Origin of the sequence: Acinetobacter sp. Swhac1 (assembly GCF_013390985.1) — a bacterium.
In the GTDB taxonomy this organism is placed as follows: domain Bacteria; phylum Pseudomonadota; class Gammaproteobacteria; order Pseudomonadales; family Moraxellaceae; genus Acinetobacter; species Acinetobacter towneri.
This window is the reverse complement of record NZ_JACASN010000001.1, coordinates 1-57,671: the sequence shown is the minus strand read 5'-3', so window position 1 is coordinate 57,671 and position 57,671 is coordinate 1. Positions and strand designations below refer to the sequence as shown.

At 40.7% G+C, this 57,671-nt stretch carries 48 protein-coding genes, 8 tRNA genes and 1 pseudogene (1 of these 57 running past the window's edge); 36 read left to right on the top strand and 21 right to left on the bottom strand.

All coding sequences use genetic code 11. The features are described from left to right. The 4 genes from HX743_RS00285 to HX743_RS00270 all read right to left on the bottom strand — a co-directional run. Nucleotides 1–1,497, bottom strand: the 5' portion of a protein-coding gene (locus HX743_RS00285) for a proline--tRNA ligase (RefSeq protein ID WP_178318190.1). The gene continues 219 nt to the left of window position 1, outside the view; only the first 1,497 of its 1,716 coding nucleotides appear in the window; its start codon is at nt 1,495–1,497; its stop codon lies beyond the left edge, outside the window. A 123-nt stretch (nt 1,498–1,620) separates the two neighbouring features. Continuing rightward, the gene (locus tag HX743_RS00280) at nt 1,621–4,725 is read right to left on the bottom strand and encodes an efflux RND transporter permease subunit (RefSeq protein ID WP_178318189.1); all 3,105 of its coding nucleotides are present in this window, start codon (nt 4,723–4,725) and stop codon (nt 1,621–1,623) included. Nucleotides 4,726–4,788: 63 nt separating this feature from the next. Continuing rightward, on the bottom strand, nt 4,789–5,922 hold the full coding sequence (locus HX743_RS00275) for an efflux RND transporter periplasmic adaptor subunit (protein ID WP_178318188.1): 1,134 nt from the start codon (nt 5,920–5,922) through the stop codon (nt 4,789–4,791). A gap of 49 nt (nt 5,923–5,971) precedes the next feature. Further along, a complete protein-coding gene (locus HX743_RS00270) occupies nt 5,972–6,616 on the bottom strand; it encodes a hypothetical protein (RefSeq protein WP_131261508.1) in 645 nt (214 codons plus the stop codon). A 276-nt stretch (nt 6,617–6,892) separates the two neighbouring features. Between HX743_RS00270 and pilG the strand changes: the two genes are divergently transcribed. The 6 genes from pilG (at nt 6,893) to HX743_RS00240 (ending at nt 15,542) form a co-directional block, all read left to right on the top strand. After that, on the top strand, nt 6,893–7,276 hold the full coding sequence (gene pilG, locus HX743_RS00265) for a twitching motility response regulator PilG (protein ID WP_004975524.1): 384 nt from the start codon (nt 6,893–6,895) through the stop codon (nt 7,274–7,276). A gap of 32 nt (nt 7,277–7,308) precedes the next feature. Then, on the top strand, nt 7,309–7,677 hold the full coding sequence (locus tag HX743_RS00260; protein WP_004975526.1) for a PleD family two-component system response regulator: 369 nt from the start codon (nt 7,309–7,311) through the stop codon (nt 7,675–7,677). A gap of 3 nt (nt 7,678–7,680) precedes the next feature. Continuing rightward, nucleotides 7,681–8,217, top strand: a complete 537-nt coding sequence (locus HX743_RS00255) for a chemotaxis protein CheW (protein WP_004975527.1) — start codon at nt 7,681–7,683, stop codon at nt 8,215–8,217. A 46-nt stretch (nt 8,218–8,263) separates the two neighbouring features. Next, nucleotides 8,264–10,339 carry a methyl-accepting chemotaxis protein gene (locus HX743_RS00250; protein WP_178318187.1) on the top strand — a complete coding sequence of 692 codons (2,076 nt, stop codon included), beginning with the start codon at nt 8,264–8,266 and terminating at the stop codon, nt 10,337–10,339. A 169-nt stretch (nt 10,340–10,508) separates the two neighbouring features. Next, nucleotides 10,509–15,080, top strand: coding sequence for an Hpt domain-containing protein (locus tag HX743_RS00245; RefSeq protein ID WP_178318186.1), 4,572 nt, complete (start codon nt 10,509–10,511; stop codon nt 15,078–15,080). 3 nt (nt 15,081–15,083) lie between these two features. Then, nucleotides 15,084–15,542, top strand: a complete 459-nt coding sequence (locus HX743_RS00240) for a hypothetical protein (protein ID WP_019837493.1) — start codon at nt 15,084–15,086, stop codon at nt 15,540–15,542. 82 nt (nt 15,543–15,624) lie between these two features. On the opposite strand, the gene dapE is transcribed toward HX743_RS00240, so the two are convergent. The 3 genes from dapE to HX743_RS00225 all read right to left on the bottom strand — a co-directional run bounded on the left by dapE (nt 15,625) and on the right by HX743_RS00225 (nt 18,051). After that, the gene (gene dapE, locus HX743_RS00235) at nt 15,625–16,758 is read right to left on the bottom strand and encodes a succinyl-diaminopimelate desuccinylase (protein ID WP_178318185.1); all 1,134 of its coding nucleotides are present in this window, start codon (nt 16,756–16,758) and stop codon (nt 15,625–15,627) included. 141 nt (nt 16,759–16,899) lie between these two features. Then, entirely contained in the window at nt 16,900–17,046 is a 147-nt protein-coding gene (locus HX743_RS00230) for an entericidin A/B family lipoprotein (protein ID WP_096901466.1), read from the bottom strand. A gap of 120 nt (nt 17,047–17,166) precedes the next feature. Continuing rightward, nucleotides 17,167–18,051: a DUF1853 family protein gene (locus HX743_RS00225; protein WP_178318184.1), complete on the bottom strand. Its 885-nt coding sequence runs from the start codon at nt 18,049–18,051 to the stop codon at nt 17,167–17,169. 87 nt (nt 18,052–18,138) lie between these two features. Here HX743_RS00225 and HX743_RS00220 point away from each other — a divergent pair, with 87 nt between their 5' ends. The 11 genes from HX743_RS00220 (at nt 18,139) to HX743_RS00170 (ending at nt 20,861) form a co-directional block, all read left to right on the top strand. Next, complete coding sequence (locus HX743_RS00220; protein WP_004968265.1) at nt 18,139–18,519, top strand: YbaN family protein; 381 nt, start codon at nt 18,139–18,141, stop codon at nt 18,517–18,519. 9 nt (nt 18,520–18,528) lie between these two features. Then, entirely contained in the window at nt 18,529–19,053 is a 525-nt protein-coding gene (elsL, locus tag HX743_RS00215) for a cell wall-recycling L,D-carboxypeptidase ElsL (RefSeq protein ID WP_131261501.1), read from the top strand. A 262-nt stretch (nt 19,054–19,315) separates the two neighbouring features. After that, nucleotides 19,316–19,391, top strand: a tRNA-Val gene (locus HX743_RS00210). 26 nt (nt 19,392–19,417) lie between these two features. Next, nucleotides 19,418–19,494: transfer RNA gene (locus tag HX743_RS00205), tRNA-Asp, on the top strand. Between the two features lie 51 nt (nt 19,495–19,545). After that, nucleotides 19,546–19,622: transfer RNA gene (locus HX743_RS00200), tRNA-Asp, on the top strand. A 21-nt stretch (nt 19,623–19,643) separates the two neighbouring features. Next, nucleotides 19,644–19,719, top strand: a tRNA-Val gene (locus HX743_RS00195). Between the two features lie 14 nt (nt 19,720–19,733). Continuing rightward, nucleotides 19,734–19,810, top strand: a tRNA-Asp gene (locus HX743_RS00190). A gap of 101 nt (nt 19,811–19,911) precedes the next feature. After that, nucleotides 19,912–19,987 (top strand) — tRNA-Val (locus tag HX743_RS00185). Between the two features lie 64 nt (nt 19,988–20,051). Beyond that, nucleotides 20,052–20,128: transfer RNA gene (locus HX743_RS00180), tRNA-Asp, on the top strand. 101 nt (nt 20,129–20,229) lie between these two features. Further along, nucleotides 20,230–20,305, top strand: a tRNA-Val gene (locus HX743_RS00175). 94 nt (nt 20,306–20,399) lie between these two features. Next, nucleotides 20,400–20,861, top strand: coding sequence for a DUF2750 domain-containing protein (locus tag HX743_RS00170; RefSeq protein ID WP_004977378.1), 462 nt, complete (start codon nt 20,400–20,402; stop codon nt 20,859–20,861). A 25-nt stretch (nt 20,862–20,886) separates the two neighbouring features. Here the strand turns inward: HX743_RS00170 and HX743_RS00165 are convergent, their stop codons facing one another. The 4 genes from HX743_RS00165 to yccS form a co-directional block, all read right to left on the bottom strand. Continuing rightward, on the bottom strand, nt 20,887–21,705 hold the full coding sequence (locus HX743_RS00165) for a YdcF family protein (RefSeq protein WP_178318183.1): 819 nt from the start codon (nt 21,703–21,705) through the stop codon (nt 20,887–20,889). Between the two features lie 167 nt (nt 21,706–21,872). After that, nucleotides 21,873–24,491, bottom strand: coding sequence for a sulfite reductase flavoprotein subunit alpha (locus tag HX743_RS00160; RefSeq protein ID WP_178318182.1), 2,619 nt, complete (start codon nt 24,489–24,491; stop codon nt 21,873–21,875). A 155-nt stretch (nt 24,492–24,646) separates the two neighbouring features. Further along, nucleotides 24,647–25,207, bottom strand: coding sequence for a YcxB family protein (locus tag HX743_RS00155; protein WP_004977388.1), 561 nt, complete (start codon nt 25,205–25,207; stop codon nt 24,647–24,649). A gap of 147 nt (nt 25,208–25,354) precedes the next feature. After that, a complete protein-coding gene (gene yccS, locus HX743_RS00150) occupies nt 25,355–27,529 on the bottom strand; it encodes a YccS family putative transporter (RefSeq protein WP_178318181.1) in 2,175 nt (724 codons plus the stop codon). A gap of 251 nt (nt 27,530–27,780) precedes the next feature. Here yccS and HX743_RS00145 point away from each other — a divergent pair, with 251 nt between their 5' ends. From HX743_RS00145 to gltS, 3 genes are all read left to right on the top strand, one after another. Further along, nucleotides 27,781–28,965 (top strand): multidrug effflux MFS transporter, encoded by a 1,185-nt coding sequence (locus tag HX743_RS00145; protein ID WP_131261542.1) that lies wholly within the window; start codon nt 27,781–27,783, stop codon nt 28,963–28,965. Between the two features lie 400 nt (nt 28,966–29,365). Then, nucleotides 29,366–30,637, top strand: a complete 1,272-nt coding sequence (locus tag HX743_RS00140) for a DcaP family trimeric outer membrane transporter (RefSeq protein ID WP_178318180.1) — start codon at nt 29,366–29,368, stop codon at nt 30,635–30,637. A 615-nt stretch (nt 30,638–31,252) separates the two neighbouring features. Further along, on the top strand, nt 31,253–32,494 hold the full coding sequence (gene gltS / locus HX743_RS00135) for a sodium/glutamate symporter (protein WP_178318179.1): 1,242 nt from the start codon (nt 31,253–31,255) through the stop codon (nt 32,492–32,494). 143 nt (nt 32,495–32,637) lie between these two features. Here gltS and chrA read toward each other — a convergent pair whose 3' ends face one another. Further along, nucleotides 32,638–33,864: a chromate efflux transporter gene (gene chrA, locus HX743_RS00130; RefSeq protein ID WP_178318178.1), complete on the bottom strand. Its 1,227-nt coding sequence runs from the start codon at nt 33,862–33,864 to the stop codon at nt 32,638–32,640. Between the two features lie 233 nt (nt 33,865–34,097). On the opposite strand from chrA, the gene HX743_RS00125 reads away from it, so the two are divergent. The 3 genes from HX743_RS00125 (at nt 34,098) to HX743_RS00115 (ending at nt 36,514) form a co-directional block, all read left to right on the top strand. After that, nucleotides 34,098–35,108 (top strand): patatin-like phospholipase family protein, encoded by a 1,011-nt coding sequence (locus tag HX743_RS00125; protein ID WP_214129004.1) that lies wholly within the window; start codon nt 34,098–34,100, stop codon nt 35,106–35,108. Nucleotides 35,109–35,463: 355 nt separating this feature from the next. Continuing rightward, nucleotides 35,464–35,634, top strand: coding sequence for a hypothetical protein (locus HX743_RS00120; protein ID WP_004977313.1), 171 nt, complete (start codon nt 35,464–35,466; stop codon nt 35,632–35,634). Nucleotides 35,635–35,992: 358 nt separating this feature from the next. Then, entirely contained in the window at nt 35,993–36,514 is a 522-nt protein-coding gene (locus tag HX743_RS00115; protein ID WP_004977311.1) for an acyl-CoA thioesterase, read from the top strand. A gap of 184 nt (nt 36,515–36,698) precedes the next feature. On the opposite strand, the gene HX743_RS00110 is transcribed toward HX743_RS00115, so the two are convergent. Next, the gene (locus tag HX743_RS00110) at nt 36,699–36,911 is read right to left on the bottom strand and encodes a hypothetical protein (protein WP_178318177.1); all 213 of its coding nucleotides are present in this window, start codon (nt 36,909–36,911) and stop codon (nt 36,699–36,701) included. Between the two features lie 521 nt (nt 36,912–37,432). Between HX743_RS00110 and HX743_RS00105 the strand changes: the two genes are divergently transcribed. From HX743_RS00105 to HX743_RS00090, 4 genes are all read left to right on the top strand, one after another. Then, nucleotides 37,433–38,455, top strand: coding sequence for a GTP-binding protein (locus tag HX743_RS00105; protein WP_178318176.1), 1,023 nt, complete (start codon nt 37,433–37,435; stop codon nt 38,453–38,455). Nucleotides 38,456–38,547: 92 nt separating this feature from the next. Then, complete coding sequence (locus HX743_RS00100; RefSeq protein WP_004977306.1) at nt 38,548–39,078, top strand: YaeQ family protein; 531 nt, start codon at nt 38,548–38,550, stop codon at nt 39,076–39,078. 58 nt (nt 39,079–39,136) lie between these two features. Then, on the top strand, nt 39,137–39,478 hold the full coding sequence (locus HX743_RS00095; RefSeq protein WP_004977304.1) for an FKBP-type peptidyl-prolyl cis-trans isomerase: 342 nt from the start codon (nt 39,137–39,139) through the stop codon (nt 39,476–39,478). A 161-nt stretch (nt 39,479–39,639) separates the two neighbouring features. After that, nucleotides 39,640–41,481, top strand: a complete 1,842-nt coding sequence (locus HX743_RS00090) for a diguanylate cyclase domain-containing protein (RefSeq protein WP_372238838.1) — start codon at nt 39,640–39,642, stop codon at nt 41,479–41,481. Between the two features lie 24 nt (nt 41,482–41,505). Here HX743_RS00090 and HX743_RS00085 read toward each other — a convergent pair whose 3' ends face one another. Then, a complete protein-coding gene (locus HX743_RS00085; protein WP_004977299.1) occupies nt 41,506–41,826 on the bottom strand; it encodes a co-chaperone YbbN in 321 nt (106 codons plus the stop codon). Nucleotides 41,827–41,978: 152 nt separating this feature from the next. On the opposite strand from HX743_RS00085, the gene HX743_RS00080 reads away from it, so the two are divergent. The 3 genes from HX743_RS00080 to HX743_RS00070 all read left to right on the top strand — a co-directional run bounded on the left by HX743_RS00080 (nt 41,979) and on the right by HX743_RS00070 (nt 44,274). Then, nucleotides 41,979–42,971, top strand: a complete 993-nt coding sequence (locus HX743_RS00080; protein ID WP_178318175.1) for an NAD(P)H-quinone oxidoreductase — start codon at nt 41,979–41,981, stop codon at nt 42,969–42,971. 304 nt (nt 42,972–43,275) lie between these two features. Next, nucleotides 43,276–43,455 carry a hypothetical protein gene (locus tag HX743_RS00075; protein WP_178318174.1) on the top strand — a complete coding sequence of 60 codons (180 nt, stop codon included), beginning with the start codon at nt 43,276–43,278 and terminating at the stop codon, nt 43,453–43,455. A 312-nt stretch (nt 43,456–43,767) separates the two neighbouring features. Next, nucleotides 43,768–44,274, top strand: a complete 507-nt coding sequence (locus HX743_RS00070; RefSeq protein WP_004977287.1) for a hypothetical protein — start codon at nt 43,768–43,770, stop codon at nt 44,272–44,274. A gap of 133 nt (nt 44,275–44,407) precedes the next feature. Here HX743_RS00070 and HX743_RS00065 read toward each other — a convergent pair whose 3' ends face one another. Both HX743_RS00065 and HX743_RS00060 read right to left on the bottom strand, forming a co-directional pair. Next, nucleotides 44,408–45,736 carry a hemolysin family protein gene (locus HX743_RS00065; RefSeq protein WP_104852324.1) on the bottom strand — a complete coding sequence of 443 codons (1,329 nt, stop codon included), beginning with the start codon at nt 45,734–45,736 and terminating at the stop codon, nt 44,408–44,410. Between the two features lie 137 nt (nt 45,737–45,873). After that, nucleotides 45,874–46,863, bottom strand: a complete 990-nt coding sequence (locus HX743_RS00060; RefSeq protein WP_004977282.1) for a LysR family transcriptional regulator — start codon at nt 46,861–46,863, stop codon at nt 45,874–45,876. 645 nt (nt 46,864–47,508) lie between these two features. Between HX743_RS00060 and HX743_RS00055 the strand changes: the two genes are divergently transcribed. Continuing rightward, complete coding sequence (locus tag HX743_RS00055) at nt 47,509–49,110, top strand: isocitrate lyase (RefSeq protein WP_178318173.1); 1,602 nt, start codon at nt 47,509–47,511, stop codon at nt 49,108–49,110. 140 nt (nt 49,111–49,250) lie between these two features. Here HX743_RS00055 and HX743_RS00050 read toward each other — a convergent pair whose 3' ends face one another. Next, entirely contained in the window at nt 49,251–50,081 is an 831-nt protein-coding gene (locus HX743_RS00050; protein WP_178318172.1) for a copper resistance protein NlpE N-terminal domain-containing protein, read from the bottom strand. A 354-nt stretch (nt 50,082–50,435) separates the two neighbouring features. Between HX743_RS00050 and HX743_RS00045 the strand changes: the two genes are divergently transcribed. After that, entirely contained in the window at nt 50,436–51,062 is a 627-nt protein-coding gene (locus HX743_RS00045) for a 1-acyl-sn-glycerol-3-phosphate acyltransferase (protein ID WP_178318171.1), read from the top strand. A 47-nt stretch (nt 51,063–51,109) separates the two neighbouring features. Here the strand turns inward: HX743_RS00045 and ykgO are convergent, their stop codons facing one another. The 3 genes from ykgO to mrdA all read right to left on the bottom strand — a co-directional run bounded on the left by ykgO (nt 51,110) and on the right by mrdA (nt 53,989). Then, nucleotides 51,110–51,232, bottom strand: a complete 123-nt coding sequence (gene ykgO, locus HX743_RS00040) for a type B 50S ribosomal protein L36 (RefSeq protein WP_026438469.1) — start codon at nt 51,230–51,232, stop codon at nt 51,110–51,112. Nucleotides 51,233–51,337: 105 nt separating this feature from the next. After that, entirely contained in the window at nt 51,338–51,895 is a 558-nt protein-coding gene (gene rsmD / locus HX743_RS00035) for a 16S rRNA (guanine(966)-N(2))-methyltransferase RsmD (protein ID WP_004970724.1), read from the bottom strand. A 3-nt stretch (nt 51,896–51,898) separates the two neighbouring features. Beyond that, nucleotides 51,899–53,989 (bottom strand): penicillin-binding protein 2, encoded by a 2,091-nt coding sequence (gene mrdA / locus HX743_RS00030; protein ID WP_178318170.1) that lies wholly within the window; start codon nt 53,987–53,989, stop codon nt 51,899–51,901. Between the two features lie 254 nt (nt 53,990–54,243). On the opposite strand from mrdA, the gene HX743_RS00025 reads away from it, so the two are divergent. From HX743_RS00025 to HX743_RS00010, 4 genes are all read left to right on the top strand, one after another. Continuing rightward, nucleotides 54,244–54,762 carry a hypothetical protein gene (locus HX743_RS00025; RefSeq protein WP_178318169.1) on the top strand — a complete coding sequence of 173 codons (519 nt, stop codon included), beginning with the start codon at nt 54,244–54,246 and terminating at the stop codon, nt 54,760–54,762. A gap of 63 nt (nt 54,763–54,825) precedes the next feature. Next, complete coding sequence (locus HX743_RS00020) at nt 54,826–56,142, top strand: hypothetical protein (RefSeq protein ID WP_004970719.1); 1,317 nt, start codon at nt 54,826–54,828, stop codon at nt 56,140–56,142. 81 nt (nt 56,143–56,223) lie between these two features. Next, nucleotides 56,224–56,883, top strand: coding sequence for an adenylate kinase (adk, locus tag HX743_RS00015; RefSeq protein WP_004970717.1), 660 nt, complete (start codon nt 56,224–56,226; stop codon nt 56,881–56,883). Between the two features lie 107 nt (nt 56,884–56,990). Further along, nucleotides 56,991–57,215 (top strand): hypothetical protein, encoded by a 225-nt coding sequence (locus HX743_RS00010; protein ID WP_228153788.1) that lies wholly within the window; start codon nt 56,991–56,993, stop codon nt 57,213–57,215. Nucleotides 57,216–57,361: 146 nt separating this feature from the next. Here the strand turns inward: HX743_RS00010 and HX743_RS00005 are convergent. After that, nucleotides 57,362–57,671, bottom strand: a pseudogene (locus HX743_RS00005) (IS4 family transposase); the annotation flags it as partial.

Below are 57,671 nucleotides of genomic sequence, written 5' to 3'. Positions count from 1 at the left end.
AAGTGCTTCTGCTGCTTCTAATGTACGTGGTGATTTATGTGCATTCATTGGCACAATCGCAATTTCAAATGGTGCGATGGCTGCAGGCCAAATAATCCCTTTATCATCAAAATTTTGTTCAATGGCAGAGGCAACGACACGTGTTACTCCAATCCCATAGCATCCCATGGTAACAGTAAACGGTTTGCCATCTTCACCTAATACTTTGCAGCCCAACGCTTCTGAGTATTTAGTACCAAGCTGGAAGATATGACCGACTTCAATACCGCGTTTAATTTGTAGAGTTCCTTTGCCATCTGGAGATGGATCGCCCTCAACGACGTTACGTAAATCGTAAACTTCAGTATATTGTGCATCGCGTTCCCAGTTCACACCTGTTGCGTGTTGATCAACTTGGTTTGCACCTGCAACGAAGTCAGACAATATCGATGCAGCACGGTCTACAATCACTGTTATGCCTTTTTCAACCAAACCTTGTGGACCAACAAAACCAGCAGTTAAACCTAAAGCTGCAATTTGTGCATCGGTTGCAAAAGTAAGTGGTGCAGCAATCTGTGGATGCTTTTCTGCTTTAATTTCGTTGAGTTCATGGTCACCGCGCAGGAATAATGCAATCACAGGCACTTTACCTGTTTCATCTGCAATACCTTGAACCAAGAGCGCTTTGACTGATTGGTTGCTATTTGTACCTAAAAATGCAGAAACTTCCGCAATGGTTTTTTGATTTGGTGTATCTACAATGTTGAGTTCTTGCGTTGCAGCAGCACGTTCACCCACCAAAATAGCTTCAGCCATTTCAATATTGGCTGCATAATCAGATTCGGTAGAGAAGGCGATATCATCTTCACCGCTTGAAGCCAGAACGTGGAATTCATGTGAACCAGAACCACCAATAGAACCTGTATCAGCTTGTACTGGGCGGAAGTCTAAACCTAGGCGCGAGAAAATACGGCAGTAGGTGTCGTACATTACATCGTAGGTTTCTTGTAAAGAAGCTTGATCGGTATGGAAAGAATAAGCATCTTTCATAATAAATTCGCGTGAACGCATTACCCCAAAACGTGGGCGAATTTCGTCACGGAATTTAGTTTGAATTTGATAGAAGTTGATTGGCAATTGCTTATAGCTTTTTAATTCATTACGCGCCAAATCGGTAATGACTTCTTCATGTGTTGGGCCAAGTACAAAAGGATTGTCGTGGCGATCTTTAAAGCGTAGTAATTCAGGACCGTATTGCACATAACGACCTGATTCTTCCCAAAGTGAAGCAGGCTGAGTGACAGGCATAAAGGTTTCTAAAGCACCTGCGCGGTTCATTTCTTCACGAACAATGGCTTCAACTTTATTTAGCACACGCACACCCATTGGCAGCCAAGTATATAAACCTGAAGCCAATTTACGAATCATACCCGCACGTAACATCAGCTGGTGAGAAATCACCTCGGCATCGTTTGGGGTTTCTCTTAACGTAGCAAATAAAAAGCGACTCGCGCGCATGGAAACTGTCCTAAAAAGTGAAGCGTTAAATGGAGTTTTTTCAAAGCCAGATTATACAATAAAAATCGGGCTAAACTTGCGTTAAAATTTAGCCCGAGCGATTGTGTGATTTTACGTGAGATTTTAAGAAATCAGTTTACGCGTTTGGCGTAACATAAAATTCTTAAAATCATCTAAGTAAGTGAAAATGACAGGTACGACCACCAATGTTAGTAGGGTGGATGTAATTACACCGCCAATGACTGCGTGTGCCATAGGCGCACTTTGTTCGCCGCCTTCCCCCAAGCCAAGTGCGAGTGGCACCATCCCCATCACCATTGCACTGGTGGTCATTAAAATAGGGCGTAAACGGGTTTTCCCTGCAGCTATAATTGAATCATAACGTGAATCGCCCTGATCCATGGATTTTTTAATAAAATCAATTAGTAAAATCGCATTTTTGGTGACCAACCCCATCAGCATAATAATACCGATAATGGAAAACAAGTTCATGGTCGAGTTAAAAATAAACAGTGCCAAGAATACTCCAATCAACGATAAAGGTAGGGAAGCCATAATTGCTGCGGGGTGAATGAAACTGTTGAATTGCGAACCTAAAACAATATAAATAAACACAATAGACAGGGTAATTGCAGTCAGTGCATAACCTGCAGATTCAGCCATGTCAGCATTGGCGCCTTGTGTATCGAAGCTATAACCTGCGGGTAATTTAAAGTTATCCTGAATTTTTTGAATGTCGGCACCAATGTCACCTGCAGGACGTCCAGCAGTATTGGCTTCGACCAAAACTTCACGGGCTAAATCACGACGGTTAATTTGTGCTGCACCTAAACTTTCCTCAAACTTCGCCACACTTGCCAAAGGCACTAAAATATTTTGTCCATTGGCATCAGTTTTTTTTGAAGTTAAATACATATTTTGCACATCGCTCGGCAAGCTACGATGGTTTTCTGTAAGTCGAACATTGACATCGTAGGTTTCACCACGTTCATCTTGCCATGTCGTAACATTATCCCCAGCGATGAGTGGTCGGATAATATTGGCAATTTGATTGACTGATAATCCTAAATCACTGGCTAAGACACGATTTATATGCACACCAAGCGTAGGTTTAGGCGCTTTCAGTGAACTTTCTAAATCGACAATCCCCTCTACCTGTGCAATTTCGGACATAAAGCGGTCAGAAATTTTTTGTAGTTCGGCTAAATCTGGGCCTTTAATGGAAATCATCACGGGCTTTTGACCACCCGACACTGTTTCGTCTGCAGAAGCCACCGAGGTAATACTAATGCCTGCAACACTTTGCAAACGCTGACGGAATTCATTGTTGAGATCAGTCAGGCTTTGTTGGCGTTCATTACGCGGGCTAACGGTAACACGTAAACTAGCATGGTTTTTCCCCCGATCTGTCACGCTGTTAATGGCTCCGTAAGTCGCGCGAACTTCAGGGTGTTGACGGATGATTTGATCTACTTGTTTTAATTTTGCTTGTGAATATTCAAGTGAGGCATCCACAGGTGTTTCAAATTTAATCCGAATCTCACCTTTGTCGGGTACAGGTACAAACTCCGTACCAATCAGTTTGGATAATCCGAGTGCTGCAAATAATGAGCCCACTGCAATCAATAAGGTGATAACGCGAAATCGTAGTGCTAATTTTAAAAGTTTTTCATAATGATGGCTTAAATTGTCGAGTTTGTTAGAAATCCAGTTTAAGAAGCGTTTTACCCGTCCAGGTTTTTTATTGGGATTTGGTTTTTCTGCCCAGTGTGCAGAAAGCATTGGATCCAGCGTAAAACTGACAAACATGGAAATCAGCACGGCAGTACTGACGGTGACACCAAATTGATAAAAAAAGCGTCCGATAATGCCGCCCATAAATGCCACAGGTAAAAATACCGCCACAATGGTTAAGGTGGTTGCTAAAACTGCTAAGCCAATTTCTTTAGTACCATCCAAAGCAGCCGTGACATGGTCTTTACCCATATCTGCATGACGCACGATATTTTCACGTACCACAATTGCATCATCAATCAATAAGCCAATACTGAGCGAGAGCGCCAGTAAGGTCATCATGTTGATGGTAAAGCCAAATGCCCAAATAAAGGTGAGTGTGCCGAGTAGGGCGATTGGCAGGGTCAATCCTGTAATAGCGGTAGAACGGAATGAACCAAGAAACAACAGTACAATCAGGACTGCCAGAATCGCACCTTCAATAATGGTACGTGCTACATCACGGATACTGCCACGAATCCCTTTAGAAGAATCCACCACGACTTTTGCAGTCATGCCAGCAGGCAGTTGGGTTTGAATACGTTCTAAGGTTTTATAAGTGTTATCTACCACTTCAATGACATTAGAGTCTGAACTACGCAAGATATCGACAGCAACCGCAGTTTGCCCATTTAAAAATGCACTGGTTTCCAGCTCTGCCTGACTGTCTTGAATTGTGGCAACTTGTTTTAAAAAGATGGGCGCACCATTTTTATTGGCAATAATTAAATCGCCAAAAGCCAGAGGATGAATGACTTTGGATTGGATTTCGACCACCAATTCACTATTGGCTTGTTTGAGTGTGCCGCCAGGTACTTCAATATTTTCAGCTTTGAGCGTGTTGATGACCTGATCTACACCTAAGCCAAAACTCATTAACTTTTGTGGATCTACCTCAATCCGAATTTGTCGCTGTGCATCACCCAATAAATTAACAGTTCCGACACCAGACACAGTGCGTAGTTGCGGTACAACTTGTTGATCTAAATAGGAACTTAAATCGCGTAAGGACATTTGTGAGGATTCAAAAACTATCGACATCACTGCATTGGCAGTTGGATCGTAGCGCTCCACCACTGGGTCTTGAATTTCATCTCGAAACCCTGCACTGACAGACGAAATTTTATCGCGTACATCTTGTGCCGCCACTGCCGAAGGAACATCTAAATTAAACTCGGCAATAATAGTAGATAGCCCTTCACTGGATTGTGAAACCAGTTGTTTGAGTCCAGAAATGGTGTTGATCTGATCTTCCATTTTCTTGGTGATTTCAGATTCAACTGTTTCAGGTGATGCACCCGGATAACTGGTATAAACCACTACAAACGGAAAATCGACGTCAGGAAATTCTTCCACACCCATACGTTGCCATGAAGCCAAGCCAAGCACCATTAGACAAAACATCATCATGATGGTAAAAACGGGATACTTGACGCTAACTCGGGTAAACCACATAACAACGATCCTGATTTTTTATTTATTGGACATCTGCACTACTGCATTGAGATGAAATTCAATTTATTGAGGGTTATTTTGAATGATCACCTGCTGCTGAATTTGATCGGGGTTGAACACCACTCGACTGACTAGATCACTGCTCTGTAAGCCTTGAATCACAGCAGTATTGTCACTATAGCGCTGTTCTAAAACTGTGATATCCACGCGGGCAATTTTTTGATCTCGAATCACCCAAACATAAGGTTTGTTTTGGATATCGTGAATGGTATTGAGTGGGATGATTTGCCCTGAAATTGTCGTGTTCGCTAAAATATAACCATCCACAAATGCCCCAATACTTAAAGAGGGAAGACGCTCAAGCGGGGTCGCAAAAAATTCAATTTGACGACTGGCTAAATCCGCAACAGGAGAAACACGGCTAATTTGTGCATTAAATGTGTTTGCTTGTCCTTGGAGTTGATATTCAATTTTTTGACCAATTTTGAGTGCGGCTTGTAAGTCGCTTGGTAATTTCGCTTGAATTTCTAATTGGTTCGGATCGACGACTTCAAATAAGGTTTGTCCTGCAGCCACAGTTTGCCCAGGCTCAACTTGACGTTGGGTAATGACACCATGAATTGGACTGGTAATCGTGCCATCTTGATCGGCTTTTAGTGCAATATCGACATTGGCTTGTTGGGCGCGTACATTTTCCATTTGCGCACGATAATCTAACTGACTTTGCTCATATTCCACTTGTGAAATAAAACCCTGATCGAGCAAACGTTTTTTTCGTTGCATCATGTTGCGGGCTTGGTTGGCTTGCGCTTGCGTTGCAGCTAAATTGGCGCGAGCTTGTGCTAAACGCGCAGCATTATCCTGATTATTTAAGCGTAGCAAGGTTTGACCACGTTGTACGCTATCTCCCACTTTGACATAGACTGAGGTTGCTATGGCAGTCACCTGTGCTTGAATACTGCTTTGATTCACAGCACGCACTGTGCCTGTAAAGGCAGTTTTACTGATTGCGCTGCCTTGTTGTGGTGTCACTAAATCTTGCTGAATGAGTTCAATTTTTTCTGATACTGTTGTTTTATTTTCAGTTTCTGTTTTTTGGCAGGCACTCAGCAAAATACATAAACTGATTGCACCGATACGAAAAATGGGTAAATGCTGCCGATTAAACCTAACTGCGATACGCTGTGCAATGTGCATGCATATTTGTCCTTATTGATTGCCAAAATGACAAGGTAATTCAAATCAACTATTCAAGTGCTTTTAAGCGAGTAATAATTCTGTCGTATTCTGCTTGTGTATTTCGATAGCTTGTTTGTAAAGATTGAATCATATCTTTTTTAAGCTCGATGTTTTTTAAGTTATTGTCCAAATTGGTTTTTAGTTGTGCAGGCACAGGTTTGACTTTGCGTAAATATTCCATTTCTTGACGTTTAAAAGTAATACGGTCGTTTTGCAACTGTTTGAGTTGTTCTTGTTGGAAAATAATTTGCTTTTTAATATGCGCTAAAGCGTTATTACGTTTGGTGATTGCAGTTTGACTATTGGTATAGGCGTTTTTCAAACGCTGATCAGATTCCATTTGATACGCTTGAGCAGCACGTTGTGGGGCTTTTTTAATATCCGTTTCGGTGTTGTATGGACGTGCGCGCTGAATTACTTGCATGTTACGGTCTAATGCTTCATAACCATGACGAATATGATTAGGTGTCACATTACTACTAATATTTGCAACGCCATGTTGATCATAATAGCGATACCACACCGCTTTGTTCTGGCTGTCAGCCATGAGTGGGGCAGAGGGCAATAGCAGTAACGCAAGCATGCCCAATTTGAGTGACTGCTTATTTTGTTTTAATTTTACAGCGAGTGATTTTGCAAAAAAAGTGCTCACGTTGTCCCCCACAATAAAGTTGACTAAATTACTTAAATTACACGTAATAATAGTGTTATATTAGATCAAAATTAGGAATTAAAAAAATACAACCGATAAAAAAATATCAATGGTCACACGAAAGTGTGAGCGGTTTGGTGATAATGGTGTAAAAGTGTAGCTTTACACTAAATATGTTCATTGAAACTACAAGTAAAGATATGTTAAAAATACGATCAATGTGTAAAATTTTTCTACTCAGTTGCTTGTACAAACAAAAATGGGAAGGGTCATTGAATGGACGATAAATTCCAAAATCTAAAAGTCATGGTGATTGATGATTCAAAAACCATTCGCCGTACAGCTGAAACACTTCTACAGCGTGAAGGTTGTGAAGTGGTTACCGCAGTTGATGGATTTGAAGCTTTATCCAAAATTGCCGAATCAAATCCAGATATCGTATTCGTAGATATTATGATGCCACGCCTAGATGGTTACCAAACGTGTGCCTTAATTAAAAACTCGCAAAACTACCAAAACATTCCTGTCATTATGCTATCAAGTAAAGATGGTTTATTTGACCAAGCCAAAGGACGTGTAGTAGGTTCTGATGAGTATCTGACTAAACCATTTAGTAAAGATGAATTATTAAACGCCATTCGTAACCACGTGACAGCATAATTATTAGTTAGTTAGATTTATTGGGGAAAATAATGGCTCGTATTCTTATTGTAGATGATTCACCTACAGAAACATTCCGCTTTAGAGAAATCTTGACCAAGCATGGTTTTGAAGTCATTGAAGCAGCGAATGGTGCAGATGGCGTGACCATGGCGCAAGCTGAATTACCAGATTTAGTATTAATGGATGTGGTTATGCCAGGCGTGAATGGCTTTCAGGCAACACGTCAAATTTCGCGTGGTGACACCACCAAACACATTCCAATTGTAATTGTGAGTACCAAAGATCAGGCAACTGATCGTGTTTGGGGAAAACGCCAAGGTGCAAGCGATTACTTAACTAAGCCTGTTGACGAAAAACAATTAATTGATGTGATTAATCAACACCTTAATGCAGGATAAGCTATGGCTGCAAATGGTTTTATTGAATTGCTTCGGTTATCTAAACGTGGAAACAAAAACTACGTTAGTACCGAAAATGAGGTAAACCGCTGGTCAGGCATTGCTTTTGAGATGATGGGGCAATATTTCGTTGCTCCATTAGGAGAAGTTTCTGAGGTTATTTATCCACCGAAATATACGCCAGTGCCAAATACCCAACCTTGGGTAGTAGGTTTAGCGAATATTCGCGGAAGATTACTTTCAGTTTCAGATTTGGCACATTATGTTTCTGGGCAAAGCAGCCAATATTCACCTACTCAAAAAGTAATGTGTATTAGTCATAATGACCATTATGTCGGTTTAGTTGTAGATCAAGTTTTGGGTATACAGCACTTTAATAAGAAAAGTTTCTTTTCTAAACACAATGATTTAGATAGTAATTTACAAGAATATTGTCAGGGGTATTTTCACCAACATAACCAACAATGGCATGTTTTCTTATTTAGTCGTTTATTGCAAAACCCAAAATACATGAACGCATCTATAAAATTTATAAATTAACTGTCGCGCACCTAAAAAATGAAGGCGTCAATCGGGGAGAAGCTGCATGGGCTTTAAACTTAAAAAGAAAAATTCAGGCGAAGAAACTGTCCGTAAAGCAAGTGGTCCAGGTTTTTTTGCAAAATTACAGGCGCGAACAGAAGAGTTTGCGAGTGTATTTGGCGAAACAGAAAAATCTAAGCCACTTATTTTAGGCGCAGCTTTTTGTATCATCTTATCGCTTTTCCTGTTGTTATACCTTTTTTATAGCGTGCCGCGTAATAACGATTTTACCCGTAGTTTGGGTGATTTACGTCTGTTGTCACAAACCATTTCACGTCAAGCAACTGAAGCGACTGCATCAGGTACGCCTGAATCTATTAAAAACTTAACAGATTCACAAAAAGCCTTTGCTGCAAACTTAGAAACAGTGAAAGATATTCACCCAAATACGGATACCTTGCGTGAAGTAGAAACACAGTGGAAATCGGTTTCTGAAAATATTGATTTGATTGCTTCACAACAAAAAATCATTAACCAACTCTATGACACCAACATTGCAATTGCTGAAACCATTCCGGGTATTCAGGCTGAATATAACTTGATGGTTGACCAAATGGCACGTCAAGACATGCCAAGTAGCCAGGTGGTTATTGCAAAGAACCAAGTATTCATTGCAGAACGTATTTTACGTTCAATCAGTTCTGTATTAACAGGTACAGATAGTTCACGTGAATCTGCAGATGACTTTAGTGCCGATACCGAAACTTTTGGTGCTTATTTGGCAGCGCAGTTAAATGGTAGTGCAGAACTAGGTGTACAACGTATTACTCAAGAAGATTTACGTAGTTCATTAGAAGGCATTCAAGCAGAATATGAAGATGTATTGAAATCTGCTGCTGCAACAGTTTTAAATAACTCAACACAAATTGTAAAAGTACGTCAGGCATCATCTTCTATTTTTGATCAGTCAGATAAGCTTTTAACCAATTTAAATAAATTGTCTAGCGGTTCAGGTTGGTCTATTGCAATTCCTGCAATTGGCTTAATTGCAGCATTACTTGCGTTCTTATTCTGTGTATTCAAACTCTTGAACTTACGTGGTGAAGCCGATAAAACTCGCGTGGTTCGTCTACAAGATGAATATGACCGTAACCAGAACGCGATTTTACGTTTACTTGATGAGATTGCCGACCTTGCGGATGGTGACTTACGTTCATACGCAACAGTATCGGAAGACTTCACGGGTGCCATTGCCGACTCGATTAACTTCGCAATTGACCAATTACGTGACCTTGTATCGCGTATTCACGAAACATCGCACGAAGTTGCACAATATACGGCAACCACACAGAACATTACCAACCAGCTTGCTGAAGCATCTGAGCATCAGGCGCAAGAAATTGCAGGTGCATCTGCCGCAATTAACGAAATGGCAATGTCGATTGACCAAGTATCTGCCAACGCTGAAGAATCAGCAGCGGTAGCAGAACGTTCAGTACATATTGCATCGAATGGTGCAGACGTTGTAAACCGTTCAATTGAAGGTATGGATATCATTCGTGAGCAGATTCAAGAAACCTCTAAACGTATTAAGCGTTTGGGTGAATCTTCACAAGAGATTGGTAACATCGTTGCCTTGATTAACGATATTGCCGACCAAACTAACATCTTGGCATTAAACGCAGCAATTCAGGCGTCTATGGCGGGTGAAGCAGGTCGTGGTTTCGCAGTCGTAGCCGACGAGGTACAGCGTCTAGCGGAACGTTCAGCATCTGCAACCAAGCAGATTGAAACACTGGTTAAAACCATTCAGACCGATACCAACGAAGCCGTAATTTCGATGGAACAAACCACATCGGAAGTTGTACGTGGTGCGAACTTATCTAAAGATGCGGGTGTTGCACTGGATGAAATTCAAACGGTATCGACCAACCTTGCGAAATTGATTTCTAACATTTCGGATGCTGCAAAACTTCAGTCTGCATCTGCAGGTCACATTGCAACCACGATGAATGTTGTACAGGAAATTACCTCGCAAACGACCAGTGCAACTTTCGATACTGCACGTTCGGTATCTGAGTTGGCCAACATGGCAGAATCATTACGTGAATCTGTAACTGACTTTAAACTACCTGAATAAGCGGGATTCCAGCTTGGGGAAAGGTGTACCTATACACAGTTATGGGTACACCATCATTCAGAGATAAAGCATCGCAAAGATGAACTTAACTTTTGGGTTAGGGGCATTCAGGATGGTTACAATTAAGTTGAAGTGCCTTTTGGTGCTGAAAACGTAAGAAGCCTTAGCTATGAAAGAAATATTAAAAAATTTAGTCGAAACAATGACGCTTCCTGAAGATAGTTATCTTGAGCAAGATGCGGAAATTCTTGAAATTTTTGTCGAAGAAATTGAAGAAATCTTCGAAGAATTAAATCCATTATTTACTACTTGGTTTGCTAACCCAACAGATCAAGAAACTTTAGTGACTATTCGTCGTCACTTTCACACTTTAAAAGGCTCGGGTCGCATGGTGGGTGCGAAGTCTGCGGGCGAATTGGCATGGACGGTTGAAGATACTTTAAACCGTGTGCTTTCGGGTGCGGTAACACTCAATACTGATATTCAAAAATACGCAAAAACTGTTTTAAATATTTATCAATACAAGCTTTATCCAATTTTTAAGCAAGTCGGTTTAATTGATCTTGATTTACGCCCATTGGTGCTTTTAGGACAACAATTACAGCAAAACCAAAGTCCTGAACCTGCATTGGAAGAGTTGCTGGTTTTAGCAGATCAACTGACTGCCACTGATATGCCGACAGGACTAGAATTGACGGATGCTGCAGTTGAAACAGCAGCTGTCGCAGCAGTTGAATCATCAGAAGATGTAATGACTGCTGAAGAAATGCCGCAGACAGAAGTTGCACAAGAAGAGGCTGCTGATGCGAGTCTATTGGCTGAAACTCTGGCTATTTTTGTAGAAGAAGCTGAAGAGCATTTAGCGACCATTGATCAGTTCTTGGCACAAGATCAGATTCACTCACAGGACTATAATGGCTTAATCCGTGCATTACATACACTGCGCGGCAGTTCGTCTATGGCGCAAATTGATCAAGTTTTTCAAGCCAGTTCTAAAGTTGAAAACTTGTTTAAAGTGTTTGTACAAGATGAAATTGAATCTACATCAAAAGAAACTGCGCTGTTGGTGCAATATGCAGAATTTGTCCGGGATTATCTGCATGTACTTCGTCAAGGTCACTGTGATAGTTTAGATGTTATCTATGCAACTTTTAATAAAGCTTGGGATAGCTACGGCTTTAGCACCAGCGATACGGAAGACTCTAATCCTCAAGGTTTAGTATCGAAGCTAATCGAACTGAATATTGATCGTTTACTTGATGCCGAATTTGAGTTTGATAAATTGGCGCAAGCGCAATTCCCAAGCTATTTAGAAGAACTCAGCGCACAAGCACAATTATTGGTAGAGCATACCGATAACCGTGCGTCTGTGGGTATCCATCAATTTACTGAAGAACTTAAAGCCGCTTACGACAGTGTTTTAGCCAAGCCAATCTTGCTTAACTCTGAATATGGTTATGAGTTGTTTGCACAGGCGCACCAAGAGTTTATTCATTTATTCGATACTTTGGCTGCGGGACAGCGTGTTACGGTTACTGAAGATATTCAGAAAACCTTAAATGACTTAACTGCATTCGTGCAGCAAGACATTGAGGCAATTGCACTTGAAGATGTTGAAACATTAGAGAGCGACAATGCTGTAGAAACAGCGGTTGTTGCAGAACCTGAAGCGGCACCAGTTGTAGTTACTGGCGAAAGTTCGGGCACTGTGAGTTTGGCACAATTGTCACAACGTATTGCATCAGATCAACAAAACATACATGCCGATGATGCCAACAAAGACTTCGATCCTGACTTGCTGGATATCTTCTTGGAAGAAGCAGAAGAGCTTTTGGTGGGTATGGATGAAGACGTCAACACGTGGTCAAAAGACGCCAGTGACACTTCGGCATTAAATAACTTAATGCGTTATTTGCACACTTTGAAAGGTGGCGCAAATATGATTTCTGCGACGCATATTGGTTTAATTGCACACAACCTCGAGTCGATTTACGAGCGTATCATTAACAACCAAATTGTTGTTTCACCTGCGTTAATTCAAATTATTCGTTTGGTGCAAGATGATATTGCAGACCGTATTCAGACCATTCGCGATGAGCGTGTGGACTATGCTGCGACACAGTCAATTGCTATTTTAGGCAACATTGTCAGCTTGGCACAAGGCGATGCAGATGTGTCAGTCACAAGTGCTGTAACTACAGCGCAGCCTGAACAGGTGATCGAAGCAGAAGAGGTTGATGCACAGCCTGAGTTGGCAGCAAAAGCCTTGCAAGACACGACTGCAGATTTAGCTGAAGATGATATCGCTATTGCTGATGAGGCAAGTCTGGAAGATGCTGTTACTGCGTCATTTGAACCGGTAACACAAACTGCAAGTCATGAAGCAAATGCTGAATCTGAAGATGAGCAATTACATTCAATTGTGGTTGAAACTTTCCGAGAAGAAGCGGAAGAAATTTTGGATGCTGCAGATCAGCGCTTGAAACAATGGTTTGAGCAGCGTAGTGACCGTAGTGTCTTGCTTCAATTACAACGTGCGGCGCACAGCTTAAAAGGCGGTGCACGTATGGCTGAAATTGAATCTGTTGCGCAAATTGCCTATCAACTTGAAAGTGCCTTTGAACAGTTTGCAGTGCATCAATTTAACTCAAATGTTTATGATGCCTTGCTGCAAACCACATTGGCATGGTTGCGTGATGCAATTTTCAAAGCAGATTACACTGATTATGACAGTTTAAAATCTAGCTTATCGGCGATGCAGTTTGTAGATGTATCTGCACAATTGCCTGAGCGGTTAACGCATAACGACTTGTTATCACCAAGCCGTAGTTATGAGTTTGTTCAGGGTGATGGTACAGAACCACCTGCAATGTCAGGTGAGTGGGGCGAAACCACAAAACTAGATAACAGCAATGAGATGATTCGTATCTCTGCCGATTTAGTCGAGAAGATGATTGACTTGTCAGGCGAGAACTCGATTAACCGTTCACGTATTGAAATGGAGCTAGGGCAACTGGGCGGTACGTTGAATGAGATGGAATTGGCGATTAAACGACTTGCCGATCAGTTACGTCGAATGGAAGGCGAGCTAGAATCGCAAATTATTGCCAAACATGGTTCTGAAAACTCACGTTATGCAGACTTTGACCCATTAGAGATGGACCAATATTCATCGTTGAATCAGTTGTCTAAATCTCTGGCAGAATCTGCATCGGACTTGGTGGACTTTAAGAGCACATTGGCTGACAAAATCCGTGATGCCGAAGGTTTGTTATTACAACAATCACGTATTCAGGCCGAAATTCAAGAAAGCTTGATGCGTACACGCCTTGTACCATTCTCGCGTTTATTGCCACGCTTACAACGTATTGTGCGTCAGACTTCATCGACCTTGAACCGTCCGACAGAATTGGTGGTTAATAACACTGAAGGTGAATTAGACCGTACTATTCTAGAACGTTTGGTGACACCTTTTGAACACATGCTGCGTAATGCGGTAGACCATGGTATTGAAGACCCTGTGCAACGTGCTGCTGCTAATAAATCTGAGGTTGGTAAAATTGAACTGAACATCACCCGCCAAGGTACAGATGTTGTGGTGACTTTTGTGGATGATGGTAAGGGTATTGATGATGCCAAGATTAAAGAAAAAGCATTGAGCTTAGGTTTAATCAAAGCTGATCAGAATTTAGATAAAAATGAAATTCTGCAATACATTTTCCACCCAGGTTTTACGACAGCAAAATCGGTTACACAAATTTCAGGTCGTGGTGTGGGCTTAGATGTGGTACAAAGTGAAATTAAGGCACTTGGTGGTCACGTATCAGTAGATTCAACATTGGGTCAAGGTACAACCTTCAGTATTCGCGTACCAACCACGGTTGCGGTATCTGATGCCTTAATGGTAAAAGTTGGTGATCAACAATTTGCTGTACCGTTAGCGCAAATTGACCGTATTGTACGTATAGCACCAACGACCTTGGAATCTTACTTCAACAGCAATGAAGATTTCTTCCAAATTGATAACCAGAACTATAAGTTACGTTACTTATCTGAGTTCGTTGGTAATCAGCCATTGCCGCGTTTAAGCCATGTGGGTCATTCACTACCAGTTCTGTTAATTAAAGGCAGTACAGGTCAAAGTATTGCCTTACTAGTTGATCAGTTGATTGGTTCGCGTGGTCAAATTGTTGTGAAGCCAATTGGACAACAGTTCTCAAGCATTGGTGCAATTGCAGGCGCAACCATTTTGGGTGATGGTCAAGTTTGTTTGATTTTGGATGGTCAGAATATAGCCCGTCAAATTCTTGCAACGCACCGAACTAAACAAGCCAGCGATCAACGTGATATCCAACGTCGTGATACACGCCGCTTAATTATGATTGTGGATGACTCAGTCACCGTACGTAAAGTAACTTCACGTCTGCTTGAGCGTCAAGGTTATGACATCGTGACCGCCAAAGATGGTATCGATGCCATGGAGCAGCTTGAAAACGTCAAACCTGACTTGATGTTGCTGGATATTGAAATGCCACGTATGGATGGTTTTGAGGTAACTAACCTCGTACGCCACCACGATATGCATAACAATCTGCCAATCATCATGATTACGTCCCGTACAGGTGAAAAACACCGTGAGCGCGCGTTTAGCTTAGGTGTGACACACTACATGGGTAAACCGTTCCAAGAGGCAGAATTACTTGCCAATATTGAACAATTATTAGCAGTCAGTCAGGGGTAAACGATGAGTCAGACGAATGGTCCCAATTTACTTGGGCAAATTAGTCAACAAGAGTTGCACCATTTAATCACCGTTTCTACGGGTTTTATTGATGCTTATATTGTTGAATGTCATGGTAAACACCCGATGCTGATACCTCAAAATATTGTGTTATCCGCACTAGATAATGCCACTCAAGTAAAGACTGTAGAATGGCACGAATCGCAATTGCCTGTTTATGCAGTCAATGACCCAGAGAAAAAAATGGGCGTGGCACTGGTTATTGAAGGCGATGAAATGGAGCAGCGTTTTGCTTTGATGTGCAATGAAATGCCTAAAACACTGCGCTTGCGTATTTCTGAAGTGGTAGATGATGACCAACAAAACACGACTGATCCTGCGGTATTCCAATATGTCCGTATGGGTGAGCAGGTCTTTCATGTACCAAATTTGCAATACATTCAAGAAAAATTAACGGCTTAACCGCAATTTTCTATGTTGTAAAACAGAAAAGGAACTTCAATAGAGTTCCTTTTTTGTTTTTTGTAACTAACTCTTATTCGATTTAAGTGAGTAACACTTCTAAAATCTGCTCATAAATTTCCGCTAAGGGTTCTAAATCAGCCACATCAACGTGCTCGTTAACTTGGTGAATGGTGGCATTGAGTACGCCTAACTCCAACACTTGTGCACCTGTCGGCGCAATAAAGCGACCATCAGATGTACCGCCACTGGTCGATAATTCTGTTTCAACACCTGTGACATTGCGAATGGCTTGACGTGCAGCATTAACCAATTCGCCCACAGGGGTTAAAAATGGCAAACCTGAAAGCGTCCACTCGATTTCATAATCCACTTGATGGCGATCTAAAATTTCCAAGACACGTGCTTTTAGCTCATCTGCAGTCACTTCAGTCGAATAACGGAAGTTAAAGGTCACCGTCATGTTACCTGGGACAACATTGGTCGCACCTGTTCCTGCTTGAATATTTGAAATTTGAAATGAGGTGGCAGGGAAGTATTCATTGCCATGATCCCACACCGTTTCACACAGTTCCGAAATCGCTTTAGACGCGGTATGAATCGGGTTAATTGCCAAGTGTGGATAAGCCACATGACCTTGTTTACCCTTTACCGTTAAGACACCATTGAGCGAACCGCGACGCCCATTTTTAATAATATCGCCTAATTTATGGGTACTTGAAGGTTCACCCACCAAACACCAAGTCATTTTTTCATGACGTGCTTCCAACGTTTCTACAACTTTTACGGTGCCGTTAATGGATGGGCCTTCTTCATCTGAGGTGATTAAAAAGGCAATTGAGCCTTTGTGGTCAGGATGTTTGGCGACAAAGCGTTCAGAGGCAACGACCATGGCTGCCAATGCTGTTTTCATGTCGGCACTGCCACGACCATAAAGTTTGCCATCACGAATTTCAGGTACAAATGGATCGGTATTCCATGCGTCTAAATTGCCTGTCGGTACAACATCTGTATGACCTGCAAAGCAAAAGACAGGTGCTTCTGTACCTTTTCGCGCCCAGAGGTTATCTACATCGTCAAAACGCATAGATTCAATCTTAAATCCAATTTTTTCTAAGCGTTCTGCCATGAGGTTTTGACAGTTGTGATCGACAGGAGTGACAGACGGTTGGCGTAAAAGCTGAAGGCTTAAATCCAGAGTAGCAGAAGAGGTCATGAGAGTTTCAGACGTTTATCAAGAGTAAGTGCTAATAATAGGGGAATAATGCAACAAAAGTGAAATTTTAGCGTGAAAAAACCTTGTCCGAGAACAAGGTTTTTTGTAGTTTTTGTGAAGATATTCCTGAAATACTCAGAATTATTTTCGAATTTCTTGTTGGGTTTTTTCAGCAGTATTACTCACCGCATGACCTGCAGAAGACACGTCTTCGCCCACGCCTTTAATTGTATTACAACCCGTTAAAACAAAGGCTAATAGTAGTGAAGTCGCTAGAATTTTTTTCATGATCATCTCCAATATGCTCTAGATAGATTATTTTGATGTGTTTTTTAGCTTAGGAAATAAACAGAATAATAAATAGGCAACTTTTATGGTGCTTACGTAATAAAATGTTGAAACAGTTATTCAGCGTGTTAAAGGGGGATAGCTAATCAGCGGTGCAGCGCGATACATATAAAATTGTGAATGTGCCTCTTGATAATACAAACCATCGCCCCACCATTGATTCGGTAGGCTACTGGCTTGAGCATTTTGACAAATCCATTCATGACGTTGTAGGCGATAAAACCGTTCTGCTTGGGCAGGAATATCACTCCCCCAAAGACCTAAACGACGAGCGCGATTAACCCAGTGTGGCGTAAGTGTTGTAGATGATTGTGCCAAGTGATGTATGGCGAAATACAATTGTCCTTTGAGTACAGCAAAACGGCGTTGAATCGGCACATCCAAGGCTTGTTTAAATTGAAATTGCTTTTGACTAAAATGATTCAGTTTACGCGCTAAAGTATCGGAGCGGTTTAAACCATACCAGTGTGCCAAAGAGCAATCCGCTTCGGCTAAGTAGTATTTTAATGCGACTTCCCAGTGTTCAACCTGCTGCGTGTCATGGTTGTGCAGTAAAAAATCCAGTTCACCCACAGTTTTAGCACCATCAATAATTTGAATACTGTGCCCCAATAATTCGAAGGGATGATAGTCACGATCACGCAGCCAAAACCACATCAACATTTCAAAGCGTAAGCCTAAACGGGTGCTTTTCAGTTGATTTAAAAAGTCGTACACTGCTTCTGGATGTGAATCTAAATAGGCTAAACGTGATTGATAAGCGTGATAATGCTGCTGCCAAAAAGTATCTGAATGGAATTCAAAAGCATGTTGAATGGGCAATTGCTCAGGCACAGCACATAAAATATTCGGACTTGCCACACTAAAAGCCAACTGACGGATGAGTGGGGTTTTGTAGGTCAGCCATACTTCGGGCAGAAGTTCGGGTTGATACAACTCAATCATTATGAATCCATGCTGAAAAATGCAGAATTACAACGGAAAATTAAAAAACGCTTTATACTACCGCAATTCGTAGTTTAGGACAGTGGTATGCAAAGCTTGTTATGGCGAAGTTTAGTGGTGATCTTTGTCATCCTTGGCTTTATTGGTGCATTGTTGCCGGGTATGCCTACTACTGTTTTCTTGATTTTAGCAGCTTGGGCATCGTCACGCGGTTGGCCGCAAATGGACAACTGGTTACTGAATCATCCTAAATATGGCAGTACACTCAGAGATTGGCGCGCCAATGGTACTGTACCGCGTAAAGCCAAATGGTTTGCAACGATCATGATGAGTATTAGTGCCGTGATAATGCTGTTCACAACTGCGCCCGTTGCGGTCAAAATTTTTACCAATACCACCATGTTGGTGGTGTGTATTTGGTTGTGGTTACGTCCTGAACCACAGCCGCCCACGAAAGAAGAAGAATAGGGTAGCGCAATGTCTTTTTTATACACACAAGCAGATATTTTGATTGATTTAGCCGAGCAAACTTTATATTTGCCGAAGCATCAGAAACTCTACGTCATCTCGAGTGGTGTGAATGGCATTGGTGAAACTGAAAATAGTGGTAAAACACCACGTGGCTGGCATGAAGTCGCTTTAAAATTTGGTGAAAATGAACCTGAAAATGCAGTATTTATTGCGCGTCAACCGACAGGTGAAATTTACAATTTAGATTTAGCTGAACAATTTCCTGAACGGGACTGGATTTTAAGCCGCATTTTATGGCTCAGTGGTTTGCAAGAAGGTTTTAATCAAGGCATTGGCTGCGATACTTTTCAGCGCTATATCTATATACATGGCACACCAGACACAGAACCGATGGGCATTCCTGCATCGCATGGCTGTATTCGGATGCGTAACCACGATATTTTAGAATTGTTTGAACTGATTCCAGAAAAAGCCTTGGTTTATATTTCTGAACACAAGCTAGATTTAAATAGCTTAGGGTTGCTTGGTTGATGGTGCGAGTCAATTGAATAAAGTTGTATTCATCGCAACATAAAAAACCAATACATTGAGCAGGTAGAGTGCAACGCTAACAAGTTGAAAAGCACATTAATTTTGCTTGAAAACTAAAATAACTTGCAGAATTTGTTTGTTTTTATAGCGGATCACCTATTTTTTAATCACTCAGTCACAAAAAACTGAAAACAAGCCGAAAAGCGTTTGACAGGCGGTAAAGATTCTCTATAATGCACCTCACAAACGATAAAGACGTTAAGGGCGCTTAGCTCAGTTGGTAGAGCGTCTGCCTTACAAGCAGAATGTCGGCGGTTCGATCCCGTCAGCGCCCACCAAGCCTTTACGTTATAGATTCTTACGTGCAGCGGTAGTTCAGTTGGTTAGAATACCGGCCTGTCACGCCGGGGGTCGCGGGTTCGAGCCCCGTCCGCTGCGCCACTTAAGATTCTTTAACCATTGTTTGTACCACAATAGTGACTTTGTGTAAGTGCAGCGGTAGTTCAGTTGGTTAGAATACCGGCCTGTCACGCCGGGGGTCGCGGGTTCGAGCCCCGTCCGCTGCGCCATTTACATAAAATTGCTTTTGAGGGCGCTTAGCTCAGTTGGTAGAGCGTCTGCCTTACAAGCAGAATGTCGGCGGTTCGATCCCGTCAGCGCCCACCAGATTCTTTTGCGATGCAGCGGTAGTTCAGTTGGTTAGAATACCGGCCTGTCACGCCGGGGGTCGCGGGTTCGAGCCCCGTCCGCTGCGCCATTCAAAAGAAAAGTTTAGGTTGCCTGATAGACTTAAACTGAAATGATGCAAAGTTTGACAGTTTTGCAAAATCAGAACAAAATATTGTTTTGATCTTATCAGGGCGCTTAGCTCAGTTGGTAGAGCGTCTGCCTTACAAGCAGAATGTCGGCGGTTCGATCCCGTCAGCGCCCACCATATTTTAGTATTTATGCTTGGCATACATACAAAAAAGACCTTAATTGCTTACGCAATTACCGTTGCAGCGGTAGTTCAGTTGGTTAGAATACCGGCCTGTCACGCCGGGGGTCGCGGGTTCGAGCCCCGTCCGCTGCGCCATTTTTCATTCCCTGATGTGAAAAATGTATTTCAAAGTTCAAGACGACGTTCTTTGCTTGTCTTGCATCATAAAAAATAACGATGTTATTTTTTAATCTTCAGGGCGCTTAGCTCAGTTGGTAGAGCGTCTGCCTTACAAGCAGAATGTCGGCGGTTCGATCCCGTCAGCGCCCACCATATCCTTTCATCCTCATTTATCTTATATTACTTGCGTATTGCAATAAATTCGCCTAAAATTTTTATTTAATAATAATACTAATATCCGTGACTTATGCGAAATCCTTATCAACGTAAAGCTGCATCTAAGCAAGCAACGCAAACTTATAATGCACAAGATATTTACAAGCAATTTATTGAAACCATTGTGTCTCAGGGGCATGTTTTTGCATTGTATGAAGATGGCTGGGCGCTCTGTGCCACGCCTACAGGGCAACGTGCTTTTGCAATGTGGCAAAATAAAAGTCTGGCAAAACTGTTAATTAAAGACAATTGGGCCAATTATCAAGTCGAAGAAATTTCACTGAAAGATTTTATTGAAAAAGTGATTCCATTTTTACGTCAGGAAGCCACCAATATTTCGATGAATCTAAGCCCAGAAGGGCAGAATGTATTGGTTGCCCCTGAAAAGTTATTGCTTGATCTAAAAAATTATTTGTATCAGGTGTATATGCAAAAACCTGAATTTTTTAAAGATATGCAAATTCCTTTACCACGCTCGATACGTTTGAATTAAGCGATCTGCTTGCTAGATTTTATTTTTAATACTCATTCAGCAGCCAACCACTGATATAAGCAAAATACTCGCGTAACCATGCGTTATAGCGGGTATAGAGTGGTGTCGTTGCACTGAGCATGCTGAACTGTGTGTATCCTTGTCGTTTGGCAATGGCTGCTGCACGTGGTGTGTGAAAGTCGCTGGTGACAATTATAATCGGTTGGGTTTTATCTGTGCCTAATGTATGCAGCAAGGGCTGACTGTTTTTCAAATTAAGTGCCGTACTGGTGCTTTGGGTTTCCAAGATAATGTGTGATGCTGCAATTGCATAACGTTGTTGCAAATAATTAGACATCACCTGTGCTTCAGTGAGTTGTTCCGCAAATGCAGGGCCACCACTAACAATGAAATAACTTTGAGGATGCGCTAAGGCATACGCGGCTGCAGTATCCAGTCGTTTGGCGAGCGTGGGCGATGGTTGTCCATTTTCAATGCCACTGCCGAGTACAATCACCACTTTAGCATTGTTGGTTACAGTATTTTGCTGCTGTGTACTGAAATGAATATAAGTAAAAAAGATCAGCAGGCTGATGCACCACAGCCACAATACGCCCCAACCGATTTTCCACAGCCAATCTAAGCGTGTATGTTGTTTTAAGTAGCTTTGAATCCAAGTATAGAAAATGGCATAACACAGCAGCATCATGCCTATTAAAACAGGTAAAACGGTGCCGAAATGAATTTTCTTTAAGCTGATGAGATAGGCACCATCCAATACTAAAATTAATCCAATTAGGCTACTCAATATTCTTTTAAATAGACTAAATTGTGTTTGTACGTGACTTGCTTGCATGCCTTGCATAATTTTATTGCACTGTGATGCTGTACAAACAGTATAGCCGAAGCTGCTGAAAAATTTTGCCTCAACTGAATTATGTTTCGGCTGAGGCTATGGATAAAACTTGGGTGAATTGCCAAGTTTTAGCTATAGAGCTACAGCGCAAGCCATTTAAAAAGTGTCAACAAATCCTAATACACATCTCGGCGATAACGTCCTTGCTGACGTAATTGTTCCAGTTGAGTCTCACCCAAAATATCTTTTAAGGCTTGGTCGACATCACTGGCCATGCCTTGAATGCTACCGCAGACATAAATCACGGCATTTTGTTCAATCCAGCGTTTTAATTCTTCAGCCTGTTCGCGTAACTTATGGTGTACATAGACTTTTTCGGCTTGATCACGGGAAAAGGCCAAATCAAGGCGTTGTAGCATACCTGTGCTTTGCCAAGCCTCGATGGTGTGCTGATAAAAGTAATCGTGCGCTTGCTGACGTTCACCAAAAAACAACCAGTTTTGGGTGTAATTCAGGCGGGTACGTGCATGCAATAAGCTCATTAATCCTGCAAGCCCTGTACCGTTGCCAATACAAATAATTGGGCGGTCATCATCAATTAAATGGAAAGATGGATTATTGCGAATGCGTAATGCGATATTTTGCCCAAGTGCAGCATGTGCAGTTAACCAACCTGAACCTAAGCCAAGCTCGCCTTGAGCATCGAATTTTTGACGCACCACAAGTCTTAAAACCTGTTGTGAAGGAATACTGGCAATTGAATATTCACGACTAGGCAAGGGTGAAAGTTGTGCCAATAATTCATCCGCAGTTTTAAATGTCTGAATTGGCGCGGTGAGGTCTTTATCTGCCAAAGCCTGTACTAAGGTTTGCTGACCATCAGCAAGAATTGTATTGGCATCGAGTTGATGCTGTTTTAAAAAGGCGTGAATCCGTGCAGTGCTGTTTTCAGGCTGAATTTCTGCAATATCACCTGCAGACCAATGCACATCATGTTGTGCTAACAGTTCAATATTGAAGGCGGGTGCGCCTAAACTGTTGGGATTTAGCAAGTCACGTTGCTGTAAGGTCCATGTATCAAAAGTTTTTTCGATATGCATACTTGGTAAGTCAAGTTGTGTGACCTGTACCAAAGCCTGATTCCAACGCTGTATGTCTGCAGGATTGGCATTATTTACTTCAATGGTATTGAACAAGGCATGTGCTTGATTACGTTGCAGCCATGCAGCAATCGTATGTCCAAAACGGCAGTAATGATCTGCATATTCACGTGAACCTAAAGCCAGTACTGCATAACGCAAATGACTCAGGTCACAGGTTTGCGGTAGGATTTTTTTCACAAAACTTGAGGTCAAATCGGGTGCATCACCTGTGCCATAAGTGCTAGCAATACATAACAGTTGGGTGGTGTTTTTAAGATCTTCAAGGCTGAGATGTTGCAGGGCTTTGACTGTGACAGGCTGATGTGCTTCTTGCAGACTAGTAGCGGTGCGCCATGCCAATTGTTCGGCAGTACCTGTTTGGCTGGCATAGACAATGAGCCAGTGTGCAGCATTTGGGTCGATCTGAAATTGAGTCTGGTTTTGACGTGCAGCAAGAGTCAAACGCTTTTGTTTACGACGTTTTAAATACAGCATCCAACCTGTGACGAAAAACAGCGGCATCATCAATGCAGAAAGCATGGCTAAAAATTGATAAACAGGCCCAAAGAAACTACCGCGATGCACAGGCAGCATACTGCTCATGATTTTTTCATTAAGCCGTTTGTCTACATATAATTCAAGTTGAGTAATACGTGCTTGTTGATAATCAAAAGTTGCGTTATTGCGCGCACGTTCATGTTGTGGAATGACATCGACAAAGTTAATTTCAATTTCAGTATTGGCGTGTTTAGGCACATTAAAAGTGATACTGGAATAATCCTGCCCCAATTGCTGCGGGAGATGTTGCCATGCCTTCGTCAATGCCAGATTGATTTGTGCCTGATCCAGCGTATTCTGCTTGGCTGGTTTTGTAGTGTTTGCGCGGCGTCCTGCAGTTTGTGTTTGCGCAGCCTGATGAAGTGCTTGAGCATTTGAATTTACAGGTTTGTTGCGTCCATCTGCTTGCAATTGCGCTTGTGGTCTTTCCACACCCATGACTTTAAACATGCCATTGCGCCACCACTCATACGACCAATACAGTCCTGTGCATGCCAAAACTAGATAGAAAATCACGACCCACGTGCCCACTACGGCATGTAAGTCCCAAATAAAATTACGTCCTTTTAATTGAGGTTTGAGCGCAAACCATTGTTTAAATGAATGGCGTTTCGGCCAGCGTAGGTAAATGCCACTTAACACAAAGAACAACAACATGAGGGTACATGCGGCTGTAATTTGTTTACCAATAGGCCCTACGGTTAAGTTGCGGTGTAATTGCTGAATAAACTGGAAAAATTCACGTCCCCGAATTTCAGGCAACACTGCTGCCGAGTAAGGGTTAATCAGGATATTTTGTCCACGTTTTGCACCTTCTTTCGCAATATTGATGGTTGAAGATGCAGCCGGGTCTTTTGCAACGGTGATGCTATTAATTTTATAGTCAGGTTGGGTACGCTGAAAATGTTGATAAATTTCTGCAGGGCTTAGTTTGGCTTTCTGCTCAACTTGTACCTGATAACTGTTCGGATTCATCCATTTTAGAATTTCTTGTTCGTAGGAATAAATCGCACCTGTCACGCCCATGAGTGACAAGATCAGTCCTGCAGTAATACCAAGGAACCAGTGAATTTGGAAAAAGGCTTTCTTCAGCATAAGCGTTGGTTGTTGAGTATGAATTGTGATGCAGAATAATGCAGAGATGAAGTTAATGCAAATGCTATTTATTCTCATTATCGTTCATTGTTTTAATTTTAAGCAAAAAAAACCTCCATCACAGGGGATAGAGGTTTATTTTTAAATAGGGATATTTAGATTTGCTTGGCTTCGCCTGCAGCTTCAGTCAAATGCTTGCGAATGGTGTTGAACGAAAAGTTCTTGCTGTCCATACGCTTAGGCAGAATATAAGCACCTTGCTGACCTTTTACTTTGAAGTTCATCAAGATAAACTCAGGGGTATTGTACCATTCATACACATCTTTCCAGCCAATTGCACCCACGCCTTCTTGAGCGCCCATTTGCTGACGCATCACGATACCGTGCGGCTGTACGCCTAAACGAATCCCTTTAATTTCTTGAACAGGAAATTCATTCATTTTTCGCTTAACGTACCATTCCAAGCCGTATTTACGCACGAGCAGGTAGAGCACCACACAGACAATGGCAACCCAGCAGAAAATTGTCGAATAATTTTTTAATAGCAGAATGCCTAAAATGGAAAGGGCAACAATCACACCCATAATAATCCATGCTTTCATGCCAATTTTATTGGTACTGCGCCAAATTACCAGTTGTGCGTGACGTTGTTCTTCTTCAGAAACTTCGTAGATCACAGGCTGTAGGGTATAGGCGTATAAACTTTTCGCGGTCATAGTGAAACTAACAAATTTAAAACTATAAAAAGTTTAGCATTAATTGCTGTCATGCAGTGAGTATATTGTCGCAAAATCATGCTAAGGTCGGTGAATACTTGTGCAGCTTAGGGCGAATAAGTAGGCACTGACCGTTTGCAGGATTGTTTATAAAGACGCCAGTTCAGTTGCGTCCTGATCATGTTCGTGGCTTAAACTTTGTTTTAAGCGACTTAATTGTTGCAAGATACTCATCATCAAAGATAATTGCTGCAAAATAATTAATGATTTTTGATCTTCTTCTTTGTTTTGGCTTAAACGCTGACGAATGGTTTGCAACATGTTGTGTGCACTTAAATCTGGCGTTTCATCTTTCAGTAAAGCACCTTGAATATCGTCCATTGCTTGATCGAGCAGTTGCAAGACTTCCTGATCGTCAATTTTGTCACGATGCGCTCCAAGTGCAGCAATATAGCTAATAAAGGTGTGATTTAGACACAAGAACTCAAAGGCTTGAGCTTTTTGATTGGGGTCAAAATCAGGTTCGGTGGCGAGTGTTGAAATCAGTGAAGCAACTTCTGCATCGGTATTATGAGCAGCACGGCGCACGACACGATAATTCAAACCGTTGTTGCGTCCATTTTTATATTGTTCAATCACTTCTGCCAAATAGCCACATTGCGCGGTGAGTGAGCGGCGAATCGTGCGTGATAGACGGCGGAATTTCCAATCGGGGAAGATAAAACTCACGCCAAACCATGCTAGCGCACAACCAATTAAGGTATCGACCATACGTGGTACGGCTGCAGCATAGCCTAAACCCTCTAGGTTAAAGTTCATCAGCGCCAAAATGGTCATAAAGGCAGTGGCTTGTGCATATTGTTTACTACGCAATTCAAAGAACAATATGCCACTAATCACTAAAACCAGTAATTGTCCTTCAACGGATGGCACAAAATATAAAATGGTGTAGCCGACTACAATCCCTGCCAGTGTCCCAATAATACGCAAACGTAAACGTCGTTTGGTGGTGTTAAAGTTGGGCTGCATCACAAACAGGGCGGTCAGTAAAATCCAGTAGCCATATTGAATGTTGGTGACTTGCACAAAAATATAGCCAATCAACAGCACAATCGACAAACGAATGGCGTGGCGGAACAAAACCGATTCGGGGGTTAAATGCTGCTTAATCCGAATGACAATATCATCCCAACTTTTTAAGTCATCATCTTTCAGTTGTTGTTCAATATGCTTGGATTTATCCAGTTTAATATTGCGTTCGGTTTCAAGGTTACGCAGTTGGGCATCAATTGATTTCAGGTTTTGGTATAAAGCAAACAGTGCATTAATCCAGACTTGGTCATATTGCTGTTCACTGCGCAGTTTTTCTAAAGACTGTTTAAGATTTTCAAAAGCATGTTTAAAACGCTTGTTATGCACATAAGGTTTACGGTGCAAAATGCTTTCGCTTAAATCTTTACAGGCTTTGCCCTGAATCGACAAAATGCGTTGGAAGCGAAATAAAATATCGCTGTGCTGAAATATTTTCGCCAGTTTTTGATAATCAATATGTGCAGAGTCGGCACGTTCGTGAATGTCTTGTGCGACAAAGTAATACTGTAAGCTACGTCGGGTATCTTTTTGCCCGCGGTCACCTTTTAAACGGGTCAGTAAAGCGGTTTTTAAGTCGTTAAAAATCGCAATTAATTTGCCATTTTCAAGTGATAAATCAATGATACTTTGTTGATAACTCGGTGCAGTCATATCCACATCAAATAGATTTGATTTGGCAAATAAAAAATCACCCAAAGAAGAATAACTGAGTGAAAGTTTGTCTTGTAAGGCACGAACAGGGAACAGTAAAAAGCTGATGGTCGAAATTAAGCCGTACCAAATTGCGCCCGAAACCAAAAGCAGCGGCTGCATGTACCAGTCATCAAATAGGTTGACGCCAAGCATGGAATAGACTGACACCACCAAACAGCCATAAGAAATGGTGGCATAACGTCGTCCGAGCGAACCGAGCAAAATTAAGACAATACACGACAGGATTAAGCCTGTAGCAAATAAAATAGGATGCGGAAATAAAAACTGAATTGATGTGGCGGTAACAAAGAAACCAATATAGGTATAGAGCTGATTGACAATACGCACCGAAAAACGGTCATCAATATCACTCAAACCTGCGGCAAGCACACCTAAAGTTAAAGGAATAGTGGCAAGCTGCATCCCCATAAAATAGGGAACAAAAGCAGTTCCCGCAAATGCAATGAGCATGCGGATGTTATACATAAATGTGGTGTTATAGGTCGCTTGTTTGAGCTTTATCAGCCAAGGTTTCAACATCATTCCTTTAAGTAAACTTTTCTGTCTAAACAGAGATTTATGCTGCAAGATGAAGGTTTGCGTACATTGTAACTGTAGATGAGATGTTTAGAGTACCTAATATGTGAAAATTCATCTTTGATCACAACAAATCATACTATGGAGCGTGTAAGCTTGTCTGTACATCTGTCATTTCATCATAAAATATGAGCATATCGAAAACGCTGCCAAGTTCAAGCAGTACGCCACCATCTGCGCAACAACCCAACATGCGGCAATATTCGACTGCGTGGATTTTATTGTTGGCGTTATTGACTTCGCTTGGGCCTTTATCGATTGATATGTATTTGCCTGCCTTGCCCGTTATGGCAAGCGAGTTTGGCGTATCGACCCAAATGGTCGCAAACAGTTTGCCTGCCTACTTTTTAGGTTTGGCATTGGGTCAACTGATTTACGGGCCGCTGAGTGATCGGATTGGACGTAAGCCGCCTTTATATTTTGGCTTGGCACTATTTTCACTCGCCAGTATGTTGTGTGTGTTTGCACAAAATGAATGGGGACTGATTGCTGCACGTATTTTGCAGGCTTTGGGTGGCTGTGTGGGTGTGGTAATTGCACGAGCAGCTATTCGTGATCGCTTGGATTTGCAAACATCCGCTCAAGCTTTTTCGAGCATGATGATTGTGATGACCATTGCGCCCATTATTGCACCTACGCTGGGCGCATGGGTACTTAGATGGATGAATTGGCAAGCTATTTTTGTAGTGCTGACCTGCGTTGGAATTATTTGCTGTTTATGTGTGCACTTCTTTTTTAAAGAAACTTTGGCGAAAGAACGTCGTTTAAATTTGAACTTTCAGCAAGTACTGACCTTATATTTTGCCATTTTAAAAGATCGTGATTTTCGTTTTCCAATGTTGGCAGGCTGTCTGACTGGTGGGGCATTGTTTTGCTATATCAGCGGTTCAAGTGCAGTCATGATGGATCAATATGGCTTGAGTGAAACAGCTTTTGCTTATGTGTTTGGTGCCAATGCGATTGGTATTATGCTGTTTTCGACCCTGAATAAAAAAATCAGTGGCAAATTGGGTGTGTTACAACGCTTAAAATTGGGCAGCATGATTCAACTGAGTGGTGCGGTCATTCTACTGCTTGCAGGTAGTTTGGGGTATGCACCTTTGGCATTGGTGATGGTCGGTTTATTTCTTGCCGTGTCTGGGATTGGTTTTACAGGCCCGAATGCCATGGCACTAGCTATGGCAAAACAAGGCGCACGTGCAGGAACAGCCAGTGCGGTCATGGGCAGTGTGCAATTCTTTTGTGGCTTGATTGGTGGAGTGTTACTCAACTTTTTAACAGGCAGTGCTTTGCTGAATATGGCTGTATTAATGCTGCTATTTATTGGATTTGGGATGTTTGCCGTTTTTCATATTTTGCAACCTCAATCAGATTGAGTTGGGGTCAATACTTTTTCAAATGGTGATTTTTTTCGAAAAAATCGGGCTTTTTAACAGAACTTAAATATATACAATAGTCTAATGGTGGTGTAAATACTTGAATAATCAACCTATTTAAGGTGTTGAATTTTATATAGTTTAATTGTTTGAATCTGTAATTATGATTAATTGTGATTTCTTATTCGGGAAAACTGATTTTAATAAACGTCATAACTTGATAGATTGAAGCCTGTAATAAATGACACAAATTGTAATATTTTAAATATTTGGATGTCTTGGACTATTTGGCAAAAGTGTTTTGATTTTTAAGCCATTTTTATAATTCGATGTGAAATCGATAGATGACGAACAAAATCATCATGCACGGATGCAGCGTTGTTTTATTTTGGAGAGATAAATGAGTCAATTACTCAACGGTCAATTTATGATCAAAGGTTTAGCTATTGCTGTTACAACTTTAATGGTAGGTACTGCACACGCAGCAAAAACTGAGCAACAACAAATTCAAGAACTTCGTCAAGAAGTTGAAGCGTTAAAATCGTTAATTCAGCAACAACAGCAAGTACAACAACAGCAGCAAACTCAAATTGCCCAAGTACAACAGGCGAAGCCTGCTGCACCTGTAAGTGCATTAAGCAGCTTAAAGTCTAAATCTGGTGCAGATGTTTCTATTTATGGTTCGATCCGTGGTGATGCAAACTATATTATTGATGGTGCGGATGATGACTTTAACGCTACCCATAAAACTGGTGCAAACAATGTAAAAGACAAATTACGTGCAACACCAAAAGTAACTCGTTTTGGTTTAGATTTTAATACTCCAATGGGTGATAACAAGGTTGGTGGTAAAATCGAAGTTGATTTTGCAAGTGGAGACAACTCTAAGTCAGAAAACTTACGTATTCGCCACGCTTATTTAACTTTAAACAACTGGTTATTCGGTCAAACTACATCGAACTTCTTGTCAAATCATGCACCAGAAATGATTGACTTCGCAACGAATATTGGTGGTGGTACAGCACGTGTTCCGCAAGTTCGTTACAACTACAAATTAGCCCCTGCAACACAATTATTCGTTTCTGCTGAAGAAGGCAATAGTTCTGGTACTGATATTTCTTATCGTGTACCGAATCTAACAGCTAAAGTGACACAAGCGTATGCGGAAGGTAAAGGTTCAGCATCTGCACGAGCATTGGTTGAACACTATAAAGACGGATCTGGTGATGATAAGACAGGTTGGGGCGCAGCTGTAGGTACGAATTATCAAGTTACAGAACCTTTAAAAGTATCTGCGGATGTCTCTTATGTTAAGGGTAACAGCAACTACTTATATGGTAGTAATTCAGCATATGTACTTGATGCTAATAAGAACATTGAGCAAAATGAAACGATTGGTGTACAAGTGGGTGCAACTTATAAGTTTTCACCACAACTACGTTCAACTTTAGCCTACGGTGCTTTATTTGCGGATGATGGTACAGACTATGCGCGTGCAGCAAATAATGCTGGTGCTAACGAGAAAGTACAACAAGCGTGGATTAACTTTATCTATTCACCTGTAAAACCAGTCGATTTAGGTATTGAGTATATCAACGGTGAGCGTGAAACATTTGCTGGCGATAAATTCAGTGACGACCGAGTAGGCTTTATGGCGCGTTATAGCTTCTAAGTCACCACTTTTGAGAAAAATCCAAAACAGAGCTTAATTTTAAGCTCTGTTTTTTTATTTTGAAAATTTATGTTATTCACTCAATAACTTAAATTTTATCCAGTTTAAAGGAATGTTGTAACTTCCTCTTATAGCTGAATACAATCATTAAAATTTTTAGAAAAAACCGCAGAAAATAGCAGCTTTTTGTCAAAAAAAATGCATAATGATCGACCTTTAATCTTGCTGTTTTTTGTCAAGTGGTTGAATATCTTTATAGGAAGGTATTTATCCACCTCAGATATTTGGGAGCTTATATGAGATTACCTCTCAGTGTTAAGCCGATTCAGTTGTTTGCACTCGAAGTCACCCCGAAAGTGAAAATGCTGTCTTTTGTCTTTCTTTTCTTCTGTTCTAGGCAAACGCAGATCATAACGCTTGAGTGAAACCAAAGGATGGGTTGGTTGAGCGAAATGCATACCTCTTAAACTTCGGTCAAATACGATACTGTTTACATACTTTGTATTGCGGCATTTTTTAGTTGATTTAGAGTCATAGTGATGCAAATGCTTTGGTTTGCATAGACAGTTCTTCATCATATTAAAAATAATCTGCAATCACTATATGGATATTGCCATGGAATTTACTTTTAATGCGTTTTATACGCTGATTGCTGCGGTCATCGTCCTGCTCTTAGGGCGACTTTTAGTCAATAAAATTGATTTTTTAAAACGCTATAATATTCCTGAACCTGTTGCAGGTGGTTTGGTTGCCGCTATTGTTTCATTGTTGGTGAATCAATTTTGGGGTTATAGCATTACCACCAGTAGCGCATTACAAACCAGTTTTATGCTGATTTTTTTCGCCTCGATTGGTTTAAGCGCCAACTTTACAAAATTGCGTCAGGGCGGAATTGGTTTAATTATTTTCTTGATTGCAATTTCCACATTTATTGTGCTGCAAAACTTTGTCGGCATTAGTCTTGCAACATTGTTAGGTATTGATCCACTAATTGGTTTAATTGCAGGTTCAATTACTTTAACTGGCGGTCATGGTACGGCAGGAGCATGGGGTGAAATTTTAGAAACCCAATATGGTATTCAAGGTGCTTTAGCACTGGGAATGGCAAGCGCGACCTTCGGTTTAATTATTGGCGGCTTAATTGGTGGTCCACTGGCGAAAACCTTAATCAACCGTCATCAATTGGCTGTACCACGTACCGAAGAACAAATTGAAAAACGTGATAATACCCCTGCAGATCAAGATTCCAATGAGTTTATTCCATTTGAATATCCGCATCAGGTGCGTTTAATCACTGCAGATAATGCCATTACCACTTTGGGTTTATTTGCAGCGTGTTTGGCATTTGCCGAATTTATGACAGGCGTTGCCAAAGGCACTATGTTTGAATTGCCAACTTTCGTTTGGGCATTGGCGGGCGGTGTGATTCTGCGTAATGTTTTAGAAAGTATTTTTAAAGTCAATATTTTTGACCGTGCGATTGATGTGTTTGGGAATGCATCTTTATCGTTATATTTGGCGATGGCGTTGTTGTCACTCAAATTATGGCAATTGGCCGATTTGGCAGGCCCGTTGATGGTGATTTTAGGTGCGCAAACGCTCACAATGGCGTTGTATGCTGCTTTTGTCACGTTTCGTATTATGGGCAAAAACTACGATGCAGCGGTATTGGCTGCAGGGCACTGTGGTTTTGGGATGGGAGCAACACCTACCGCGGTTGCTAATATGCAAGCCATTACCAATATGTATGGCCCATCTTATAAAGCATTCTTGATTGTGCCGTTATGTGGCGCTTTCTTTGTCGACTTGATTAACGTCGCTGTGATTCAGTCTATTTTGAAATTCTTTGCAGGTTAAGCTGTTCAGTTGTAGATAGATTGCAAAATAAAATGCCAGTTCACATGAGCTGGCATTTTTTATGGCGATATATAACGGTGAGAGTGCCTTTACACTCGAACGCTATGCTACAGGCATTGGTTTAAGTGAATCTTAAAAATAGCCTAAGCAATAAAATTCAATAACACAGTATAGAGCAGGAAGCTTCCCATCAGACTCAGCCAAACGGGTAATTTTGACTTTAACAGCACAATCACGAAGGCAACAAAAATAAGGTCATAGAAATTCAGTATATAGCGCTGTGCCATTTCTACCACCATGTAGAGCAATAACCCAACCACCGCTGCATTAATCCCTGTTACTGCATGACGAATAGAGGCTTGCTGCATCAACCAAGACCAATAAGGCAAAGTCGAAAATACCAAAAAGAAAGATGGCAGAAAAATAGCCAATGTAGCTAAAGTCGCATTCAGCAGCATAGATTCTGTCATTGGAATCAAACTGCCCAAATACGTTGCAAAGCTGAACAGTGGTCCAGGCACCAATTGCGCCATGGCATAACCCAAATCGAACTGTTCTGCACTGACTAAGCCTGTGCTAACAAAATCTTGATGCAATAAAGGCAAAATGACATGCCCACCGCCAAAGACCAAAGATGCGGCTTGATAGAAACTTAAATTAGCTGCATAGAGTAAATGAGGTTGTAGCCAGTTTAGACCTGACAGCACAATAAAGGGTGCAACAAAAAGTACTGCCCAAAATACAGCATAACGACGATGTTTGAGTAAATGTGCCGCAGTAAAATGCGTATCTGTCGCCGTTGTATTGGTGGATGATTGTGCAGCAGTCGGTGCTGCGCGTTTCGCCATCCAAATGCCAAAACAAGCTGCAATCAGAATCACTAAAACTTGATTGAAGCTCAAGGGCATCAGATAAATAAATAGGGCAGAAGCAAACATTAAGGCATATTGCCAAACCGTTTTACAAAAACTACGCAACATTTGCCAAAATGCCCAAGCCACCACGGCCAATACGATCAGTTGAATACTGTGAAAGCTATTTGACGACAGTACATCTAAATATTGATGTCCCAAAACTGCAACCAAAGCCATAAACAACGCTGAAGGTAGGGTGAAACCCAACCAAGCTAGGACTGCACCCCAATAGCCTTTTTGCAAATAACCAATCGCTAACCCCACCTGACTACTAGTTGGGCCAGGTAAGAGTTGTGCAAGTGCGACAATTTGTGAATACTGGGATTCATCTAGCCATTTGAGTTGTTGCACAAAACGCTGATGGAAAAACACCAAATGCGCTGCAGGCCCACCAAAAGACAGACAGCCTAATTGCAGAAAAATCCAGAATAATAAGGAATAAGAAGGTGTTGGCATATAATTTTAGACAGATTCGACTTGTGCGCCACTGTAGTGGCTAGACGTGACAGTTTAACGAATTACTACAAGGATCGGTTAAAATAATAGATAGACTATGGGCGGTCATGCAAGGCGAAACAAATAGCATCAGTGGCATGGTTAAGATGGTTGCTGTATCAAGTTAGCTGATCAACCTTGTCACGATTGGCGGTGAAATATCGACTGAAACCTATGGATTCAAGAAGGTCATTATGAAAATTGGGTATGTATCTCTTACAGCATTATTGATGGTGGGATGTCAGGCAGTGCCATCACAGCAGCAATTTTCGACTCAAACTTTACTTGAGTCGCAGCCCGTGGTTGAAGCAGAGTCACGCCTGAATCAAATTGATTTTCGTCAGTTAAAACAACAAAAAAAAGGTCCAGTTGTCGCCTTGGTTTTGGGCAGTGGTGGCGCACGTGGTTATGCACATATTGGGGTGATTGAAGTACTTGAGCAGTACGGTATTCATCCTGATTTTATTGTGGGCAGCAGCGCAGGCAGCATTGTCGGTTCAATTTATGCCAGTGGTAAAAATGCACAGCAATTACGTGAAATTGCCATGAATATGAAAGCCAATGATGTGCGGGATGTGACTTTAGATTTAAAAGGCTTTTTTGATGGTAAAAAAGTTGAAAATTATGTCAATGCACAAGTCGATCAACTCCGTTTGGAGCAATTTAAAATCCCGATGTACGTGGTGGCGACTGAATTAAAAGAAGGCAAAAAAGTCGTATTTAATTATGGCAATACGGGGCAGGCAGTGCGTGCGTCAGTGTCTATCCCAAGTATGTTTGTACCTACTAAAATTGCAGAACATGAATATGTCGATGGTGGTTTAGTGAGCCCTGTACCTGTCAAGGTTGCACGCGATTTAGGGGCAGATATTGTGATTGCCGTGAATATTTTGGCGCAGCCTATTCATACTGAAACCAGTAATGTGTGGGGATTGTTTAACCAAAATATTAATATTATGCAAAAGCATTTGGCCAATGAAGAATTGAAACTGGCAGATGTGGTCATTCAACCCGATTTACGTGAAAAAGCCCATATTTTTGATGTAAAAGGGCGCGAAGCGACTATGCTGGCAGGTGCAGAAGCAACCGCAGCGCAATTAAATAAAATTGATCAGGTCTATCAACAGCATCATTATGCGCATGGGCATAGAATTGTAGACTATAAAGTGAGTAATACTTTTGGGCTTTATGGACAGTTTAAATAGCTGTCCAGATCCTTCATTTAGGTCAATTCAATGAAATCAACAGATTTAACTTAAGTCTAATTAGGTGCTTGATAAAAATAACTTTAATGTTAGATTGCTTAGATTTATTCTTTGTAAGTATTTGATATTATAGTTTAAAAATAAAGATACCCTAAAGATATCTAAATACTGAGATGAGGTATTTAGACTTAAAATCAATTTTTTAGCGTGTTCTTTCGCACTGTTTCCATTTATTCTATGCAGCATTTACTGAATTAGTTTTTTAAGCAGTTTACCAATTGAACATGCTTCCAAGACGGCCTAACTTTTGTGCTTCAGGACTTTAAAACTTTATAAAAAATCGAGGGGATACTTCATGCACGGCTTTGAAATTGGACAGCAGGTGAAACTTGCTACTATGGAGCAAGTTATTTTTACAGTGACGATGATTAATCCAGATGGTTCTTATGTGATTGAAGCTGCACTGAGTACTGAACAAACTTTGACTTATAGCAATGTGTCGCAGGAAATGCTGCGCTTGGTTTAAATGTCGCAGCGAAGTTTGAAAATTTACGGGGAAATTGAACTTTTTTTCGTGTAAATTCGCCGAAATTTGCTTGAATAATCCATTGAATAAAAGATTTTAGATTGTTTTTTGAACACTTGAATCAGGGGGATTCACGTAATATTCAATTTGAACAAATATTCTAAAAAATCAGAAATGGATTAAAAAATAACAGCTTGGGAGTCTTAGTCTTTAGTCTTATAATTTTAAATAAATGTTATCATAAACAATATAAATAATAATGATGCAGTTGTTGCCGAAATGAACATTCAAACTTTTATAAACGCGATATAATAATACGCTCATATCTTACTGTCTTTAAAAGAGTCTAGAGAACGCGATGTCACCATTAGATCAAATTGCCCCAGTGTTAGATGACCAGTCAGAATTAACCATGACCGTGTTAATGACACCCGACATGGCAAATTTCTCAGGGAATGTACATGGTGGAACAATTTTAAAACTATTAGACCAAGTGGCGTATGCATGTGCGAGCCGCTATTCTGGTAGTTATGTGGTGACCCTTTCGGTTGATAAAGTGAACTTTAAAGAGCCGATTCATGTGGGTGAATTGGTGACTTTCCTTGCTAGTGTGAACCATGTCGGTCGTACTTCAATGGAAATTGGGATTCGTGTAGAAGCACAAAATATTCAAAAGCGTACAGTGCGCCATACCAACAGCTGTTACTTCACTATGGTTGCAGTCGATGAAAATGGTAAACCAAAACAAATCCCTGCGTTGAAATTAGACAATGACTGGAAGCGTTGCCGTTTTGAAGCAGCAGAGCAACGTAAAGTTGCACGTTTGCAAGAAAATCATCATCCATCTTGCAGCATTTATAAGAAAACTGAACAAAACTAAGTTTTCATCAAATTTAGCTGAAAACCTGTTTGCAATTGTAGACAGGTTTTTTTGTGCCTATTTTTTAATTTTGTCCAAGGCAATATTGATTAGTTATGCAGATAAACAAAAACTGAGTAAACCGAGAGAGTGGCGGAAAACTCAGTTTTTGTATTCGATTTACATTTTTAAATGTATCTAAGTTTTAAGGCTGTTGCGTCGATGCAGCAGGGGTTTCAGTGCTTGCTTCAGATGCAGGTTGTGCAGCAGCTTGTTCTGAAGCTGGTTCAGCCACAGTTTCCTGCGTTGAAACAACCACTTTTCCCTGTTCTGTTGCTGTCGATTCAGCCTTTGCAGCAAAAGTAGTTGCAGTGGCAAAAGCAAAAGTTGAAGCGAGTAAAATTTGTGTCAATTTCATGGTTTGGCATCCTTATTTAAAGTTTTTCATGAGTAGTAGGGAGTGCTCAGCACAAGCATTAAGTAAAAAAACTTATTGCGGCTAAAGTGTTCAAGTCAGTCATCACCTGATTTGAACGGGCTGAACAGGAACTCATGCTAAAGAGCCAAAGCTATGGGATCAATGCTTGCAACAAAGCAAAACAATGACGGTTACTTGAACCGCACAATGATGATGAATAGGTCGTAGTTTGGTAATTTTTGTTTTAAATATGCAGTCAAATCCAATCAAAATGGCTGTGTTTTCCGCAATAAAATTGCGTGGTTGGCAATAAAACATAACATCAAGCGGCTAAAACTCGTGTATTTCCCCAAATAAGTTGCAGATCATCACGTAATAAATGTAAGCGAATTTTTCAAATCATGATGGTGATAGATGTGCTGAAATGAATAAATTTCAGTGTGTTTAGATTCAGATTGAACTAATCGCTAAACTTGCTTAGCATGCTTGAGTTGTTTGAAACTCAATAAAGTGAGCTTATTTTGAAACTAATTGCACCACAAAAAGCAGTCCCGACACATATTATTTCTGGTTTTCTCGGTGCAGGAAAAACCACCTTATTGAAACAGTTACTCAGCCAAAAACCAGAACATGAAGTTTGGGCGGTGCTGATGAATGAATTTGGACAAATCGGGGTCGATCAACAACTCTTACCTCAGCAACAGGGTTATCAAGTCAAAGAATTATTGGGCGGTTGCTTATGTTGTAGTAGCCAATTGCCTATGCAAATTGCCTTGTCGCGTTTATTGTCAGAAGCGAAGCCTGGCCGTTTATTCATCGAGCCGACAGGTTTGGGGCATCCTGAGCAACTCTTGGAACAACTGACCGAACCACATTGGCATACGCATTTATCGATGCGCGCCTTGGTGACGGTAGTAGATGGTTCGCGTTTGCATGATCAGGCGTGGACGCAGCAAAACCTGTATGCCGATCAGCTCAAAGCTGCACAAATTATTGTGGTGTCACATGCAGACCAAATGCAGGCGGCAGATGAGCAAGCCCTCATACAACTACAACAGGAATATCAAGCCTACGCGCAAAAATGGTTGAAAGCAGAACAGGGTCATCTGGCTTTGACCGAAATGGATATACCGTATGTCGGTACACAGCGTAAAATTCAGCCGTTGCTAAAATTGCAACAGAAGGTCAGCTCTACAAATCTGCAAGAGTCTGCAGAAATCAAACAATTGCCATATCACTATGTCGAAACTGCACAAGGATATGCAGTCGCAGGTTGGAAATTGCCTAAACGTTGGCAATTCGACTTTTATCCCTTATTAGATTTACTCTGTGAACAGCAAGATTGGCTGCGTATTAAAGGAATTTTTTATACCAATCAGGGTTGGAAAAGTTTCAACTTCAATCCGCAGCAATTTAATTATCAATCTACCGATGAAGGCATAGACAATCGGTTGGAAATTATTTATCAAAGCGAGCGTGATTGGGAAAAATTTGAGGCTGAACTATTGGCGTATCGGGTCGATGCTGCTGCGGTTCTAGACTGAAATCTATACGTTATCGGGCAAACGATACAGCAAAATCACAGAAAATCCATTATGCTTAGTGGCAAATTTAAACATAGTTTTAGGAATAGACAATGGCGCTGAAAGCGACAATTTATAAGGCAGATTTGAACATTGCCAATATGGATGTGCATCAATACGGTGACTATCAGCTCACCATGGCATTGCATCCTTCTGAAACTATTGAGCGATTGATGGTGCGTATTTTGGCATTCGCACGTTATGCAGATGAAGCTTTGGAATTTACCAAAGATTTATTTGAAACCGATGAGCCTGCTTTGTGGGAAAAAGACTTAACAGGGCAGTTAATTAAGTGGATTGAAGTCGGTTGCCCAGATGAAGACAAAGTCAAAAAAGCCAGTTCGCGTTGTAAGCAAGTTGCGATTATTGCTTATGGTTCATCGGTAGATGAATGGTACAAACGTAACAGTAAAATCAAAACTTTAAATAATGTTGAAGTGTGGCAACTATCGCCAGCGAGTACCGAAGCCGTTCAAGCTTTATGCGAACGTACCATGCAATTGCAGTTGAATGTAATGGATGGCGAATGGACATTGATTGGCGATCAGGCACAGGCTCAGATTGAGTGGACACAGTTGCAATAACACTTGCACGAGCTGGAAATTATCTTAAACATCGAAGTGTAAATATTTGGAGATGAACATGAGTGCAGAATTAGAAATTATTGATTTGGTGGTGGGTGAGGGGAAAGAAGCGGTTAAAGGCGCTTTAATTACTACGCATTACACAGGCTGGTTGGAAGATGGCACCAAGTTTGATTCATCCTTAGACCGTGGTAACTATTTTGAAACCGTGATTGGTACAGGTCGTGTCATTAAAGGCTGGGATCAAGGCATCATGGGGATGAAAGTGGGTGGTAAACGCAAACTGATCGTACCTGCGCATTTGGCTTATGGTGAGCGCAAAATGGGCAATATCATTCCTGCTAATTCTAATTTGATTTTTGAAATTGAATTGTATGATGTGAAAACACGCGATCAATAAACACCTTTCAACTTAGCCAAACCGCTAGAATTTAAGTCATTCATCCGATGCCAGTAAGGTCTAGCATAAATGACTTAATTTTTTACTTCAAATTTAGTGCAAGAACGATTAGATTAAAAAACAAGCACAATAGGACTTTTGCATTTTTGAATTTCACTCGGATGTGGCACAAGTGTGCATTACTCTTCTTAATTTTACTGTGCAGTGTACTCACACCACCGCGTGTGTTGGCGCAGTATGAGTCTGCACCTGAATCTTACTATCTACATCAACAACTGCTCAATTCTGTTCAATTTACTGAAGATCAATCGAGTATTTTGACTGGGCGATGGTTGTTTTATCCGCAACAATTGATTCAAGAACCCAGTGCGGTACTGGCATCGAATACCGTTGAATTGCCTGCTTCATTTGAAGATTTAATGGGCAATGCCAATACTTACGGCACTTTTATTGGGCACTTTCAAATTCCAAAAGAATTTCTAGGCAGACGTATTGCGATTTGGATTCCCAACCAATATGGCGCCTATCGGGTATTTTTAAATGGCGATCCACTGGTGCGTGTTGGCACAGTCGGTGCAGATGCGAGTAGTCACCAAACCGAAAATGCCCCACGAATTGCATATTTTGTTCCTGAAAGTGAATATTTTACCCTGACCATTCAAGCGTCTAGCTTTCAGAGCTTGCAAGGTGGTTTAAAAAATCCAATGAAAATTGGTTTAAGTCGCACCATCAATCAACAGTATCAGCGTTTGATGATGAGTATTGCCATGATTTGTGGGGCAGTACTTGGTATTGGTTTGTTTACCTTGATGTTTTCGGCATTTAGTCTTGCAAATGGTGGAAAGACCAAGCGTATTTTTATTTTCGGCATTTTTATTGTTTTTCTGGCATTACACAATTTATTTTCTGCACCCTATGCCTATACCACTTTCCTGAATTTAAGTTGGTCTTGGGGAATAAGACTCGAATATTTATTTAGTTTTTTAGCGATTTTATTTTTCCTGAGTTATATGTTTTTGCTCAGTTCGCGCTATTTGCATCGTTGGGTATATAGCGCGGCAATGCTGTTATTGAGCTTTAATATTGGGGTGACGCTGTGGGCAGAACCCACTATTTTTCAGCAATTGGCATTTTATAGTTCATTTTTCTTTGTTTTGATTTTGGCAAATTTTGCTTATGGATTTTATCAAACCCTGCGTTCAGGAGAGGATTATTCCAAAATTAATTTTTGGGCAGTAATTATTCTATGTGGCACATTTATTCATGATTTTTTATTAATGCTGAATCTGGTCAATTCCATTCATTTATCTTTTATTTCGACCAGTGTTTATGCATTGCTTATCATGTTTCAGCAGGCACGAAATTATGCCTACCATAACTTGCGCATTGAACGCTTGAACCAAAAACTGATTCATTTAAACAGCTCGTTAGATTTAAAAGTGCAGGAACGCACTGAACAACTCAGTCTTTTGAATGAAAAACTGGAAATACAGATTAAAACCGATGCATTAACAGGGGCATATAATCGCCGTGCATTAAATGAAGAAATTCAGCGTTTGTATTTTGAAACCTTGCAAAATAAGCGACATATTTTGGTCTTTGCGATGCTCGATGTCGATTATTTTAAAAAATACAATGATCATTATGGGCACTTAAAAGGCGATCAAATTCTGCAAAACCTAGTTAAAGTTTTACAAGATACTTTGCCTAAAAATGCGTTTGTGGCACGTTATGGGGGTGAAGAATTTGCCATTTTACTGCACGATATTCCGCAACCTGCGATTGCACCACTCATGCAAAAGGTCTTGCAGGCTGTGCGTGATGCAGCTTTTGAGCATGTAGCACGAGAAGACCATAAACAATATGTGACTTTAAGTATCGGTGTAGCGTGGATGACTCGCGCACAAGCGTATACGCACGTGGATGATTTTATGAAAGCTGCAGATGCGCATTTGTATCAAGCCAAACATGCAGGACGCGATCAGGTAGTAATTCAAACTTAATATGTTGACGCTACTCTACATGGCTTAAAGATAGCTCTGAATTTTTTGTTGAAGTTGTACGACAGAAACATTGCCCGACAGTCGTTCAACAATTTGCCCATCTTTAAAAATCAGAGTGGTCGGTAAACCAAAGACTTGATAACGCAAAGTTAAAATTGGAGATTGATCGACATTCACTTTGCCAAACTTTACCGAAGCATCAAAAAGTTGGGCAAGCTGCTCAAAAAATGGTGCATTTTGAACACAAGGCGTACACCACGTCGCATAAAAACGAATCACCGCAACGCCTGTTTCATATTCAAACTCACGGTAATTATTTTCGTTGTATTCCACAATTTCTGACATCACATACTCTTTAATCATAAATAAAAATTTAATCACGCATGAAACACCACGGCATGAGAATTATACCTAAGTTAATCTGGGTTTTAATGCTTTGCTGTTTTATGCTCAAATAGTCAGAATTCATATCAGCATCAAACAATCAGGGATTTGCCATGACACAAAACACAATGCAGCAGATTATTATTACAGAACCAGGTGGCCCAGAAAAATTAGCCTATGAAACGGTTGCAATACCTGAGCCACAAGCCAATGAGGTTTTGGTCAAAGTACATGCTTTTGGTTTGAATCGTCCTGATATTTTACAGCGTCAGGGTCTGTATCCTATGCCTAAAGGCGTGACGCCAGTGCCAGGCTTAGAAGTAGCAGGTGAAGTAGTTGCTGTGGGTGCAGATGTTAGCCAATTTAAAGTTGGTGATGCAGTGTGTGGCTTAACCAATGGTGGTGGTTATGCAGAATATTGTGTTGTACCAGAAAGCCAGACTTTGACAATTCCAACAGGTGTCAGTTTTGTACAAGCCGCTGCGATACCTGAAACGTTTTTTACTGTGTGGGCCAATGTATTCCAAATGGGCAAAGCCAAAGCAGGTGAAACGGCACTAATTCATGGCGGAACCAGTGGTATTGGTACAACTGCTTTAATGTTGTGCAAAGCCTTAGGTTTAAAAACCTTTGCAACTGTAGGTTCAGATGAAAAAGTACAGGCAATTTCACACCTCACCACAGCAATTAATTACAAGACACAAGATTTTGAACAAGTGATTAACGAAGTGACAGACAATGCTGGGGTTGATGTCATTTTAGATATTGTTGGTGCGCCGTATTTGGAACGTAATTTAAATTTATTACGTCGTGATGGTCGCTTGGTGTATATCGCATTCTTGGGTGGTGCAAAAGCCAAAGAAGTGAAACTTGGTCAAATTATGATGAAGCGTCTTACCATTACTGGTTCGACTATGCGCGCCCGCAATACTGCAGAAAAAGCTGAAATTACCAAAGGTTTGCAAGAGATCGTTTGGCCATTGTTAGCCAAAGGCGAATGTCTGCCTATGATTTATAAAACTTTCCAGTTTGATCAAATTCAACAAGCACATGCCGAAATGGATACAGGCGAGCATGTGGGCAAAGTGGTAGTTGAAGTGATTTAAAGACTCAAATTTAAAATCAACGTACATAAAAAAACTGACCGAGTGTCAGTTTTTTTAGGTGTACTTTATAGAGGATTTTAACAAAGATTTTTTTGAATCAGTTTTAGTAATTATTTTAATCATAATTACATAAATATTCCTTTAAACTACAATTCAACACAATAAATTTTTTCCAAATAGTCAAATATTAAGGAGGTGTAGGACACACCCTGTCAATAATAAACCTTATCTTTATATTCATTGAATTCATTCTCAAGATTACAAAACGGTTCATGTAAAATAATTTGATAGAGAGAGCAGGCTTATGAAAATTTTATCTGCATATACGACAAAGCACAGTCTACGTGCATTAAAACGGTTACACAAAAATATTGTTCGTCAGCAAATCAATGTTGGGAACTTAAATAAAATGTATCGTGCGATGCTACATTTAGAGCGCTATATTGACCGCCTCGATCATGATAAACGCGAAAACTTGTATTGAGTGAAAAGTAAATCTGTTAATTATTTTTTACTAAAAAGTACAAGTGGATTGAGAAATTAAATCTGTTATTTATTGGATTATTCATTTGAAATAATGGGTTTTAAATAGACGATGAAATTCAGGAGAAAAACGAAGGGAACAATAAGAAATTTAAAATAAACAAGGATGATCAAAGCTGAAAGATCAATTTTAAACTGCTGCACTGTAATAGGTGCAGCACTGCCTTGTGTGAACAATTGCTTCGGAATGTGTCGAGCTTTTAGCTAAATTGTGCGAAAATAGCGTTTTGCTATTTTTGTCCAAGGGCAGTACATGATTGACCAATCTCCTGAATCATTAAGTGATATCGAAATACTCGACATTTTGCAGTCTATGAAAAGTGATGAGCTAGACACAGAGGCAAAAGAAATTATCCGTAATGGTGGGAAAGCAGGTCGTCAGGAAGCGCATAAAGCAGCGTTGGTGGCACTGAATCAATCATTTGAAAGCAAATTTGTAGAAGCGGTGAGTTTGGCTTTGCAGTTAAATGAAGCGCAAATGAAAAAAATTCGTTATAAAAAAGACCGTGTGCGTATTTTAAAAGCACGTGGGATTGATTATTTAGCCATTGATGGCACAGAAACTGCACAAGTATTGGCTCAGGTTGCACAAGCGATTGTGCGTGAAGATGCTGTGGTAACGCATGATTTGCACAATATTTTCCCTTTCTGGAAAGAAGGTTGGCCAATGGTGCAATTCGACAATGTCTATAAAATTCTAGCTGAAGATATTGCGATTCACTATCAAGCGGTATTGGATGAATTGATCAGCAAATATTAAATAGATATTCAGCTGAATTTCAGATGTATCTGTTCAGGTTTGAAAAAAGCACCACTTCATTTTGATGTGGTGCTTTTTTGTGAATGCGAGAAAATGTAGATGCAATCAGGCTGAACGAATACAAGGAATCTCACTATCCATCTGCTTCAGTGTTGTTTTGTATTTCCTGCGTTTCTACAATTCGTGTCACTAAAAGTTGGTCAATTTTAAAATGATCGACGTCGACCACTTCAAATTTATAACCATCAAAAAGTACAGAGTCGGCAGGACGCGGGATTTTACGTAGCTTATACATCATAAAACCTGCAATGGTTTCATAATTTTCATCATCTGGCATTTCATCAATTTGCAGCGCGTGTTTAATGTCTTCAATTGGTGTACTGCCATCAATCAGCCAAGAATTGTTATCACGTTTAATGATTTGCTGATCTTCTTCAATAGGTGTTACCCAATCGCCCATCACAGTAATCATAATATCAGACAGGGTAATTACGCCCACAACCAACGCATATTCATTAATGACTACGGCAAATTTTTCTTTGGTAGAGCGGAAACGGTCTAAGACTTCAGACAGCGTGAGTGTATCTGGAATGGTTAATACATTACGGATGGTGCTTTCATTTAGTTGTAGTAAAGATTGATTATTGAGGATTCTGACCAAAATATCTTTGGCATCAACATAACCAATCACATCATCAATATTTTCGCTACAGACCAAAAATTTGGAATAAGGATATTCTGCAAGTTTTTGACGAATACTGGCTTCAGATTCCTTTAGGGTAAAAAACACCACATTTTCACGTGTAGTCATACTCGAAGGCACGTTACGTTCTTCAAGTTCAAACACGTTTTCAATAAAGTGATGTTCCTGCTTTTGTAAAACACCTGCTTGAGCGCCTGCATCCATGACTGCAGAAATATCATCAAATGTAATATTGTCTTCGCGCGTGGTGTTTACTTTGAATAAACGGAACAGCACGTTGGCAATCGCATTAATCATCCATGCCAAAGGCTTGCATATCCGAATAAAAATTTGAATCGGATTAATCACCGATACCGCAATTTTTTCAGGGGCGATCATTGCCAAACGCTTAGGCATTAGGTCGGCAAATAAAATAAACAGCGAAGTCACTAAGGTAAATGACAAGGCAAAACTAAGCGTTTCAGCCCATGGTCCTTGATAGAAGCGCACAACTAAGTTGTAAAAATAAGGACGGAATGCGCCTTCACCTAAAATACCACCTAAAATGGCAACTGCGTTTAAGCCAATTTGTGAGGCAGCAAAAAAATCAGCTGAGTTTTCTTGTAGGTCTAAAACTTTTTGGGCACGTTCATCGCCTGATTCGGCTAGAATTTTCAGTTTAACTTTACGTGCACCAGCCAACGCAATTTCAGTCAGCGATAAAAAACCAGCTCCGACAATGAGGATGAGGATAATAACAATATTCTGGAAGAGGCTCACGAATCCACCTGTGGATTATATTATTTTAAATATAACAATTTGAATCTTTATTAAATCATGATTAAACAATGAGGAATATCGAAATATTCCTCATCTGAGTATAAGGGTTTGTGCCAATAAGTTCAGTGAATTTTTAATTAATAGGCTGAAAATTGAGAGTTATTCAGTAAAAACTCACGGTTTTCTTCTTCAATCATTTGGCGCGCTACATATAAAATCAATTGGCGTAACCAACGGTGTGCAGGGTGATGATGTAACAACGGACACCATGCCATCTTTAATTCAAATTCTGGAATATAAAATGGTGGGTCTTTAATCAGTAAACTTTGGCTTTTGGCTTGTAAGCGCGCAATACGTGTAGGTAAGGTTGCGACTAAATCTACATTAGACGCGAGTAGTGCAGGCATTTGATAATGACGGGTAAACACCGAAATTTTACGTTTTTGTCCAATACGCTCTAAAGCTTGATCAATCCAACCTAGTCCCGCTTGTTTCTCTGGATTCACACCAAAACCAACGCCCATACCTGTTTTAGAAACCCAAATATGTTGTGCATCTAAGTAGCTTTTTAAATTCAGGTTATTGGCAGCAGGGTGTTTGTGATTGAGCAGGCAAGAAAAACTATCACGCCAAACTAAAACCTGATGGAAACTTTGTGGAATTTCATTAAAACGGTTAATCGCCAAATCGACTTTACCTTGTTCCATGTCGCGATAAGACACATCACTCGGGGTTAAAAAGTCTAATACCACATTAGGTGCTTCAGAGCGTAAAGCTTTAACCAAGCGTGGGACTAATGTGGCTTCTGCGTAATCGGAGGTCATAATCCGAAATACACGATTTGAAGTATAAGGGCGGAACTCAGTACGCGGCTCCAAAATCATAGAAAGGTCAGATAAGGCATCGCGGATACGCGGTTGTAATTCTAAGGCACGTTCAGTTGGCGTCATGCCTTCAGAAGAACGAATCAGCAGGGGATCATTAAATAAATTGCGCAAACGACGTAAAATGTTACTCATCGCAGGTTGGGTAACGCCCAATTGTTCTGCAGCACGGGTTACATTTTTTTCACGAAGTAAGACGTCAAGATAAATTAATAGATTAAGATCAACCCGCTCCAGATTCATAAAATAAATACCGAAAATAAAATCACTAAATTATTGGAATTATGCCATAAGCCGTAAGGCTTGTGTATAAATTATGATGAAAAAATCGACGAGATAAACAGCAAAAAATCTGAATAAAAACAGCCAGCCCCATCATTATTTCCTAAAGCAATGTAGGTTGCCTAGTACTGCATCTATACTTTTTAATCTTAAATGCAAAAACACTTAAAAGTATTGGCAGAACTGATAGCAGATTCTATTTTGTATGAAACTTATGCACTTACATTGCGCTGAAAAGCAGCAAAATTTTGCTAAAAAATGGCAGAAATCGCCAATGCAAGCATTTTTTATGAAATGCAAGACTTAAGTCTAATGCAGAAAATATCGGCACAGAGATGAATTTGTAAGCAAAGATATTTAATTGATTTTCTAAATAAGGTTTTTAAAATCAATATGTTGTGTTTTTATTGTTTTTGTGAATTAAGACTTTGATCTATACATTTTTTTAAAAAATACCGAGAATTACACGAGAATATTGGATTAATTCATTCAGTCACTCTACTCTGTATTCATCGTAACGAAGTGCTCTAAATCTGAGCAATCAAGCATAAGCGCGATTTAGCCTTCGATTGATAAATCCTAAATAATATTACAGGGTACAATATCATGACTACATACCAAACAGCGATTGATGCAATCCGCGAATTAAAAGCAAAATTCGGCAACACTTGGGCAGACATCAGTCCTGAAGATGCTGCGCGTATGCAAATGCAAAACCGTTTCAAAACTGGTTTAGATATTGCTAAATATACAGCTGCGATTATGCGTCGTGATATGGCTGCTTATGATGCTGATTCAAGCAAATACACTCAATCTTTAGGTTGCTGGCACGGTTTTGTTGCGCAACAAAAAATGATTGCGAACAAAAAATACTTCGGTACTACTGAACGCCGTTATATCTACCTTTCTGGTTGGATGGTTGCTGCACTTCGTTCAGAATTCGGTCCACTTCCTGACCAATCTATGCACGAAAAAACTTCTGTTCCTGCATTGATCGAAGAAATCTACACATTCTTACGTCAAGCTGACGCGAAAGAATTAAACGATTTGTTCCGCGCACTTAAAAAAGCACAAGACGCTGGTGATACTGCTAAAGCTGCTGATATCACTGCTCAAATCGACAACTTTGAAACTCACGTTGTGCCAATCATTGCGGACATCGACGCTGGTTTCGGTAACGAAGAAGCAACTTACTTATTAGCTAAGAAAATGATCGAAGCGGGTGCATGTGCACTTCAAATCGAAAACCAAGTTTCTGACGCGAAACAATGTGGTCACCAAGCTGGTAAAGTAACTGTTCCACACGAAGACTTCATCGCTAAAATCCACGCGTTACGTTATGCGTTCTTAGAAATGGGTCTTGACGACGGTATCATCGTTGCACGTACTGACTCTGAAGGCGCTGACTTAACTCAAAAAATCCCAGTAGTTAAAGAGCCAGGTGACATCGCTTCTCAATACATCAGCTACTTAGACACTCAAGAAATTGACATCTCTGAAGCGAAAGAAGACGAAATCCTAATCAAGCGTGATGGTAAATTACACCGTCCTAAGCGTTTAGCTTCTGGCTTGTACCAGTTCCGTGAAGGCACTCAAATTGACCGCGTTGTACTTGACTGTGTAACTAGCTTACAAAACGGTGCTGACCTTCTTTGGATCGAAACTGCGACTCCAAACGTAGAAGAAATCGCTCACATGGTTAACCGTGTACGTGAAGTTGTGCCAAATGCGAAACTTGTTTACAACAACTCTCCATCATTCAACTGGACACTGAACTTCCGTCAACAAGCGTACGACCGTTGGGTTGCTGAAGGTAAAGACGTATCTGCATACGACCGCGCTAAATTAATGAGCGCTGAGTACGACGATTCTGAATTGGCTGCTGAAGCTGACGAAAAAGTACGTACGTTCCAAGCAGACGCTTCTCGTGAAGCAGGTGTGTTCCACCACTTGATCACACTTCCGACTTACCACACTGCTGCGCTTTCTACTCATGAGCTTGCAGAAGGTTACTTCGGTTCTGAAGGTATGTTGGCTTATGTTGCTGGTGTACAACGTAAAGAAATCCGTGGTGGTATCGCTTGCGTTAAACACCAAGCAATGGCTGGTTCTGACATCGGTGACGATCACAAAGAAATTTTCTCTGGTGACAACGCGCTTAAAGCAGCGGACGAAGCTAAAAACACAATGAACCAATTCAACGCGTAATCGCTTGATGGTTTAAAAGAAAACCCTGCATCTGCAGGGTTTTTTTATGGCGATAAAAATAATCAAAGAATGCTGAAACACTTTTAAGAAACATCTTTAAAGAGATGTTTCTTTATTTATGAACAGTCAGCAGTTTGAACTTATTTAATTTTGATCACATCTGCCTGTACAGAAGTAGGGTAATGGAAAGACACCTTAATCCATTGTTTTTGTTGTGCGGGAATAGGCTCTAAAAACTTTGGATCGACTACTGCTGCATATTCTTGATATTGCTGATCGACCAAAACTAAGTCATTGGCATGTAATTGCAATGCTTGATTAGATTGATTGTGAATTGCTAGAAAATAATCGTGTGCCATCACAGGGTCGTTTAACTCTTTGACCTCAACATTTTGTACGTGTTCGGCCTGAATATCGACATGCTTCAGCGCATTACTGACTTTTATACTTTCTACAGGATGTAGGAAAACCTGGGTTTCAATTTTCGGCTGATTTTTTATATTTCTTTGTTTGTATAAATTGAATTTAAGCCCGTGAGTTGTAAGCTGAATGCGCGCGTAAGCTTCTACATTTTCTGTGTGGAGCAACCATTCATCAATAGTAGTTTGAGATGGATGTTGATTCTGTTTTTCTCGCTGTTTGTTGTCTTGAGCAGCTTGAATCGTTCCTGTCACTTGGTTTTCGCTTTGGCGCTGTTTCGAGCGTTTAATGTCGCTAAGTTGAAAGGTTTGATCATCATTCAGGCGTAAGTGAATCACATGTTGTTCACAGTGGTCACAAGGTAATAAGGCTATAAAGTTACCTGTAGCTTGTCTTGACCAAGAAGTTGCTGATTTTTGAGATTCAGTTTTGTGCGCGACTGGTGGTTCAGAAGCCAAATTAGCTTGATATTCCTTACTTTGCTCGGTTGACCCGCAAGCAGCTAAAAGTAAGCTAAGTGTACTGAGTGCAATCGGATAACGATTCAGCATAAATGTTCTGAACTCAAAACTCTTGTTGCTGCCACCTTAAACTTTCACCTTGTATCTGAAAAGCTAATTCGCCTTATATTTAATGAAAATTTGTAGCAAATCATAACAAGTTCGTGTTTTAACGTTTTAAATTTTACTTCAAGGATTACATCGGATTAGACCTTGAAACTCATCAAACTACGCGTAAATTCATATATTTACAATTTTTAAATCTGCTTAAATCTGGTAATAAATGGATGTAAAAACAGTATGATGTTGCATGGAATAAGAAAATTGAGATGAGTGCAGGGAATTTTTATACATTTATAAAGTATTTGTTTATTTATTCATCGTTTTAGACTTTTATATTTGGTGATGCTTGCTAGAATTCGCACACTTTATTTGGGGTATGCGGTTGTGTTTGAAAAGTTAGCTGAGCGAAGCTTAAATTTAATGGGTTGGGAAATCGACAATCATTGTCCGTTGGAATTAGACCAATATGTGATGATTGCTGCACCGCATACCAGTAATTGGGATGCCTTATATGCACGCTTAGGGCTTAAAGCTTTGGGCGTTAATGTTCGCTTGACCATTAAAGACAGCTATATGAAATTGCCGTTTGGACCATTTGTCCGTGCGATGGGAGGTATTGGTATAGACCGTCGTCCGAAAGCACTAGGCGAAGCACGACCTAGTATGGTTCAGCTCATGACGGACTTATTTAAAAACCATCCTAAATTGGTGATGTTGGTGACGCCTGAAGCCACACGTGCGCGTCAAGAACAATGGAAAACAGGTTTTTATCATGTTGCGTTAAATGCAGGTGTGCCAATTGCTTTGGCGTATATGGATTACGCAAAAAAGAAAACGGGTGTGGGAAAAATTGTGCATCCAACCGGTGATTTTGAAAAAGATATGGCTGAAATCATGGCATTTTATGCGCAGGTTCAAGCAAAATTTCCTGAAAGTTTTAGTGTCGATACACGTTACTATTCAGAATAAGCACACTATTTCAGTGTAATAATCTATCAAAACTAAAAGACAGGGGATTATCCCTGTCTTGCTTTAAAACGTGGATTGGATTTGCAAATCACAAATAATTTGCCACGACGTTTCACAATTTGACAATCGGCACGCGATTTTGCACTTTTTAAAGATGAACGAACTTTCATGAAGATAAACACTACAATATGTAATGTTATAATATTACATTAATAGATGACTCATGAAAAGTGTCGATAGTCATAAAATTACCGCGTATCTTTTAAGGAGAAAATTTAAACAACAATCTTTTGGTATAAGCCCGCACGTACAGTTCCCGCTTTGCTCTCTTTAACTTTTTGCCAAGTCTGCGGTAATTTTAACAGGTTTAAATCACGATCTGCTTCAACATAAATCAGACCTTGTGCCGCAATGAGTGGATCAGCCAACCCTGCCAATTCTTCCCATAAATCTAAACTATAAGGCGGGTCTAAAAATACCAAATCAAACTGATCTTTTAGTGTCGCCAAAGCATGTTGTGCGGTAGAAACTTTTAATTGTGCTTTGCTTTTATTGACGCGTAATAATTCTAAATTTTGCTGTAAAAACTGTGCTTGTGTACGGTTTGGCTCAATCATGACCACGTGTGCCGCACCGCGAGACAGGGCTTCAAAAGCTAAAGCGCCCGAACCTGAACAGAGGTCTAACACTTTGGCGTTTTGCACATCCCACATTAGCCAGTTGAATAAGGTTTCGCGCACTCGGTCGGGCGTAGGGCGTAATCCCTCAATTGAAGCAAAAGCCAACTGACGACGTTTCCATTCTCCACCAATAATGCGTAGTTGATTTTTCATGGCTTAGTCGCTCTCAATTAGGTTAGTGGGTACAATTGCTGTTGGCGCAGTTGCAGGTGGATTGGTTGGAGCTGAACTCGGAGTAGTTTGCGAAGGATTTGGGTTGAGCGCAGGGTGATTGGTTGCTGTATTCGGATTATTCACGTTATTCGTATTTGGTGCAGTAGATGAAGGGACTTCACCACTTGGCAATTCACTTGGTTTTAAACCTGCAGTCATTAAGCCACCACTCACTTGTGCGGCAGATGGACGAATTGGCTTTTTATTTTTATTCAGTAACCAATAGTCTAAAATTGGACGCGCCAAAGCCGTTGCTGCAGAACCACCGCGACCATTTTCTAGAATGATGGCAATTGCGATTTCAGGGTTTTCGGCAGGAGCGAAGCCAACAAATAAACCGTGGTCAAGCTGACGGTCGGTCAATAAGGCTTCGTTATAGCGTTTACCTTGCGCAATACTTTTAACCTGTGCTGTACCTGTTTTACCTGCAACTGAATATTGCAAGCCGCCTTTAATCCCTTTACCTGTACCTGATTGAATCACATCAACCATGGCATCACGCATTTTAATCCAGTCTTCTTCTGTGCCGTTAAAGTCAATTTTTCCGTTGGTACCATTGTGAACTTTAAATGGTTTCGCGCCACGACTTTCACGTAACACGTGCGGTGTGACTTTAAATCCTTTGTTGGCGGTGATGGCGGTGGCCATTGCTAATTGCAATGGTGTCGAGGTAAATGCACCCTGACCAATACTGACGGAAATTGTTTCACCTTTCATCCATTTGGCTTTGCGCGTACGCATTTTCCAGTCCGGGTTTGGGTAGAGTCCTGTGCTTTCACTTGGTAAATCGACCCCAGTTTTTTCACTAAAGCCAAATTGACGCATCCAGTCGTTCATTTTTTCAATGCCCATGCGATACGACAATACATAGAAGTAGGTATCACACGACACGACTTGAGCTTTGTGCATATCGACAATGCCATGCCCAGTTTTTTTATGGTCACGGAAACGGTGGCTGTCGCCTGGTAAAGTGAAATAACCATAATCCTGAATGGCGGTTTTCCAGTCGACATAGCCATAATGAATACCGCCTAAACCAAACATCGGCTTAATGGTAGAACCCGGTGGATAAACACCTTGTACTGCACGGTTATAGAGTGGTTGATCTAAATTATCGCGTAAGGCAGAGTAGTCGGTATGGCTAATACCTGTGACAAATAAGTTAGGGTTAAAACTCGGACTGGAGACTAAAGCTAAAATTTCACCTGTACGTGGGTCAAGTGCCACAATTGCACCACGGCGTTCTGCCAGTTGTTCAGAGGCGACCACTTGCAAGCCATAATCCAATGACAAAAACAAATCATTGCCACGTACAGGGTCTTTACGTCCTAAATTGCGCAGCACATTACCATGTGCATCGGCTTCTACAGATTCGTTGCCGGGTACGCCATGTAGCAAGTGCTCATACGATTTCTCCACCCCAATTTTGCCAATCAAGTTGGTGCCTGCATAAGCATCTTTGTCAATTTCTTTCAGTTCTTTGTCGTTAATGCGCCCGACATAACCAATCACGTGCGCAAATAAGTCACCATGCGGATAGTAACGTGTCATCTGGGTTTCAATATTGACCCCAGGGAACTGAAATTTAACTTCACTAAAACGGGCAATATCCGATTCATTTAAATTCAGCTTGATCGATACACGTTCAGTTTTACGTGAAGTTTTAATCCGACTTTTAAAGCGATCGATATCTTCTTCTGTCAGTTGTAAAACAGGTGTCAGTCGCGCAATGGTATCGTCAATATCTTCAACATCTGCACGGCTTAAAGTGGCTGAGAACACAGGGTAGTTATCTGCCAATAACACACCATTGCGGTCATAAATATAACCACGTGCAGGTGCGAGTGGTTGTAGCCGAATTCGGTTTTTATCTGATGCAGTCGCAAATTCATCGTAGCCGCTAATTTGTAAAAAGGCATAACGAGCCACCAACAGCAGCAAGAAAAAAACCACAACACCCACCGAAAAAAAGATGCGATTGCGAAAAATACGCTTCTCTTGCTGAGCATTTTTTAACGGATAGTGTTGTTTCATACAAAAATTGGCTTAACAAAAATGAGGGAGAACGAATTTGGACTATTCTAACGCATCTATTGGCAATTTTGAGTAACCATGTTTGACTGAATTGCCCGATTTAACCTAGAAGATGGGCGCAATCTTAATTTTTGACTTTAGCGACATCAAAATTGTAATTTGCTGTATATAAGAATCCTGACAATTCTGCTAGAGTCAAAACACGAAAACAGGACTGTTTTTAAAATTAAAACAAATGGACACTGGTGACAATAATGACAAAAGTCTATTCTTTCGTGGCATTACTTGCCTTTTCAAGTTTTAGCTTTGCTGGGAACACTACTTTTTTACCTGAAGCAAAAATTAGCGCAGATAGTGCAAAAACCTGGAATGTAGGGGCGGGTATTACCCAAAAATTACTGCATTTGAATGGTGAATGGGTCAATCCTTATGGCATTGCCTATCTAAAAGCGGGGGCTTTTTTAAATGGTGACCATGAAGTCGGTGGGCAAACAGGTTTTCGTTACCCATACCACCTCACAGGTAAAGACAAAAATGGTTATTATATTGGCGCTTACGCAGGACACCTAGAATCTAAATGGGTGGATGGTGAAGAAAAAGCGCGTTTAGGTGCAGGCATTGATCTGGCTTATGTATTACTGAGCCCTGAACGCATCAGTAGCTTTAGTGTTGGCATTGGCGCAGGTGAAAAAATGGAAGATCGACAAGGGCGAGTGATTGCGGAAACTGAGCCTAGACTACAATTTTCCTATACGCTCAGTATGGGTTTGTAGTCAGAATAGTGACTTTTAACTACTTTAGAATCTTGTAATTAGAACTAAATATGGAAAAAATGCATGCTTGAGTACGTCAATCAGTTGTGGCAAACCTTTTTGAATCGTCCAGATTTTTGGGCCGTGCTCAGTATTATTCCTGTGACTGCTTTTGTGACTTGGGCGCACGTGTGGATGGCACTAAAAATGGTGTTCTATCCAATTAGCTTTTGGGGCTTTCACCTTGGGCCTATTCCTGTGGGATGGCAGGGGATTGTACCGCGTAAAGCAGGGCGTATTTCAGGCATCATTACCGATAACACATTGTCAAAATTAGGTTCATTGCGTGAGTTTCTCAATGCTATGGACCCTGAAGATATGGCGCGTATTATTGGTGAGCAAGTGGGTTTTGAACTTGAGCACTTAATTGATGAGGTCATGTTAGACCGCAATGCTGTGCTTTGGGAAAACCTACCGTATTCGATTAAACGCCGTATTTACGCACAGGCGCATAAACAATTGCCAGGTGTGCTGCGTGAATTGGTGACTGAACTGACCTTGAATGTTGAATCCTTGGTGGATATGCGTGAAATGGTAGTCAGCCAAATGGAAGGTGATCGCCGCTTAATGGTGCGTATGTTCCTAAAAGTCGGTCAAAAAGAAATTAACTTTATTTGGCATATCAGTGCATTGATTGGGATGTTCTTTGGTATTTTCCAAATGATTGTTTGGTTTCTTGTACCATGGCACTGGACGGTTCCATTTTGGGCGGCAATTTGGGGCTTCTTGACCAACTGGATTGCGATTTGGATGGTATTTAACCCAGTCGAACCACATTACGTGAAATATCCGCAGTTCTTTAAATTGACTGAAAATCGTCAATTTCCATGGATTAAGCCAGTGATTCCACGCATTGGGACTTATAATATTCAGGGTGCGTTCATGAAACGCCAAGAAGAAGTCTCGGATGTGTTTGCAACGGTAGTCACAGAAGATCTGATTACGTTAAAATCGATTATGACTGAAATGATGTATGGCAGTAAAAAAGACAAAACCCGCCGTATTGTCAAACGCCACATCAACGAAATTATGGAAACACCATTGGTTCGTACCTCTTTACAGTTGTCTTTGGGGCCAAAAGAGTATGCCAAACTCAAGACTGACTTGATTGATCGTTCGATTGAAATTACGATGGTGCCTGTATGCGACCCTGCCTTTAATGCGAGCCGTGCACAGAAAATTTATCAAATGTTCAGAGATCGTATTCGTGAACTGACGCCAAAAGAATTCCAGAATCTCTTGCGTCCTGCCTTTCAGGAAGATGAGTGGATTTTAATTGTCTTGGGTGGTGTAACTGGTTTTATTGCTGGTTTAATACATTTGTTTGTCGCTTTCTTATAAGAGGATGCTGGCTGCGTAAAGGGCGATGGCTCTGATATGCAACGAGTGTCAAATACATTGTTAAAATGAGGATGTTTTTTTATGCGCATTATCTTACTCGGACCACCTGGAGCAGGTAAAGGTACACAAGCTCAGTTGATCTGTAAGCGCTACAATATCCCACAAATTTCAACCGGTGATATGCTCCGTGCTGCAATTCGTGAAGGTACTGAATTAGGTCTACAAGCCAAAAGCGTTATGGACGGTGGCGGTTTGGTATCCGATGAACTGATCATTGGCTTAGTGAAAGAGCGTATTGCGCAGCCAGATTGCGTGAATGGTTGTATTTTTGATGGTTTCCCTCGCACCATTCCACAAGCTGAAGCTTTGGAAAGTGAAGGCATCAATATCGACCACGTGATTGAAATTGATGTTGCAGACGAAGAAATCGTACAGCGTTTGTCTGGTCGTCGTCAGCACCCTGCATCTGGTCGTATTTATCATCTTGTTTACAACCCACCAAAAGTGGAAGGTAAAGATGACGAAACTGGCGAAGATTTGGTTCAACGTCCAGATGACCAAGAAGAAACCATTCGTAAGCGTTTAAAAGCGTATCACTCAGAAACTGAGCAATTGGTTGGCTTCTATCAAGGTCGTGCTGCTTCTGGTGAAAATGCACCAAGCTATAACAAATTGAATGGTCTTCGTCCAATTGAAGAAGTTCAAGCAGATTTGTTTGCTATTTTAGACCAAGCAAAATAAGTCTAGGTTTTAGACCAAGTCTGTTTAAAAGAAAATAAAATCGTTTAAACAGGCTGCTTGTTTTGACTTTAAAAGAGTCCTGATTCATATTAGGGCTCTTTTTATTTGTGTCAGTTTGGGAGAGTGCTTTGCAACATGCTGCTGTTATCATCATGTTATTGGCAAGTATTGCCGTTTTAGGCTTTCTTGTTTTTGTGAGCTATAAGTTATTGCGCAACACACAAGCTCAGAATTCGACTGAAAAAAAATCAGGTAAGCACTATCAATTGCATCCGAAACTTAAACAACAGCAAGAACAACAACGTCAGTCTGAAGATTCTCAGGATAAATAAACCATCACACATCTGCAAAAGATTGCAATTTTAAATTTGGGCAGTTTTTATAAAACCTTATGAAAAAGAATAAAATTCTATTAATAATTCTTGTGGTTGGTATTATTACTTTAGGTATTGTAATTTTTCTCTGTACACGACAAATTTCACAGAACCCTTATCCTATCAGGATTCTGCTTTCTTAAAATTGCCAAAATTTCCTTAAACTCTTCTTTTTTCCCAAAACCAATTAAACGCTGAATCGCCATTTGAACATAGTCTAAACCATAGCGAAATAAACTCATTGAGAGTCGTCCATGCTTCTTTATTTTTATCGCTTTTTTTTGATTATGTTGCCATTCACCCGTTAAGTAACACCAACAGAAGCTTATAGCTAACACCGCAATCAATTTTTTCACTCGTCTAGGGTCTGTCAAGCGCGTATTTTCAAGATTAAACCCGCGTCCTTTGAGACAA

Bases quoted from the DNA above. Each gene is read 5' to 3' on its own strand.
- HX743_RS00280 (WP_178318189.1), bottom strand. From the start codon at position 4,725: ATGTGGTTTACCCGAGTTAGCGTCAAGTATCCCGTTTTTACCATCATG.
- HX743_RS00275 (WP_178318188.1), bottom strand. From the start codon at position 5,922: ATGCACATTGCACAGCGTATCGCAGTTAGGTTTAATCGGCAGCATTTA.
- pilG (WP_004975524.1), top strand. From the start codon at position 6,893: ATGGACGATAAATTCCAAAATCTAAAAGTCATGGTGATTGATGATTCA.
- HX743_RS00260 (WP_004975526.1), top strand. From the start codon at position 7,309: ATGGCTCGTATTCTTATTGTAGATGATTCACCTACAGAAACATTCCGC.
- HX743_RS00255 (WP_004975527.1), top strand. From the start codon at position 7,681: ATGGCTGCAAATGGTTTTATTGAATTGCTTCGGTTATCTAAACGTGGA.
- HX743_RS00250 (WP_178318187.1), top strand. From the start codon at position 8,264: ATGGGCTTTAAACTTAAAAAGAAAAATTCAGGCGAAGAAACTGTCCGT.
- HX743_RS00245 (WP_178318186.1), top strand. From the start codon at position 10,509: ATGAAAGAAATATTAAAAAATTTAGTCGAAACAATGACGCTTCCTGAA.
- HX743_RS00240 (WP_019837493.1), top strand. From the start codon at position 15,084: ATGAGTCAGACGAATGGTCCCAATTTACTTGGGCAAATTAGTCAACAA.
- dapE (WP_178318185.1), bottom strand. From the start codon at position 16,758: ATGACCTCTTCTGCTACTCTGGATTTAAGCCTTCAGCTTTTACGCCAA.
- HX743_RS00230 (WP_096901466.1), bottom strand. From the start codon at position 17,046: ATGAAAAAAATTCTAGCGACTTCACTACTATTAGCCTTTGTTTTAACG.
- HX743_RS00225 (WP_178318184.1), bottom strand. From the start codon at position 18,051: ATGATTGAGTTGTATCAACCCGAACTTCTGCCCGAAGTATGGCTGACC.
- HX743_RS00220 (WP_004968265.1), top strand. From the start codon at position 18,139: ATGCAAAGCTTGTTATGGCGAAGTTTAGTGGTGATCTTTGTCATCCTT.
- elsL (WP_131261501.1), top strand. From the start codon at position 18,529: ATGTCTTTTTTATACACACAAGCAGATATTTTGATTGATTTAGCCGAG.
- HX743_RS00170 (WP_004977378.1), top strand. From the start codon at position 20,400: ATGCGAAATCCTTATCAACGTAAAGCTGCATCTAAGCAAGCAACGCAA.
- HX743_RS00165 (WP_178318183.1), bottom strand. From the start codon at position 21,705: ATGCAAGGCATGCAAGCAAGTCACGTACAAACACAATTTAGTCTATTT.
- HX743_RS00160 (WP_178318182.1), bottom strand. From the start codon at position 24,491: ATGCTGAAGAAAGCCTTTTTCCAAATTCACTGGTTCCTTGGTATTACT.
- HX743_RS00155 (WP_004977388.1), bottom strand. From the start codon at position 25,207: ATGACCGCGAAAAGTTTATACGCCTATACCCTACAGCCTGTGATCTAC.
- HX743_RS00145 (WP_131261542.1), top strand. From the start codon at position 27,781: ATGCGGCAATATTCGACTGCGTGGATTTTATTGTTGGCGTTATTGACT.
- HX743_RS00140 (WP_178318180.1), top strand. From the start codon at position 29,366: ATGAGTCAATTACTCAACGGTCAATTTATGATCAAAGGTTTAGCTATT.
- gltS (WP_178318179.1), top strand. From the start codon at position 31,253: ATGGAATTTACTTTTAATGCGTTTTATACGCTGATTGCTGCGGTCATC.
- chrA (WP_178318178.1), bottom strand. From the start codon at position 33,864: ATGCCAACACCTTCTTATTCCTTATTATTCTGGATTTTTCTGCAATTA.
- HX743_RS00125 (WP_214129004.1), top strand. From the start codon at position 34,098: ATGAAAATTGGGTATGTATCTCTTACAGCATTATTGATGGTGGGATGT.
- HX743_RS00120 (WP_004977313.1), top strand. From the start codon at position 35,464: ATGCACGGCTTTGAAATTGGACAGCAGGTGAAACTTGCTACTATGGAG.
- HX743_RS00115 (WP_004977311.1), top strand. From the start codon at position 35,993: ATGTCACCATTAGATCAAATTGCCCCAGTGTTAGATGACCAGTCAGAA.
- HX743_RS00110 (WP_178318177.1), bottom strand. From the start codon at position 36,911: ATGAAATTGACACAAATTTTACTCGCTTCAACTTTTGCTTTTGCCACT.
- HX743_RS00100 (WP_004977306.1), top strand. From the start codon at position 38,548: ATGGCGCTGAAAGCGACAATTTATAAGGCAGATTTGAACATTGCCAAT.
- HX743_RS00095 (WP_004977304.1), top strand. From the start codon at position 39,137: ATGAGTGCAGAATTAGAAATTATTGATTTGGTGGTGGGTGAGGGGAAA.
- HX743_RS00090 (WP_372238838.1), top strand. From the start codon at position 39,640: ATGTGGCACAAGTGTGCATTACTCTTCTTAATTTTACTGTGCAGTGTA.
- HX743_RS00085 (WP_004977299.1), bottom strand. From the start codon at position 41,826: ATGTCAGAAATTGTGGAATACAACGAAAATAATTACCGTGAGTTTGAA.
- HX743_RS00080 (WP_178318175.1), top strand. From the start codon at position 41,979: ATGACACAAAACACAATGCAGCAGATTATTATTACAGAACCAGGTGGC.
- HX743_RS00075 (WP_178318174.1), top strand. From the start codon at position 43,276: ATGAAAATTTTATCTGCATATACGACAAAGCACAGTCTACGTGCATTA.
- HX743_RS00070 (WP_004977287.1), top strand. From the start codon at position 43,768: ATGATTGACCAATCTCCTGAATCATTAAGTGATATCGAAATACTCGAC.
- HX743_RS00060 (WP_004977282.1), bottom strand. From the start codon at position 46,863: ATGAATCTGGAGCGGGTTGATCTTAATCTATTAATTTATCTTGACGTC.
- HX743_RS00055 (WP_178318173.1), top strand. From the start codon at position 47,509: ATGACTACATACCAAACAGCGATTGATGCAATCCGCGAATTAAAAGCA.
- HX743_RS00050 (WP_178318172.1), bottom strand. From the start codon at position 50,081: ATGCTGAATCGTTATCCGATTGCACTCAGTACACTTAGCTTACTTTTA.
- HX743_RS00045 (WP_178318171.1), top strand. From the start codon at position 50,436: ATGCTTGCTAGAATTCGCACACTTTATTTGGGGTATGCGGTTGTGTTT.
- ykgO (WP_026438469.1), bottom strand. From the start codon at position 51,232: ATGAAAGTTCGTTCATCTTTAAAAAGTGCAAAATCGCGTGCCGATTGT.
- rsmD (WP_004970724.1), bottom strand. From the start codon at position 51,895: ATGAAAAATCAACTACGCATTATTGGTGGAGAATGGAAACGTCGTCAG.
- mrdA (WP_178318170.1), bottom strand. From the start codon at position 53,989: ATGAAACAACACTATCCGTTAAAAAATGCTCAGCAAGAGAAGCGTATT.
- HX743_RS00025 (WP_178318169.1), top strand. From the start codon at position 54,244: ATGACAAAAGTCTATTCTTTCGTGGCATTACTTGCCTTTTCAAGTTTT.
- HX743_RS00020 (WP_004970719.1), top strand. From the start codon at position 54,826: ATGCTTGAGTACGTCAATCAGTTGTGGCAAACCTTTTTGAATCGTCCA.
- adk (WP_004970717.1), top strand. From the start codon at position 56,224: ATGCGCATTATCTTACTCGGACCACCTGGAGCAGGTAAAGGTACACAA.